Source organism: Roseovarius sp. MBR-6 (assembly GCF_040547525.1).
In the GTDB taxonomy this organism is placed as follows: Bacteria; Pseudomonadota; Alphaproteobacteria; order Rhodobacterales; family Rhodobacteraceae; genus Roseovarius.
Window position 1 is genome coordinate 1 of record NZ_JBEPPW010000018.1, and the last position, 54,491, is coordinate 54,491.

The 54,491-nt window shown below is 64.3% G+C and carries 56 protein-coding genes and 3 pseudogenes; 23 read left to right on the plus strand and 36 right to left on the minus strand.

Going from position 1 to position 54,491, the window contains the following annotated elements; translation table 11 throughout:
- Nucleotides 1-326: 326 nt before the first annotated feature.
- Nucleotides 327-524 (minus strand): hypothetical protein, encoded by a 198-nt coding sequence (locus ABIE57_RS16955; protein ID WP_354540214.1) that lies wholly within the window; start codon nucleotides 522-524, stop codon nucleotides 327-329.
- Nucleotides 525-667: 143 nt separating this feature from the next.
- On the opposite strand from ABIE57_RS16955, the gene ABIE57_RS16960 reads away from it, so the two are divergent.
- From ABIE57_RS16960 to ABIE57_RS16970, 3 genes are all read left to right on the plus strand, one after another.
- Nucleotides 668-1,042 carry an RNA-binding S4 domain-containing protein gene (locus ABIE57_RS16960; RefSeq protein ID WP_354540268.1) on the plus strand — a complete coding sequence of 125 codons (375 nt, stop codon included), beginning with the start codon at nucleotides 668-670 and terminating at the stop codon, nucleotides 1,040-1,042.
- 54 nt (nucleotides 1,043-1,096) lie between these two features.
- A complete protein-coding gene (gene fdxA / locus ABIE57_RS16965; protein ID WP_354540215.1) occupies nucleotides 1,097-1,435 on the plus strand; it encodes a ferredoxin FdxA in 339 nt (112 codons plus the stop codon).
- A 287-nt stretch (nucleotides 1,436-1,722) separates the two neighbouring features.
- The gene (locus ABIE57_RS16970) at nucleotides 1,723-2,232 is read left to right on the plus strand and encodes a CarD family transcriptional regulator (protein ID WP_354540216.1); all 510 of its coding nucleotides are present in this window, start codon (nucleotides 1,723-1,725) and stop codon (nucleotides 2,230-2,232) included.
- Nucleotides 2,233-2,375: 143 nt separating this feature from the next.
- Here ABIE57_RS16970 and ABIE57_RS16975 read toward each other — a convergent pair whose 3' ends face one another.
- The 12 genes from ABIE57_RS16975 to ABIE57_RS17030 all read right to left on the minus strand — a co-directional run bounded on the left by ABIE57_RS16975 (nucleotide 2,376) and on the right by ABIE57_RS17030 (nucleotide 12,801).
- Nucleotides 2,376-4,343: a methylmalonyl-CoA mutase family protein gene (locus ABIE57_RS16975; protein ID WP_354540217.1), complete on the minus strand. Its 1,968-nt coding sequence runs from the start codon at nucleotides 4,341-4,343 to the stop codon at nucleotides 2,376-2,378.
- A 358-nt stretch (nucleotides 4,344-4,701) separates the two neighbouring features.
- Nucleotides 4,702-4,851, minus strand: a complete 150-nt coding sequence (locus ABIE57_RS16980) for a hypothetical protein (RefSeq protein WP_354540218.1) — start codon at nucleotides 4,849-4,851, stop codon at nucleotides 4,702-4,704.
- 115 nt (nucleotides 4,852-4,966) lie between these two features.
- Nucleotides 4,967-5,554 (minus strand): RBBP9/YdeN family alpha/beta hydrolase, encoded by a 588-nt coding sequence (locus ABIE57_RS16985; RefSeq protein WP_354540219.1) that lies wholly within the window; start codon nucleotides 5,552-5,554, stop codon nucleotides 4,967-4,969.
- Nucleotides 5,555-5,653: 99 nt separating this feature from the next.
- Nucleotides 5,654-6,133, minus strand: coding sequence for an Lrp/AsnC family transcriptional regulator (locus ABIE57_RS16990; protein WP_354540220.1), 480 nt, complete (start codon nucleotides 6,131-6,133; stop codon nucleotides 5,654-5,656).
- A 2-nt stretch (nucleotides 6,134-6,135) separates the two neighbouring features.
- Nucleotides 6,136-6,855, minus strand: a complete 720-nt coding sequence (locus ABIE57_RS16995) for a sulfate/molybdate ABC transporter ATP-binding protein (protein WP_354540221.1) — start codon at nucleotides 6,853-6,855, stop codon at nucleotides 6,136-6,138.
- 13 nt (nucleotides 6,856-6,868) lie between these two features.
- Nucleotides 6,869-7,732 (minus strand): sulfate ABC transporter permease subunit CysW, encoded by an 864-nt coding sequence (gene cysW / locus ABIE57_RS17000; protein ID WP_354540222.1) that lies wholly within the window; start codon nucleotides 7,730-7,732, stop codon nucleotides 6,869-6,871.
- A complete protein-coding gene (locus ABIE57_RS17005; protein ID WP_354540223.1) occupies nucleotides 7,725-7,982 on the minus strand; it encodes a hypothetical protein in 258 nt (85 codons plus the stop codon). Before ABIE57_RS17005 ends, cysW begins: the two co-directional genes overlap by 8 nt.
- A 4-nt stretch (nucleotides 7,983-7,986) precedes the next feature.
- Entirely contained in the window at nucleotides 7,987-8,826 is an 840-nt protein-coding gene (gene cysT / locus ABIE57_RS17010) for a sulfate ABC transporter permease subunit CysT (RefSeq protein WP_354540224.1), read from the minus strand.
- A gap of 2 nt (nucleotides 8,827-8,828) precedes the next feature.
- Entirely contained in the window at nucleotides 8,829-10,007 is a 1,179-nt protein-coding gene (locus ABIE57_RS17015; RefSeq protein ID WP_454283773.1) for a sulfate ABC transporter substrate-binding protein, read from the minus strand.
- Between the two features lie 182 nt (nucleotides 10,008-10,189).
- The gene (locus tag ABIE57_RS17020) at nucleotides 10,190-10,657 is read right to left on the minus strand and encodes an RrF2 family transcriptional regulator (RefSeq protein ID WP_354540225.1); all 468 of its coding nucleotides are present in this window, start codon (nucleotides 10,655-10,657) and stop codon (nucleotides 10,190-10,192) included.
- 105 nt (nucleotides 10,658-10,762) lie between these two features.
- Nucleotides 10,763-12,145, minus strand: a complete 1,383-nt coding sequence (locus ABIE57_RS17025; RefSeq protein WP_354540226.1) for a sensor histidine kinase — start codon at nucleotides 12,143-12,145, stop codon at nucleotides 10,763-10,765.
- A complete protein-coding gene (locus ABIE57_RS17030) occupies nucleotides 12,142-12,801 on the minus strand; it encodes a response regulator transcription factor (RefSeq protein ID WP_354540227.1) in 660 nt (219 codons plus the stop codon). The genes ABIE57_RS17025 and ABIE57_RS17030 overlap by 4 nt, the downstream gene beginning before the upstream one ends.
- A gap of 148 nt (nucleotides 12,802-12,949) precedes the next feature.
- Between ABIE57_RS17030 and ABIE57_RS17035 the strand changes: the two genes are divergently transcribed.
- The 7 genes from ABIE57_RS17035 (at nucleotide 12,950) to ABIE57_RS17065 (ending at nucleotide 20,116) form a co-directional block, all read left to right on the plus strand.
- Nucleotides 12,950-13,282, plus strand: coding sequence for a PepSY domain-containing protein (locus tag ABIE57_RS17035; RefSeq protein ID WP_354540228.1), 333 nt, complete (start codon nucleotides 12,950-12,952; stop codon nucleotides 13,280-13,282).
- Nucleotides 13,275-13,937: a cytochrome b/b6 domain-containing protein gene (locus ABIE57_RS17040; RefSeq protein WP_354540229.1), complete on the plus strand. Its 663-nt coding sequence runs from the start codon at nucleotides 13,275-13,277 to the stop codon at nucleotides 13,935-13,937. Before ABIE57_RS17035 ends, ABIE57_RS17040 begins: the two co-directional genes overlap by 8 nt.
- A 151-nt stretch (nucleotides 13,938-14,088) precedes the next feature.
- On the plus strand, nucleotides 14,089-14,475 hold the full coding sequence (locus ABIE57_RS17045) for a PepSY domain-containing protein (protein ID WP_354540230.1): 387 nt from the start codon (nucleotides 14,089-14,091) through the stop codon (nucleotides 14,473-14,475).
- A 74-nt stretch (nucleotides 14,476-14,549) separates the two neighbouring features.
- Nucleotides 14,550-15,020 carry a DUF2271 domain-containing protein gene (locus ABIE57_RS17050; protein WP_354540231.1) on the plus strand — a complete coding sequence of 157 codons (471 nt, stop codon included), beginning with the start codon at nucleotides 14,550-14,552 and terminating at the stop codon, nucleotides 15,018-15,020.
- Nucleotides 15,021-15,031: 11 nt separating this feature from the next.
- Nucleotides 15,032-17,239, plus strand: coding sequence for a PepSY domain-containing protein (locus ABIE57_RS17055; protein WP_354540232.1), 2,208 nt, complete (start codon nucleotides 15,032-15,034; stop codon nucleotides 17,237-17,239).
- The gene (locus ABIE57_RS17060) at nucleotides 17,220-18,200 is read left to right on the plus strand and encodes an FAD:protein FMN transferase (RefSeq protein WP_354540233.1); all 981 of its coding nucleotides are present in this window, start codon (nucleotides 17,220-17,222) and stop codon (nucleotides 18,198-18,200) included. Before ABIE57_RS17055 ends, ABIE57_RS17060 begins: the two co-directional genes overlap by 20 nt.
- A 5-nt stretch (nucleotides 18,201-18,205) precedes the next feature.
- On the plus strand, nucleotides 18,206-20,116 hold the full coding sequence (locus ABIE57_RS17065; protein ID WP_354540234.1) for a heavy metal translocating P-type ATPase: 1,911 nt from the start codon (nucleotides 18,206-18,208) through the stop codon (nucleotides 20,114-20,116).
- A gap of 46 nt (nucleotides 20,117-20,162) precedes the next feature.
- On the opposite strand, the gene ABIE57_RS17070 is transcribed toward ABIE57_RS17065, so the two are convergent.
- Nucleotides 20,163-21,041, minus strand: a complete 879-nt coding sequence (locus tag ABIE57_RS17070) for a LysR family transcriptional regulator (RefSeq protein WP_354540235.1) — start codon at nucleotides 21,039-21,041, stop codon at nucleotides 20,163-20,165.
- 104 nt (nucleotides 21,042-21,145) lie between these two features.
- Here ABIE57_RS17070 and ABIE57_RS17075 point away from each other — a divergent pair, with 104 nt between their 5' ends.
- Nucleotides 21,146-22,696, plus strand: coding sequence for a proton-conducting transporter transmembrane domain-containing protein (locus ABIE57_RS17075; RefSeq protein ID WP_354540236.1), 1,551 nt, complete (start codon nucleotides 21,146-21,148; stop codon nucleotides 22,694-22,696).
- A gap of 23 nt (nucleotides 22,697-22,719) precedes the next feature.
- Nucleotides 22,720-25,092: a YbcC family protein gene (locus ABIE57_RS17080; RefSeq protein WP_354540237.1), complete on the plus strand. Its 2,373-nt coding sequence runs from the start codon at nucleotides 22,720-22,722 to the stop codon at nucleotides 25,090-25,092.
- A gap of 265 nt (nucleotides 25,093-25,357) precedes the next feature.
- Here ABIE57_RS17080 and ABIE57_RS17085 read toward each other — a convergent pair whose 3' ends face one another.
- The 4 genes from ABIE57_RS17085 to ABIE57_RS17100 all read right to left on the minus strand — a co-directional run bounded on the left by ABIE57_RS17085 (nucleotide 25,358) and on the right by ABIE57_RS17100 (nucleotide 29,031).
- The gene (locus tag ABIE57_RS17085) at nucleotides 25,358-25,876 is read right to left on the minus strand and encodes a hypothetical protein (protein ID WP_354540238.1); all 519 of its coding nucleotides are present in this window, start codon (nucleotides 25,874-25,876) and stop codon (nucleotides 25,358-25,360) included.
- Between the two features lie 87 nt (nucleotides 25,877-25,963).
- A complete protein-coding gene (locus tag ABIE57_RS17090) occupies nucleotides 25,964-26,659 on the minus strand; it encodes a sugar transferase (protein WP_354540239.1) in 696 nt (231 codons plus the stop codon).
- Nucleotides 26,660-26,662: 3 nt separating this feature from the next.
- Nucleotides 26,663-27,850, minus strand: coding sequence for a UDP-N-acetylglucosamine 4,6-dehydratase (locus tag ABIE57_RS17095; RefSeq protein ID WP_354540240.1), 1,188 nt, complete (start codon nucleotides 27,848-27,850; stop codon nucleotides 26,663-26,665).
- The gene (locus ABIE57_RS17100; RefSeq protein WP_354540241.1) at nucleotides 27,847-29,031 is read right to left on the minus strand and encodes a LegC family aminotransferase; all 1,185 of its coding nucleotides are present in this window, start codon (nucleotides 29,029-29,031) and stop codon (nucleotides 27,847-27,849) included. Before ABIE57_RS17100 ends, ABIE57_RS17095 begins: the two co-directional genes overlap by 4 nt.
- A gap of 230 nt (nucleotides 29,032-29,261) precedes the next feature.
- On the opposite strand from ABIE57_RS17100, the gene ABIE57_RS17105 reads away from it, so the two are divergent.
- From ABIE57_RS17105 to ABIE57_RS17115, 3 genes are read left to right on the plus strand one after another with little or no spacing between them, the layout of a single operon-like run.
- On the plus strand, nucleotides 29,262-29,525 hold the full coding sequence (locus ABIE57_RS17105; RefSeq protein WP_354540242.1) for a spike base protein, RCAP_Rcc01079 family: 264 nt from the start codon (nucleotides 29,262-29,264) through the stop codon (nucleotides 29,523-29,525).
- The gene (locus ABIE57_RS17110) at nucleotides 29,522-30,775 is read left to right on the plus strand and encodes a phage head spike fiber domain-containing protein (protein WP_354540243.1); all 1,254 of its coding nucleotides are present in this window, start codon (nucleotides 29,522-29,524) and stop codon (nucleotides 30,773-30,775) included. The genes ABIE57_RS17105 and ABIE57_RS17110 overlap by 4 nt, the downstream gene beginning before the upstream one ends.
- On the plus strand, nucleotides 30,772-31,224 hold the full coding sequence (locus tag ABIE57_RS17115) for a hypothetical protein (RefSeq protein WP_354540244.1): 453 nt from the start codon (nucleotides 30,772-30,774) through the stop codon (nucleotides 31,222-31,224). Before ABIE57_RS17110 ends, ABIE57_RS17115 begins: the two co-directional genes overlap by 4 nt.
- A 20-nt stretch (nucleotides 31,225-31,244) precedes the next feature.
- Here ABIE57_RS17115 and ABIE57_RS17120 read toward each other — a convergent pair whose 3' ends face one another.
- The 17 genes from ABIE57_RS17120 to ABIE57_RS17200 all read right to left on the minus strand — a co-directional run bounded on the left by ABIE57_RS17120 (nucleotide 31,245) and on the right by ABIE57_RS17200 (nucleotide 48,415).
- Nucleotides 31,245-32,444: a glycosyltransferase family 4 protein gene (locus tag ABIE57_RS17120; protein WP_354540245.1), complete on the minus strand. Its 1,200-nt coding sequence runs from the start codon at nucleotides 32,442-32,444 to the stop codon at nucleotides 31,245-31,247.
- Nucleotides 32,445-32,528: 84 nt separating this feature from the next.
- Nucleotides 32,529-33,413: a sulfotransferase family protein gene (locus ABIE57_RS17125; protein ID WP_354540246.1), complete on the minus strand. Its 885-nt coding sequence runs from the start codon at nucleotides 33,411-33,413 to the stop codon at nucleotides 32,529-32,531.
- Nucleotides 33,403-34,551, minus strand: a complete 1,149-nt coding sequence (wecB, locus tag ABIE57_RS17130) for a non-hydrolyzing UDP-N-acetylglucosamine 2-epimerase (protein ID WP_354540247.1) — start codon at nucleotides 34,549-34,551, stop codon at nucleotides 33,403-33,405. The genes ABIE57_RS17125 and wecB overlap by 11 nt, the downstream gene beginning before the upstream one ends.
- Nucleotides 34,548-35,672 (minus strand): polysaccharide biosynthesis C-terminal domain-containing protein, encoded by a 1,125-nt coding sequence (locus ABIE57_RS17135; protein WP_354540248.1) that lies wholly within the window; start codon nucleotides 35,670-35,672, stop codon nucleotides 34,548-34,550. The genes wecB and ABIE57_RS17135 overlap by 4 nt, the downstream gene beginning before the upstream one ends.
- Nucleotides 35,669-36,700, minus strand: coding sequence for an SDR family NAD(P)-dependent oxidoreductase (locus ABIE57_RS17140; RefSeq protein WP_354540249.1), 1,032 nt, complete (start codon nucleotides 36,698-36,700; stop codon nucleotides 35,669-35,671). The genes ABIE57_RS17135 and ABIE57_RS17140 overlap by 4 nt, the downstream gene beginning before the upstream one ends.
- A gap of 58 nt (nucleotides 36,701-36,758) precedes the next feature.
- On the minus strand, nucleotides 36,759-38,003 hold the full coding sequence (locus ABIE57_RS17145; protein ID WP_354540250.1) for a hypothetical protein: 1,245 nt from the start codon (nucleotides 38,001-38,003) through the stop codon (nucleotides 36,759-36,761).
- Between the two features lie 12 nt (nucleotides 38,004-38,015).
- Nucleotides 38,016-38,942 carry a glycosyltransferase family 2 protein gene (locus tag ABIE57_RS17150; protein WP_354540251.1) on the minus strand — a complete coding sequence of 309 codons (927 nt, stop codon included), beginning with the start codon at nucleotides 38,940-38,942 and terminating at the stop codon, nucleotides 38,016-38,018.
- Nucleotides 38,943-38,965: 23 nt separating this feature from the next.
- The gene (locus ABIE57_RS17155) at nucleotides 38,966-40,288 is read right to left on the minus strand and encodes a lipopolysaccharide biosynthesis protein (RefSeq protein WP_354540252.1); all 1,323 of its coding nucleotides are present in this window, start codon (nucleotides 40,286-40,288) and stop codon (nucleotides 38,966-38,968) included.
- Entirely contained in the window at nucleotides 40,288-41,388 is a 1,101-nt protein-coding gene (locus ABIE57_RS17160; protein WP_354540253.1) for a DegT/DnrJ/EryC1/StrS family aminotransferase, read from the minus strand. The genes ABIE57_RS17155 and ABIE57_RS17160 overlap by 1 nt, the downstream gene beginning before the upstream one ends.
- The gene (locus tag ABIE57_RS17165) at nucleotides 41,381-42,304 is read right to left on the minus strand and encodes an LbetaH domain-containing protein (RefSeq protein ID WP_354540254.1); all 924 of its coding nucleotides are present in this window, start codon (nucleotides 42,302-42,304) and stop codon (nucleotides 41,381-41,383) included. Before ABIE57_RS17165 ends, ABIE57_RS17160 begins: the two co-directional genes overlap by 8 nt.
- Nucleotides 42,291-43,244 (minus strand): Gfo/Idh/MocA family protein, encoded by a 954-nt coding sequence (locus tag ABIE57_RS17170; RefSeq protein WP_354540255.1) that lies wholly within the window; start codon nucleotides 43,242-43,244, stop codon nucleotides 42,291-42,293. The genes ABIE57_RS17165 and ABIE57_RS17170 overlap by 14 nt, the downstream gene beginning before the upstream one ends.
- Before the next feature lie 4 nt (nucleotides 43,245-43,248).
- Nucleotides 43,249-44,550, minus strand: coding sequence for a nucleotide sugar dehydrogenase (locus ABIE57_RS17175; protein WP_354540270.1), 1,302 nt, complete (start codon nucleotides 44,548-44,550; stop codon nucleotides 43,249-43,251).
- A gap of 34 nt (nucleotides 44,551-44,584) precedes the next feature.
- Complete coding sequence (locus tag ABIE57_RS17180; RefSeq protein ID WP_354540271.1) at nucleotides 44,585-45,595, minus strand: NAD-dependent epimerase/dehydratase family protein; 1,011 nt, start codon at nucleotides 45,593-45,595, stop codon at nucleotides 44,585-44,587.
- Complete coding sequence (locus ABIE57_RS17185) at nucleotides 45,592-46,896, minus strand: UDP-glucose dehydrogenase family protein (protein ID WP_354540256.1); 1,305 nt, start codon at nucleotides 46,894-46,896, stop codon at nucleotides 45,592-45,594. The genes ABIE57_RS17180 and ABIE57_RS17185 overlap by 4 nt, the downstream gene beginning before the upstream one ends.
- Entirely contained in the window at nucleotides 46,893-47,255 is a 363-nt protein-coding gene (locus ABIE57_RS17190) for a MarR family EPS-associated transcriptional regulator (RefSeq protein WP_354540257.1), read from the minus strand. The genes ABIE57_RS17185 and ABIE57_RS17190 overlap by 4 nt, the downstream gene beginning before the upstream one ends.
- Before the next feature lie 378 nt (nucleotides 47,256-47,633).
- Complete coding sequence (locus ABIE57_RS17195; RefSeq protein ID WP_354540272.1) at nucleotides 47,634-48,038, minus strand: plasmid partitioning protein RepB C-terminal domain-containing protein; 405 nt, start codon at nucleotides 48,036-48,038, stop codon at nucleotides 47,634-47,636.
- Nucleotides 48,035-48,415 carry a hypothetical protein gene (locus ABIE57_RS17200; protein WP_354540258.1) on the minus strand — a complete coding sequence of 127 codons (381 nt, stop codon included), beginning with the start codon at nucleotides 48,413-48,415 and terminating at the stop codon, nucleotides 48,035-48,037. The genes ABIE57_RS17195 and ABIE57_RS17200 overlap by 4 nt, the downstream gene beginning before the upstream one ends.
- 104 nt (nucleotides 48,416-48,519) lie before the next feature.
- Here ABIE57_RS17200 and ABIE57_RS17205 point away from each other — a divergent pair.
- The 8 genes and pseudogenes from ABIE57_RS17205 to ABIE57_RS17240 all read left to right on the plus strand — a co-directional run.
- Nucleotides 48,520-48,704, plus strand: a pseudogene (locus tag ABIE57_RS17205) (transposase domain-containing protein); the annotation flags it as partial.
- Between the two features lie 407 nt (nucleotides 48,705-49,111).
- The gene (locus ABIE57_RS17210) at nucleotides 49,112-49,315 is read left to right on the plus strand and encodes a hypothetical protein (RefSeq protein ID WP_354540273.1); all 204 of its coding nucleotides are present in this window, start codon (nucleotides 49,112-49,114) and stop codon (nucleotides 49,313-49,315) included.
- A pseudogene (locus ABIE57_RS17215) lies at nucleotides 49,266-49,508 on the plus strand (acyl-CoA transferase); the annotation flags it as partial. The gene ABIE57_RS17210 and the pseudogene ABIE57_RS17215, both read left to right, overlap by 50 nt.
- Nucleotides 49,509-49,541: 33 nt before the next feature.
- On the plus strand, nucleotides 49,542-50,483 hold the full coding sequence (locus tag ABIE57_RS17220; protein ID WP_354540259.1) for a phage tail tube protein: 942 nt from the start codon (nucleotides 49,542-49,544) through the stop codon (nucleotides 50,481-50,483).
- Nucleotides 50,483-50,920: a phage-derived protein YdaY family protein gene (locus ABIE57_RS17225; protein WP_354540260.1), complete on the plus strand. Its 438-nt coding sequence runs from the start codon at nucleotides 50,483-50,485 to the stop codon at nucleotides 50,918-50,920. The genes ABIE57_RS17220 and ABIE57_RS17225 overlap by 1 nt, the downstream gene beginning before the upstream one ends.
- A gap of 62 nt (nucleotides 50,921-50,982) precedes the next feature.
- Complete coding sequence (locus tag ABIE57_RS17230) at nucleotides 50,983-51,150, plus strand: DUF7697 family protein (protein WP_502950140.1); 168 nt, start codon at nucleotides 50,983-50,985, stop codon at nucleotides 51,148-51,150.
- Nucleotides 51,143-53,599, plus strand: coding sequence for a phage tail tape measure C-terminal domain-containing protein (locus ABIE57_RS17235; RefSeq protein ID WP_354540262.1), 2,457 nt, complete (start codon nucleotides 51,143-51,145; stop codon nucleotides 53,597-53,599). The genes ABIE57_RS17230 and ABIE57_RS17235 overlap by 8 nt, the downstream gene beginning before the upstream one ends.
- Nucleotides 53,599-54,004: pseudogene (locus tag ABIE57_RS17240) on the plus strand (DUF2460 domain-containing protein). The gene ABIE57_RS17235 and the pseudogene ABIE57_RS17240 overlap by 1 nt, the downstream one beginning before the upstream one ends.
- 3 nt (nucleotides 54,005-54,007) lie before the next feature.
- On the opposite strand, the gene ABIE57_RS17245 reads toward ABIE57_RS17240, so the two are convergent.
- Nucleotides 54,008-54,484: a GNAT family N-acetyltransferase gene (locus ABIE57_RS17245; protein WP_354540263.1), complete on the minus strand. Its 477-nt coding sequence runs from the start codon at nucleotides 54,482-54,484 to the stop codon at nucleotides 54,008-54,010.
- Between the last annotated feature and the right edge of the window lie 7 nt (nucleotides 54,485-54,491).

Below are 54,491 nucleotides of genomic sequence, written 5' to 3' on the forward strand. Positions count from 1 at the left end.
TGTCACCAGAAAGGGTAAAGGTGGCCGACTTTTACGCCGCCCGCAGCAGGCTCATCCCGCCGCTACCGTGGCCGACTTTCGCACCGCCGTTCTCATCCTTGGTTTTTCGACCCGATTAAGCTCCAAGTGCCGAAGAAGTGGGAGCTTTTTCTGGGCGGCGGAAATCGCGTCTCCGCCGCCTATAATTCTCTCCTGGGCACCATGTTTTTCCCACAACATAATGATTTGTATAGAAAAATCGTTCGGCATGGTTTCACGCCCCGCCTTGATCCAACACCCTTTGAGCGCCGCTTGATGCTTCGAACGCGTCAGTCGGGGGCGCGGGCTCATGGGTCAAAGTCAACCAGACTGTCGGCAAGGCCGCGCCGCGCCGTCGCTTCGGCTTCACCACCGGAAGTGATCGCAGCCGCCCACCGGTCGAGCGCGTCACGCTGCACGGGCGTTATCCTTTCCACCTTGCCGCAGCCCGTGCCATCCAGGCGGTCAATTCGTTTGAACAAGCGCGTTATGCGTTGGCTCAACATCCGTTTCCCGATAAGACAGGGACAGGGGGGCAACCGAGTAAAGTGGCGGACCGCCTCAGGCGATCCCGATGCAGGAATAAGGGTGCGAGAGCGAGACGGATGAGCACGGATTTCAGGCCGGGCGGGGGTCTTTCTTGACCGACATTGCCCCGGCAAAGCTGCGTCTTGACAAATGGCTTTGGCAGGCGCGGTTTTTCAAGACCCGCACGCTTGCGGCAGGGCAGGTGTCGGCGGGTCATGTCCGGGTCAATGGCGCGCGGGTGAGCAAGCCCGCGCAGGGTGTCGGCCCAGGCGATGTGCTGACATTCGCGCAAGGCACGCGGGTGCGGGTGGTGCGCATCGCCGCACTTGGGGCGCGACGCGGGCCTTCCGTCGAGGCGCAGGCCCTCTATGATGACCTGAGCCCGCCCGAGACGCAGGACACCGTTCCGCCGGCACCGCGCTTCGAGGGAAAGGGGCGGCCCACCAAGCGCGACCGGCGCAAACTCCTCCCGCGTGATCCCGGCACGCTTGAATGATCCGGCACACTGGATTAGGTGATGCGCAGCGCTGAGGAAACCTGAGAGATCGCCATGACCTATGTCGTCACCGACAATTGCATCGCCTGCAAATACACCGATTGCGTCGAGGTATGCCCGGTGGACTGTTTCTACGAGGGCGAGAACATGCTGGTGATCCATCCCGACGAATGCATTGACTGCGGCGTGTGCGAACCGGAATGCCCCGCCGACGCGATCCGCCCCGATACCGAACCGGACATGGAGCCGTGGGTCACCTTCAACCGAAAGTATTCCGAGGCTTGGCCGGTCATCGTGACCAAGAAGGACCCGCTGCCCGAAGCCGAAGAGCGCGACGGCGAGACGGGCAAGATGGACAAGTATTTCTCCGAGGCCCCCGGCGAAGGAGGCTGAGCCCGACGCGCATCCCGATTCGGCGCGCAGCCGGACCGGATGAAGGTTTTGAATTCGTTTAACGCATTGAAATCCTGACTTGAAAAGAGGTGTTTGAGAGCATCCCCTTTCGCAAGGGTCTTTTTTGTGTTACACTAACTTAGGTGACACAAGAAACACGCCTCACAGGCCCCCTTACGCTGCCGTTGGGGGCAAATCATGTAACATGACCCATATACCCTGATCTTGAGAGATCGAGGCATGTGGCGTTTGCTGTGCCTTAGGGCGTGATGCAAGGAAAGAACCGAATGTCGAAAACCAGAAAGACCGAGTTTCGCCCCGACGATTACGTTGTCTATCCGGCGCATGGCGTGGGCCAGATCATCTCGATCGAGGAACAGGAGATTGCGGGCCTCAGCCTCGAGATGTTCGTCATCTCCTTTGAAAAGGACAAGATGACCTTGCGCGTGCCAACCAACAAGGCGGTGGAAATCGGGATGCGCGGCCTGTCGAGCCCGGACGTGATCTCCAAGGCGATGACCACGCTCAAGGGCAAGGCGCGCGTCAAGCGGGCGATGTGGTCGCGCCGCGCGCAGGAGTATGAGCAGAAAATCAATTCGGGCGACCTTATCGCCATCGCAGAGGTCGTGCGCGACCTGCACCGCAGCGACGATCAGCGCGAACAGAGCTATTCGGAGCGTCAGCTTTACGAGGCCGCGCTTGAGCGCCTGACGCGCGAAGTGGCGGCCGCCTCCGGTGCGGATGAGGTTCAGGCCGCCAAGCAGGTTGGCGAGGTTCTGGTGTCCCGCGCGGCCTGATCCGTTCATTATCTGAAAAAGGCCGTGCCTCGAAAGGGCGCGGCCTTTGTCGTCTCACGGGCGGCCACCGCCCTGCCGCACGCATGTCACGCGGGTTGAGGGTTGCCAGCCCGGTCAAGGCTGCCGCAAGGACCGTTGAACGCTCATTCAGCCGCCACGGCCTGCGGATCGGCGAGTGCCACGATGTCCATCATGATTGTGTTCAACTCGAAATCCTTGGGCGTATAGACGCGTGCCACGCCCATTTCGCGCATCCGTTTCGCGTCCTCCTCGGGGATGATGCCGCCGACGATCACCGGCACATGCCCCAACTCGGCCGCGCGCATCCGGTCCATCAACTCCTCGACCAGCGGCATGTGGCTGCCCGAGAGGATCGAGAGGCCGACGACATGCGCCTCATCCTCAAGGGCTGCGGCGACGATCTGTTCAGGCGTCAGGCGGATGCCCTCGTAGCGGATATCCATGCCGCAATCGCGGGCACGGCAGGCGATCTGCTCGGCCCCGTTGGAATGCCCGTCAAGCCCCGGCTTGCCGACAAGGAACTTCAGTCGCCGGCCAAGCCGCCCCGAGACGGTATCAACGGCGGCGCGCAGATCGTCGAGCCCCTCGGTGCGGTTCGATGGGCTGGCCGAGACGCCGGTGGGGCCGCGATATTCGCCATGCACGGCGCGCATCTCGGCGGCCCATTCGCCCGTGGTCACGCCTGCGCGGGCGCAGGCGATGGAGGAAGGCATGATGTTGCGCCCCTCGTTTGCCGCGGCGCGCAGATCGGCGAGCGCGGCCGTGACGGCGGCGGCGTCGCGGGTGCTGCGCCAAGCGTCCAGCCGCGCGATCTGCTCGGCCTCGACCGCCGGATCGACGACCATGATCCCGCCATCCTCGGTCTGGAGCGGCGAGGGTTCACCCTCCTGCCATTTGTTGACGCCGACAACGACGGTTTCGCCCGCCTCGATCCGGCCCAGCCGGTCGGCATTGCTTTCCACCAGCCGCGATTTCATATACTCGATCGCCGCCACCGCGCCGCCCATGCTCTCGATATTGGCCAGTTCGTGCCGCGCGCCGTCCTTGAGCACCGCGACCTTGGCATCGACCGCCGGGTTGCCGTCAAAAAGGTCGTCGAATTCCAGCAAATCCGTCTCATAGGCCAGAATTTGCTGCATCCGCATCGACCATTGCTGATCCCAGGGGCGCGGCAGGCCAAGCGCCTCGTTCCACGCCGGAAGCTGAACCGCGCGGGCACGCGCGCGTTTCGAGAGCGTCACGGCCAGCATCTCGATCAGGATGCGGTAAACGTTGTTTTCGGGTTGCTGCTCGGTCAGGCCCAGCGAATTGACCTGCACGCCGTAGCGGAAGCGGCGGTGTTTGGGGTCGCTGACGCCGTAGCGCTCCTGCAATATCTCGTCCCACAGATCGACAAAGGCGCGCATCTTGCACATCTCGGTCACGAACCGGATACCTGCGTTGACAAAGAACGAAATCCGCGACGCGAGGGCCGGGAAATCGGCGGCGGGGACACGAGGGCGCAGCTCATCCAGCACCGCGACGGCGGTGGCCAGCGCAAAGGCCAGCTCTTGCTCGGGCGTGGCGCCCGCCTCTTGCAGGTGATAGGAACAGACATTCATCGGGTTCCATTTCGGCACATGCTTGTAGCAATATTCGGCCACGTCGCCGATCATTTTCAGGCTCGGCGCGGGCGGGCAGATATAGGTCCCGCGCGACAGATATTCCTTGATGAGGTCGTTCTGCACCGTGCCTTGCAACGCGGCCACATCCGCCCCCTGCTCTTCGGCCACGGCGATATAGAGCGCCAGAAGCCAGGGCGCGGTGGCGTTGATCGTCATCGAGGTGTTCATCTGATCGAGCGGGATCGCGTCAAACAGCGTGCGCATGTCGCCCAGATGGCAGATGGGCACGCCGACCTTGCCGACCTCGCCGCGGGCCAGGACATGATCGCTGTCATAGCCGGTCTGTGTGGGCAGATCGAAAGCGACCGAAAGGCCGGTCTGTCCCTTGCCGAGATTCGCGCGATAGAGCGCGTTGGATTTCGCCGCTGTCGAATGGCCCGCATAGGTGCGGATAAGCCAGGGGCGGTCTTTCTGCGTCTGCGACATCAGGCGGCCTCGTGAATCGGTTGCGTAATTTTCTTACGTTCACGACAAACTACAGGCAACAAACCTGCACTGTCAATTCGCTGCGTTGCGGCGAAGCCGGGATTTCGCGCTTGCAGCCGGGGCGGGCCGAAAGCGTGAGCGGCTGGGGCCCTTGTGCACGGCGTTTGGCCTATTGCCCATAGAAGTTCTTGACCCGCAGGACGTCAAAAATGACAATATACCCGCTCAATCAACTTTATCTTCAGCTCTTTCATCAGCCAGAGGTCGCCAAGCAGTCCCCCGGAAATCTCTGGGCGAACATCCGGAGGTGTGCCGAGATGTTCCGCCACTCGCTCGCTCAGCGGAAACGAGCCATCCATCACGACGACCCGAGGATCACGCAAGTGAGCGCGAGGCAGGCAAGCCCCAGAACCGCCTCGCCGAGCGAGGGCAAGGGACCTTCCTCGGGCACGCCGTATTCAGGGGCGAACATGCCGGCGAGACAGGGGTCGGGGGCGTAGCAGATCATGGGCGCGGCTCCTTGTCTCGGGGTCAGGTCAGGATCAGTATGGCCAGCATCGAGACATAGGCGACGGCAAAGACGGTCATGGGAACGGCCTTGCGGATGCGGTTGAATACGGGTGTCATGCGATGGCCTCCTGTCGGCTGAGATGGGTCTGGAAACTTGTCGTGGCGCGGCCCGGCAGGGCGGGTAGCGTCCAGATCAGATCGCGCAGGGCGCGCCCCTCGGGCCAGGGGCCAAAGCCCGAGGCCACGTTGATATGCCCCGCCTCGCCCATATCGACAAACTCCGCGCCCCAGCGTTTGGCAAGCCAGCGCGCGCGCGGCTGTGCCATCCACGGATCGTTGCGGCTCGCGGCGACGATGGTCGGCACGTGCAGGGCCACCTCGGGGATCTTGCCGAAAGGGGCTGTGCGCGCGTCATGGCTGGGCTCTGCCGGCGCCACCAGAAGCGCGCCGCCGACCTTGAGCTGCGGCCAGCGCGCCAGAAGCTGCACCGCCGCCACCGCCCCCAGCGAATGCGCCACCAGAACCGCGCCGGGATGCAGCAAAAGCGCGCCCGCGATCTCGGTCAGCCATTGATCCGAGCGCGGGCGGGTCCAGCATTTCTGCTCGACGATGCGCGCGGTCGGGTCGATGCGTTCCCACCAGTGTTGCCAATGGGGGGCGGGCGAGCCGTCAAGGCCGGGAAGAAGCAGGGTTCTGATCATGGTGATCTCCTTTCCCAAATACACTATCATGTTTATCGTGTTTTAGGGTTCCAAATTTGTCGCAGGTTTTGGAATGTGAGTCTCCTTTTCGGGGGTGGGTCAGACCGTCTCGGTATCGACTGGCAACACGGTGCTGTCGCGGATCACCTCCATCGAGAATTTCGAGGTGACATTGCGACAGGGCAAACGGCGGGTCAGCAGCAGGTAGAATTCGTCAAAGCTGGCCATGTCGGCCACGGCGACTTTCAGCAGGTAATCGACATCGCCCGCCATGCGATGCACTTCGATGATCTGCGCAAATTCCGCGATGGCGGCGCGAAACTCGGCGCGCCACTCGCGGGAATGATCGGGGGCCTCGATCTCGACAAAGACGGTCAGGCCAAGGCCGATCCGGGCGGGGTCAACGATGGCCACCCGCCCGGTGATGATGCCAGTGGCCTCAAGCTTTTGCACCCGTTTCCAGCAGGGGGTTTGCGACAGCCCGACGCGCTCGGCCAGTTGCGCCACGGGAATGGTCGCGTCGCGCATCAACTCGTGCAGGATCTTGCGGTCGATACGGTCCAGATCGGTCTTGGTCATGATCAGGACGCCGTGAATTCACGCACGAAATCATTGACCGGTTTGGCGCGGATCTCCGAGGGTTTGCCGACCTGCTCGATGCGGCCCATCGACATGACCACCACCAGATCGGCCAGTTCCATCGCCTCTTCCTGATCGTGGGTCACGAAAATCGTGGTCAGGCCGGTGGTGTCGTGGATATCGCGCAGGCCCTGGCGCAATTCCTTGCGCACCTTGGCATCCAGCGCGCCGAAGGGTTCATCCAGCAGCAGCATCCGCGGCTCGATCGCCAACGCGCGCGCCAGCGCCACGCGCTGCCGCTGCCCGCCCGAGAGTTGGCTGGGATAGCGCGCGCCGATATCGGGTAGCTGGATCAGGTCCAGCAAGCGGTTCACCCGGCGGCCGATCTCGGCCTCGGTCGGGCGGGTCTTGCGGGGGCGCGCGCGCAGGCCATAGGCGATGTTTTCAAACACGGTCATGTGTTTGAAGAGTGCGTAATGCTGAAACACGAAGCCCGCGCGGCGTTCCTGCACGCTCAGCCCGGTGGCGTCGGAGCCATCAAACAGCACCCGCCCCGAGGTGGGAAATTCCAGCCCGCCAAGGATGCGCAAGAGCGTGGTCTTGCCCGACCCCGACGGCCCCAGAAGGGCGATGAGCGCCCCCGAGGGGATGGCGAGCGAGACCGGATGCAGCGCCCGCTCGGTGCCGAATTCCTTGGCCAGTTCCTCGATCTCGATATGCATGTGTTTTGCCCTTTCAGTGGCGGCGCGTTGCGGCCAGAACATCCGCGTGACGCCATTCCAGAAGCGATTTGAGGGTGAGCGTGACCAGCGCCAGAAGCGCCAGAACAGCGGCCAGTGAAAACGCCGCGACCGAGAGATATTCGTTGTAGAACATCTCGATCATGATCGGCATGGTGGTTGTCTCGCCCCGGATCTTGCCCGAGATGACGGCGACCGCGCCAAACTCGCCCATGGCGCGCGCGTTGCACAAGAGCACGCCATAAAGCAGCGCCCAACGGATATTGGGCAGGGTGACAGTGAAAAAGGCGCGCCAGCCTGAGGCCCCCAATGTGAGCGCCGCCTCTTCCTCGGCCTGGCCCTGTTCGATCATCACCGGAATGAGCTCGCGCGCGACAAAGGGGAAGGTCACGAACATCGTGGCCAGCACGATGCCGGGAAAGGCGAACACGATCTGCATGTCATTGGCCACCAACCAGCCCCCGAGCGACGAGTTGACGCCGAACAAAAGCACCAACGCCAGCCCCGCCACCACCGGCGAGACGGAAAACGGCAGGTCAATCAGCGTGATCAGGAACGCCTTGCCGCGAAAGTCGAACTTCGTGATCGCCCAGGCGGCGGCGATACCGAACACCGCGTTCAGCGGCACGGCGATGGCCGCGACGATCAGCGTGAGGCGGATCGCCGACCACGCATCGGGCGACGACAGCGCCGTGAGCGAGGCCGCCCAGCCATCGCGCAGCGCCTCGGCAAAGACGGCGATGAGCGGCGCGAAGAGCAGCACGCCGATCAGCACCAGAACCGTGCCGATCAGAAGATGTCGCGCCAGCCGTGGCTCCGTGGTGACGGGGGTGTGGTGAGTGAGCGCGATATCAGACATGCTTGCCCCCTGCGTCGCAGCTAAGGTCGTCAAGCGATCCGGTGCCATGCGCGTTGGCCAAAACCTCGCCGAGCGCGAGGGCAAGCATCAACGCGATCAAGATCAGGGGGCCACCGACGACCCACACCGCGAGGATGACCCAAAGCGATTTGCCGGCGGCCATCGCCGCCAGGATCAGGATAAGCGTTGCCAGCCCGGCGAGAAGAAACGTCGCGCCAGCAGCAAGTTCGGGTTCGTTGTGTGTGTTCACGATATCAGACAAGACCGATCCTCCGTCTGCTCCAGATTTGAATGATGTTGATGGCCAGCAGCATCGCAAAGGAAATCAGCAACATGGCGATGCCGATCGCGGCAGCGGCGTCGTAATTGTATTCCTCCAGCCGGATCACGATCAGCAGCGGTGCGATCTCGGTGAGGTTCGGGATATTGCCCGCGATGAAGATGACCGATCCGTATTCGCCGACCGACCGCGCCAAGGCGAGTGCGAAGCCGGTCAGAAGTGCCGGCGTCAGCGTGGGCAGAACCACCCGGCGCAGCGTGTAGGCGCGGCGCGCGCCCAGCGTGGCGCTGACCTCTTCCACCTCGCGGTCCAACTCTTCGATCACCGGCTGCACGGTGCGCACAACGAAGGGCAGCCCGATGAAGATCAGCGCCATCCAGATGCCCAACTCGGTATAGGCCACCTTGATGCCCAAGGGGGCCAGCGCCTGCCCGAACACACCATTGGGCGCGTAAAGCGCGGTGAGCGCGATGCCCGCCACCGCCGTCGGCAGGGCAAAGGGCAGGTCAACGGCGGCGTCGATCAGCTTGCGCCCCCAGAACCGATAGCGCACCAGCACCCAGGCCAGTGCCAGCCCGAACACGAGGTTGAACAGCGACGCGATCAAAGCGGCGCGAAACGACAATTCCAGCGCCGCCCAGATGCGGCGCGAATTGACCATGCCCCACACATCGGCCGGGCCAATCATCAGGCCACGCCCCAGCAACGCGCCGATAGGAAGAAGCACCACGATGGACAGGATCGCCATCATGATGCCAAAGCTCAGCCCAAACCCCGGCAGGGGTGAGGGCGAGCGCAAAAGGCTCGCCCGCATGGTCATTCCTCATAAATCTGATCAAACACGCCGCCCTCGCCGAAATACTCGGGCTGCACCTTGGGCCAGCCGCCGAACTCGGCAATCGACAGGCGCGTGACATCGGGGAAGCGCGCGACATCCTCGGGGTTGGCCTTGGACGTGTCCCAGGCGCGGTAGAAGTGTTTCAGCGCCAGTGCCTGTGCCTCGGGGCTGTAGAGATGCTCCAGATAGGCCTCGGCGGCCTTGCGCTGCGCCTCGCTCTTGATGTTGCCATCGACCAGCGTCACCGGCGGCTCCGCCAGAACCGAGACCGACGGCACCACGATGTCGAACGCATCCTCGCCGCGCTCCTTCAGCGCCAGAAACGCTTCGTTCTCCCACGCGAGCAACACATCGCCGATGCCGCGCTGCGTAAAGGTCGTGGTCGAGCCGCGCGCGCCGGTATCGAGCACCGGCACGTTTTTATAAAGCTTGCCCACAAAGTCCTTGGGATCGAGCCCGTTCTTGTCGGCATAGGCCCAGGCGGCAAGGAAGTTCCAGCGCGCGCCGCCCGATGTCTTGGGGTTGGGGGTGACGACCTGAACGCCGTCCTTCACCAGATCATCCCAATCCTTGATGCCCTTGGGGTTGCCGTCGCGCACCAGAAACACAATGGTCGAGGTATAGGGCGAGGAATTATGCGCCAGCCGCGATTGCCAGTCGGCGGGGAATTTGCCGGTGCTGGCGGAAATCTTGTCGATATCGGCCGACAGCGCCAGCGTGACCACCGTCGCCTCCAGCCCGTCGATCACGGCCCGCGCCTGTGCGCCCGCGCCGCCATGCGATTGCTGAACGGTCACCGGTGCATTGCCCTGCGCGGTCCACCAGTCGTTGAAGAGCTCGTTATACTCGCGGTAAAACTCGCGGGTCGGGTCGTAGGACACGTTGAGGATCTCCACGCTCTCCTGCGCCTGTGCCGCGCCGTTGCCGACCGGGCTCAGCATCAGGCCAAGGGCGGCAACAGTCGCCACGAGGCCGCCACGCAGGCCGCGCTTGCCGAGCAACCGGCTGCCAAGATCCACCACCGCGCGGCTTTTTTCGACCGCGCGTCCGATCAGGCGCGTCTTGCCGGCCTCGATCTCGATGCGGCCATCGCTCAGAGTGCGAATGAATTTGCCCTGTGCCTGCGCATAGGCGCCAAGCTGGATGGTGCGATACATGGGTGTCTCCTTTGTTCAACCCCGTGTCCAAATCTCGTGTCAGGCGGCGGGGCCGATGGGACGCAACACCCTTTCCAAGGGCGCTGTCCCGGCGCACCGCCATCTGACACCTAAATAACGACAGAGATGGTCGAGTATTGCAAAGGAAAAATCACGGCGATCTTGGTCGTGATTATAGAATATTATTCTCCGGCCTGCGACGCCGCCACATCGAAGCGCTCCAGCGGGGCCGAATCCCGCTGCAAATCGGCCAAAGTCAGCGATTCGATCATCAGGATATAGGTGGCATAAAACCCGCCAAACACCGCCCGCACGCGGCAGGTTTGTTCATCCTTGCAATCCTCGCAACGCCGGTAAGCCTTGCGCGAGAGGCACGGCAGCGGTGCCATCGGCCCGTCAATCAGGCGCAAAACCTCGGCAATCGAAATGCGGCGCGGCTCCTTGATCAGCTCATAGCCGCCATTGCGCCCCCGCTTGCTGCCGATCAAGCCAGCGCGCTTGAGGTCCAGCAGGATATGCTCCAGAAACCGCTTCGGCGCGCCGGAACGCTCTGCGATTTCCTCGATCCGCAACGCCTCGCCTGTGTCCGCCTTTTCATCGGCCAGAACCATCAGGGATTTGAGAGCATATTTTGTCTTGTGGGTGATCATGTCGGATATCTGGCCTTGGAAAGTGCGACTAACAAGGTCAACTTTATCAGGATGTCTGCAAAACGCGAGACCCGAGCGCTGTTTGCTATGAAAAACCACGGGTCATCAGAGCAAATATATCACGTGCCTATTACCTGGTCCGCTCCGCTCGGCCGTGGACGTCGCCGCCGGCAGTCGGAACCGTGCCTGGAAGCCGTCCGCTGCGTCGGGCCTTGGGGATGCGAGGGTCAGCGTGCCGCCGGTGCGGTTTGCGATGGCGGCGACGATCGCAAGTCCGAGCCCGCTGCCATCCGAGGTCTGCGTGTCGCGCTGGAAGCGGTCGGTCAGGTGGGCGAGGCGATCAGGGCCGACCACCGGTCCGGCGTTCGAGACGATCAGTGCGCCATCAGGCGTGAGAGTTACCCCAACATCGCCATATGCGGCACCATGCCGAAGCGCATTCTCCACCAGGTTTCGGCAAACGATACCCAGGGCGTCGGGGTCGATGGTCGACAGGACCGGCGTCCCGGGAAGGTCAAGCGCAATCGCGGGTGCCTCGAGGCCGCGCGCCATGTCCTCCACGACAAGGCGCAGCGCCATTCGCGCATCACATGGCATTTCCGACAACAGGCGTCCGCCTTCGGCGCGCGCCAGTTGCATCAGGCGCTCGGTGCGGCGGGTCAGCCGTTTCAGCGTCTCCTCGATATCGGTTGCGCGCTGTGCTGCCGCGCGGTCGCCGGTTTCCGACCGAAGGCGTTGCGCCTGCGCGATGGCCCCCGCAAGTGGCGTCCGCAACTCATGAGCCGCGTTCGCCGCAAAGCTGCGCTCGGCCTCGAACGCCGCGCGGAGCCGGGTCAGAAGGGCGTTCAACGTGTCGGCCAGCGGGGCGATTTCCCTCGGCAGGTCCTGGTCCGGCACTTCCGAGAGGTCGCGGGCGTCGCGCGCGTCAAGCCGGGTGCGGAACCGGTGCAGGGGCCCAAGGCTGAAGCGGACAAACAAGATGATCGCCGCAAGCGCCAGGGGCAGCACGACCAGCACCGGCAGGCCGAGGCCCATCTGGACTTCCCGAGCGACCGAGGCGCGATGCGCCAGCGGTTCGGCCACGGTGATCCGGATCGTGCCCTGCAAGGCGGCGTCGCTGTAGAGGCGATGCGTGGCGGTCTGGCCAAATCCCGGACCGTCGTAGGGAGGAAAAACGGCAGGGTCCGCCGCATGGGATTGCAGCAGGATGCGCCCTTGGGCATCGCGGACGACGTAAGTGAAAAACTCGTCATGCGCGCGGATCGGTGCAAGGCGCTGCGTCACGCCCTGATCTTCCCGCCCGACGATGTCGGTCACGGCCAGCGGCAGGATACGCTCGGCGGTCTCGCGCAAGGCACTGTCGAACACCTCGTCCATTTCGCCCCGGACGATCACCGCCGTGATCGCGGCGGCGGCGAGCCACAGGACCGTCAGCACGAGACCGAGCGTGAGGCCGAGCCGCGCCTGAAGGCTGGCGGGCCAGCTCATGCGCGCCCCAGACGGTAGCCCATGCCGCGCTCGGTCTCGATGATGGCACTCCCCAGCTTCTTGCGCAGGCGGCTCACGTGGACCTCGATGGTGTTGCTCTCGATCTCGGAACCGAAGCTGTAGAGCTTGTCTTCCAGTTGCGCCTTGGACAGCAATTGCCCGGGGCGCGACAGGAATGCCTCGAAGAGTGCCCATTCGCGCGCCGTCAGGGCGACCGGCTTGCCGTCCTTGTGGATGCTGCGGGCGGCGAGGTCGATATCCAGAGGCCCGTGGCTGACGATGGGGTTGGGGTTGCCGCTGTAGCGTCGCGCGACCGAACCGATGCGCGCCGACAGCTCCGACAGGTCGAAGGGTTTGACGAGGTAATCGTCGGCGCCCGCGTTCAAGCCCTCGATCCGGTCCGAGACCTGATCGAGGGCGGTCAGGATGATGACCGGCGTCACATCGCCCCGCGCGCGCAAGGATTTCAGAAATCCGATGCCGCGCCCGTCCGGCAGCATGAGGTCCAGGAGGATCAGGTCATAGGCGGTTCCAGTCACCGCGTCGCCCGCCGCATCGAGCCGCGTGACCCAATCCACCGACTGACCGTCGGCAGTGATCTGGTCGCGCACGGCGGCACCGAGTGTCGTGTCGTCCTCGATCAGCAGGATGCGCATGGGGTTTGATCTTTCCTTGTGTATTTGATCCGCTTCTGACGGTTTGTGCTGACGCAAAGCTGACGCGCGCGGGCCAATGTCTTCAGCCTGCCGTCAGCTTCGCCGCGCATAAGCTGCCTCAACAGGCGTTCCACAAGGAGATTGGCCCATGAAGCGGACATTGACAATTCTTGGCTTTCTCGCGGTCTTTCCGGCCGGTGCCGCGCTGGCGGATGATGATTGTTTCGTGCCGATGGCCGATTGGCAACCGCGCGATGCCGTGGCGCGGCTGGCCGAGACGAATGGCTGGACCGTGCGCCGCATCAAGATCGACGATGGCTGCTACGAGATCGACGGTCGGGATGCCAGCGGACGGCGAATCGAGGTGACTGTCCACCCGGCCACGCTGCAAGTGATCGAGTTCGAATACGAGGATGATGACGACGACGATCGACACGATCGGGATCGGGATCGGGATCGCAAAGGAGAGAAGGATGACTGACACCAACGCCATGCACACATCACGACCGGATGCCCGGACGGATCGCAAGGTCCGGGTCTGGGACCCTCTCGTCCGGGTGTTCCACTGGAGCCTTGTCGCCGCCTTCGCGGTGGCCTGGCTGAGTGCCGAGGAGCTTGACACCCTGCACGAGGTCGCGGGCTATGTCGTCGCCGGTCTGGTGGGTTTCCGGCTGATATGGGGCCTTGTCGGCAGCCGCTATGCGCGCTTTTCGCAATTCCTCAAGGGGCCCCGCGAGACGCTGGCCTATATCGGCGACCTGACGCGGGGCAGAGAGCGGCGCTATCTTGGTCACAATCCGGCCGGGGCGGCGATGATCGTGGCGTTGCTGATCGCGCTCTCGGGCACAGCCTTCACCGGTTGGCTTCTGGACGAGCCGGGCCGCGTGGCGATGCTGCCCGATATGCCGCAGATCGTGGCCCCTGCCCTTGCGGATGGCGACGACGATGGCGACGACGGCGAAGGCGGCGGCGGGTTTGTCGAAGAGGCGCACGAGGTTCTGGCCAACCTGCTGCTGCTGCTCGTGGCGCTGCACGTCGCGGGCGTCGTGCTGGCCTCGTTCCGCCACGATGAGAACCTCGCGCGCGCCATGGTCACCGGTGACAAGCGCGCACCGGAACCGGGCGACATCGCCTGAGCGTGCGAAATCCCCGCTTGATCCGGCCCCGCCTTCACCGGCGGGGCTTTTTTCTTGCTGACGGCAAGCTGAAGCGCGACTCACCGCTTTGTCAGGATGCGCTCAGGTCGGCACGCCAGATTGGTCTCAGCAGAGAAAAGGAGACCCTGCCATGAAACAGACCCTGATTGCCCTTTCCCTTGTCGCCCTCCTGCCCGCAGGTGCGGCGCTGGCCGATGACGATGATTGCAATGTGCCCCGCGACCAGTGGCAACCGCGCGAGGCCGCGATGCAGGCGGCCGAACAGAACGGCTGGACCGTGCGCAAGTTCAAGATCGACGATGGCTGTTACGAGATCGAGGGCCGCGATGCCAATGGCCGCGAGATCGAGGCCAAACTTGATCCCGCAACGCTGAAGGTCGTCGAGATGGAATATGAGGAGGATGACGACGACGATGATCGCGGCGGTGCCCGCAATCCCGCGCCGGCAGGCACCGTGGCCCCGCCGCAGAACGGCCTTTTCGGCACCGGCACCGTGCCGACGGTCAAAGTCAACTGATCCATGCCGCGGCGCGGCGGACTCCGCTGCGCCGTGCGTTGGATCCTGCATCACACCGCCATAAGGACATTGTCATGAAACCACTCCTCGCAACGCTCGCACTCACCACCGCGCTGACGCTTCCCGGCCTCGCCATGGCGAGGCCCGTCACATTGACCACCACCTTGAACACTTACGGCGGCGACGGCGCTTACCTTGCGCTCTATGTCACGGACGCCTCGGGCGCCTATGTCGGCAGCCTGTGGATGGCGGGCGGCAAGTCGAAATATTACACGCATCTGACCGACTGGCACCGCGCCACAGGGGGCGACACGGGCCAGGTCAACGGCATCACCGGGGCCAGTGTCGGCGCGGGGCGGACGCTCGAGATCACGCTCGATCTGGCCGATGCGCTCTTTGATGCGGGCTATACGCTGCACATCGACGCAGCGGTCGAGGACATGCGCGACAGCCCCAACGAGGTGGCGGTGCCGCTGACGACCGCAGGCGCGGGCACGCCCGTGCAGGGCCGCCGCTATATCGCCAGCTTCAAATACGACATGTAAGGGAGGGGGCCATGATCCGCGCACTCCACCGCTGGCCGGGTCTTTTGGCCCTCGTGCTTGTCACCATCCTCAGCCTGAGCGGCGCGACGCTGTCGGTCTTTCCGGCGGCCGAGCGCATCACCGAGCCGCAGGCCGAGGCCGGGCTGAGCGTCGCCACCCTCGCGGACCGGATCCAGGGCGCCTATCCGGGGGTTGAGCAGATCCGCCGCGCGCCCTCGGGCCGGATCACCGCCTATTGGTTCGATCAGGGCGCGCCGGGGGCCGCCGTGATCGACCCGGCCACCGGGCAGGGCGTGGCCTCTGCCGACCCCAACCAGACTCAACGCTGGCTGACCAACCTGCACCGCTCGCTCTTCCTCGGCGACGGGGGGCGCATCGCAATGGCGGCAGGGGCGGCTGCAATACTGGTGCTCTCGTTGTCGGGGGCCTTGCTGGTGGCACGGCGGACGGGCGGTTGGCGGCACTGGTTCGCGCGCTTGCGCGGACCGCTGGCTGGTCGGCTGCATGTCGGGATCGCCCGCATCGCGGTGGCGGGCCTTGTGCTGTCCTCTGCCACCGCCCTTTGGATGACGGCCTCTACCTTCGATCTTCTGCCCGATGCCGAGGTCATGGCCGATTTCCCCGCAGAGGTGAGCGGCGAGGCGGGCTTTGCGCTGCGCCAGATGCCCGCCCTCCGGGATACCCCGGTCAGCGCGCTGCGCGACCTCGGCTTTCCCTATGCCGGTGATGCGACGGATGTCTTTACGCTGACCACCGACAGCGGCACCGGCCATATCGACCAGGGCACCGGCGCGCTGCTGTCCTGGGCCCGGCCGGGCAACTGGCAACGCGTGTCGGAAACCATATACATGCTGCACACCGGACAGGGGGCTGCGCTGCTTGGGCTGATCCTTGGGGTGATGGCGCTTGGCGTGCCCGCGATGGGGGCGACGGGTGGGCTGATCTGGCTGGCCGGGCGGCGCGGGCGGCCCCGCATCCGGGGCAATCAGCCTGCCGCGCGCGCCGAAACGGTCGTGCTGGTTGGCAGCGAGGGCGGCAGCACCTGGGGCTTTGCCGCAACATTGCACGCGGCGCTGAGCCGCGTCGGGCAGAGCGTGCATGTCGGCCCGATGTCGGGATTTGCGCCGCAGCGCTACACAGCCGCCCGCCGGATCATTCTGCTTGCAGCGACCTATGGCGATGGCGCGGCGCCGTCCTCGGCCAAGGGGTTTCTTGACCAGTTGATCAACGCGGACTGCGCGCCGGATGTGCCGCTCGCCGTGCTTGGCTTTGGCGACCGCAGCTTTCCCGCCTATTGCGCTTTTGCCAAGGCGGTCTCAGCAGCGGCAGAGGCCAAGGGCTGGGCCGAACTGATACCACTGGACACCATCGACCGCCAGTCGCCGCAGGATTTTGCCCGCTGGGGCCGCGCGCTGGGCGAGGCTCTGGGGGTCGATCTCGACTTGTCGCACCAGCCGGTCCTGCCGAAGTCCGAGACGCTGACCATTGTCTCGCGCCGTGATTACGGGGCCGAAGTGCAGGCCCCCACGGCGATCCTGCGCTTTGCCCTGCCGCGGGCCACGCTCTGGCAGCGGCTGAGCGGCGCGGGGTTTGCCCGGTTCAGCGCGGGCGATCTCATCGGCATCGTGCCACGGGGCAGCGCCGTGCCGCGCCTCTATTCGCTCGCCTCTGCCCGCCGCGACGGCTTTGTCGAGATCGTCGTCAAGAAGCACGCGGGCGGCCTTTGCTCGGGACAGCTCACGGCGTTGGAGCCGGGCGACACGGTGACCGCCTTCCTGCGCCGCAATCCCGGCTTCCGGCCCGCACGGGGCCGCACCCCGCTGATCCTGATCGGGGCGGGCACCGGCATCGGGCCGCTGGCGGGGGTCATCCGTGGCAATAGGCGACACCGGCCCGTGCATCTCTTCTTCGGGATGCGCCATCCCGCCAGCGATTTCCTCTATGACGCGGAGATGCCCGGTTGGCAGGCTGACGGCCGACTGACCAAGCTGATAACGGCCGTCTCGCGCGGGGCGCAACGCCATTACGTCCAGGACGCGTTGCGCGGCGACGCGGCGCTGGTGGCGCAGCTTGTCCGCGACGGCGCACGCATCATGGTCTGCGGCGGGCGCGACATGGCGGCGGGCGTCACGGACGCGCTGGCCGAGATCCTCGCGCCCTCGGGGCTGACGCCTGCAACACTGAAGGCGGAGGGGCGGTATGTCGAAGATGTCTACTGAGCGCGCGCGCATCGTCCTGAACGGCCCGACCATGGGCACGCGTTGGTCGGCGCGGTTCCTTGCAGAGCCGGGGTTTGACACCGGCCCTCTCGAGGCCGCGCTGCAAGCGGCCGTCGACGACGTGGACGGGCAGATGTCGACATGGAACGCGGGCAGCGACCTGATGCGCCTCAACGCCGCCCCCGTCGGTGCCTGGGTGGCGATCCCCGATCACCTGCATAGGGTGCTGCAACTTGGTCTGGAGATCGGGCGCGCCTCGGGTGGGGCCTTTGATATCGGCATGGGCGATGCCGTGACGGCCTGGGGTTTCGGGCCCGAAGCCGCCGCGCCCGATGGCATCCGCGCCGCGATGGCGGCAAAACGGAACCACGCCCATGAGAGCCTCGAGGTCGGCGCGGCCCGGGCGCGCAAGTCCGCGCCGATTGCGATTGATCTCAACGGTATCGCCAAGGGCTATGGCGTGGACCGGCTGGCAGAAACCCTTTGCGACCACGGAATTGGCAATGCCCTTGTCGGCATCGACGGTGAGATGCGCGCCATGGGCCTCCGGCAGGATGGCGAGGCATGGATCATCGCGGTGGAAGCGCCGGATCCGGATCGCCGGACGCCGCAGTCCATCCTGGCACTTGAGGACGCCGCTGTGGCGACCTCGGGCGATTACCGCCACTGGGTCGAGGTGCAGGGAAGACGCCTGTCGCACACGATGGACCCTGCCCGCGGCGCGCCGCTGATCGCGTCGCCTGCCTCCGTCACGGTCGTTGCGCGGACATGTGCCGAGGCCGACGCCTGGGCGACGGCGCTGATGGTGCTGGGCGCGGAGAGGGGTGCGGCACTGGCGCGGCAACGCGCGCTCGACGCCCTGTTCCTTGTGCGCGATGATGACGGGACCACAAGGGGCATTGGAGTCGGACGGCTTTTTTCCGGCGACCCCGCCGCAATTGTCCCCACCGGGGAAGGATGAGCCGTATGGAACAGACCCGCACCGACCGTTTCAAGACCGCGCTCCTGCTGATGGCCGCAACCGGGCTGATCGCGGGACTTGCAGTCTACCTTGCGGGTCAAACCGATATCGCGAACCTTGTCTGGATCGCAGGAGTCGTTCCCGCGCTCACAGCGCTCGTGGTCGAAATCGTCCGGAGCATCGGGCGCGGCGAGGTGGGCCTCGATATCGTTGCCGCGCTCTCGATGTCGGCGGCGCTCATCTTCGGCGAGACGCTGGCGGCGGCGGTCGTCGCGGTGATGTATTCGGGCGGCACCTTTCTGGAATCCTTCGCCGAAGGCCGCGCCCGCCGCTCGATGCGGGACCTTCTGTCGCGTGTGCCCCGGACGGCAACCCGGCACCGCAACGGCGGGCTGGAGGATGTGCCGCTTGATGACCTCGTCCCCGGTGATCTCCTGCTGATCCGTCAGGGCGATGTCGTTCCGGTGGACGGCAGGGTGGCCTCCGACACGGCCTTCCTCGACACGTCGGCGTTGACCGGCGAATCGCTGCCGGTGCGGCTGGCGCGCGGGGCGGACGCCATGAGCGGTGCGACCAACGCGGGCGAGGCCTTTGATCTGACGGCTGTGCGCGAGGCGAAGGACAGCACCTATGCCGGGATCGTCCGCCTGGTGGAGGAGGCGCAGGCATCGAAGGCGCCGATGTCGCGGCTGGCGGACCGCTGGTCGCTGGGCTTTCTGGCCGTCACCGTCAGCATCGCCTTCGCGGCCTGGTGGGTCTCCGGCGATCCGATCCGCGCGGTCGCCGTGCTGGTGGTGGCCACGCCCTGCCCGCTCATCCTCGCCGTGCCGGTCGCGCTGGTGGCGGGCCTCTCGCGCGCGGCGCATTTCGGCGTGCTGATCAAGGGCGCGGGGCCGCTGGAAACCATGGCGCGCATCCGCACGCTCATCCTCGACAAGACCGGCACCCTGACGGATGGCCGCCCGCAGATCGTATCAATCGACAGCGCGGACAGCATGGGCGCGGACGATATCCTGCGCCTTGCCGCAGCACTCGACCAGGCATCCAAGCACCCTGTCGCGCAGGCCATCGTCGCCGCCGCAAAGGCGCGCGGCCTCTCGCTGCCCGTTCCGACAGAGGTGGCCGAGATCCCGGGCGAAGGGGTCTTGGGCCGTGTCGAGGGCCGCGAGGTGATCGTCGGCGGCGACGGGTTCGTGGCGTCCCGGGTCGGGCGGATGGTGGGCGATCACCCCGCCAAGGGTGCCGGCTCGGTCCTTGTCGCCGTGGCGGTTGACGGTCACATGGCCGGGCATCTGGTGATGTCCGACCCGCTGCGCGAGGGGGCGGGCACCATGCTGGAAGGTCTGCGCCGCCAAGGGATTGCGCGCATCCTTCTGGCCACCGGCGACCGCGCGGACGTGGCCGAGCGCGTGACCGAGGGGCTGGGCCTTGACGGGCTACGGGCTGGCCTCACGCCGGACCAGAAGGTGTTGCTGGTGCTCTCCGAGCGCAAACACGGGCCGGTGATGATGGTGGGTGACGGCGTCAACGACGCGCCCGCCCTGGCCGCGGCCGATGTGGGCGTGGCGATGGGGGCACGGGGTGCTGCGGCCTCGGCCGAGGCTGCCGACGTGGTGCTGCTCGTCGACCGGATCGACCGGCTGGGCCCGGGGATCGAGATCGCGCGGGCCTCGCGCCGGATCGCCGTGGAAAGCGTGGTGGCGGGGATCGGTCTGTCGATCCTGGGCATGATCGCGGCCGCGTTCGGCTACCTCACCCCGGTTCAGGGTGCGCTTTTGCAGGAGGTGATCGACGTCGCCGTGATCCTGAACGCCCTGCGCGCGCTGCGCATCGCCCCGCAGGAGCCGGCCACGGGCAAACCACGGGCCACCCCCATGTCAGAGAAAGCTGACATTGTTCAAGGGGCCACGCCATGAGCCGTCTATCACATTCCGAAATCCACATGGCGACCGGGGATACACGTCAACCACCCGCACCAAGCAGAGTGGCCACAAGCGGATTCGGAAAGCGCCGGTCGCGGGTCACCGCAAGAAAGGATTCCGCAAGGCCATCAAGCTTGACGGCCTCGACAAGACGCCCGGAGGCCAGTTCGTCCTGAACAACAATGGGCGGAATGACGGCCAGCCCGGCATCTTCGCGCGCCAGAAGCCGCAGCATGGCCATGTCGTCCACTTCGGCCGCGATGACGGGCGTCACGCCAAGGCGGCTGATCAGCGCGTCAAAGGCCTCGCGTAGCGCGGTCTCGCGCGTGGGCAGCACGACCGGGGCGCGCGCCAGCAGGTCGGCCAGACGCCAGGGGCCGGGTCCGATCCGGGCTGGCGTGCCGATCAGGCTGACCGGCTGTTCGGACAGCCGATGCACCAGCCATGGGCTGGCGGCATCGCGGGGCGGGGCGAGGTTCGTCAGCATGACGTCAAGCGCAGTCGCCCCGAGACCTCGCAAAAGCTCGGCCTGACTGCCCGAGCGCAGCACCACCTCGACGTCGGATCGGCCGATCAGGGGGCGCAGGAATTGCAGCTGGAAGTTGCGCGACAGCGTCGCCAGCGCGCCAACCCGCAGCACCTGCTTGCTGCGACCGGTCTCGCGCAGCGTCGCGGTCAGATCCTCGGCGGTGCGGAAAATCGCCTCGGCATGATCCAGCGCAATCCGGCCCGCTTCGGTCAGCACCATGGCCCGGCCGCGGCGTTCAAACAGATCGTGGCCAAGTGTTTGTTCCAGCGTGCGTATCTGGGTCGACAGCGCGGATTGCGACAGGTTCAGCCGCCGCGCCGCCGCCGTCAGCGATTCATTGGTCGCCACGGCGCGGAACAGTCGCAGGTGATGCAGGTTGATCTGGGGCATCGTTCTGTTTCATGGAATGATAATCACCATAATATGTATTTTTATAGAGGATATCCAGCCGCTATCCATTCCTTCGCTTCTCACAACATTGCGGAGACCTCAGAATGGACCCCTTGTCGCTCGCACCGCTGCCGCTTCTGGCGGCCTCTGTCCTTGCTGCCCTGCGGCCCGGTCGCCGCCCCGGTGCTATCCCGGCCATCGCCGAGGGATCCGCACTTGCCGCGCTGGCCCTCGCGACAGCGGGGGTGGTGTGGGTGTTCCTCGCCGGGTCGAGCGTTCTTGATCTCGGGTCGGGGCCGGGGCTTCTGGCGCTGCGGCTTGATGCTGTCAGTGCGACAATGGGCCTGCTGGTCGCCTTCGTCGGCTGGATTGTGGTGCGCTATGCGCGCCGTTACCTGGACGGCGAGGCGCGCGAGGGGCGATTTCATGCGCTGATGCTGGCCACGCTGGCGGCGGTCCTTGTGCTGATCCAATCCGGCAGTCTTGCGGTGCTGGCGGCGGCCTTCGTGGCGACCGGCCTCGGCCTGCGGCAACTGCTGCTCTTCTACCCCGCGCGGGCCGAGGCGCGCCGGGCGGCAACGAAATTCACCCTTGTCTGGGGCACGGGCGACGCGGCGGTGATCATGGCGGCGCTGCTGCTCTGGTCCGCCTACGGGACGGCCGACCTTTCCGCCATCGCCGCGGCAGCGGGTCCGGACCTGCCACTTGCCGCGCAAGGTGCGGTGGCGCTTCTGGTATTGGCGGCGGCGTTCAAGACCGCCTCCTTTCCGCTGCACGGCTGGCTGACCGAGGTGATGGAGGCACCGACCCCGGTGTCTGCCCTGCTGCATGCCGGGATCGTCAACGCCGGGGGGGTCCTTCTGATCCGCATGGCGGAGGTGGTGCAGGCAAGCCCCGGTGCCATGGCGGCGCTGGTGATGATCGGGGGGCTGACCGCTCTCTTCGGTGCGGTGGTCATGCTGACCCAGTCGGCGGTCAAGACAGCGCTTGCCTGGTCCACGGTGGCACAGATGGGCTTTATGCTGCTGCAATGCGGCCTGGGGCTCTGGGCGCTGGCGCTGCTGCATATCGTGGCGCATTCGCTTTACAAGGCGCATGCCTTCCTGTCCTCCGGTGGCGCGGTGCAGGCGGTGGCGGCGGTGCGGCGGCCGGGCGTGGTGGCCGTGCCGAGCCTGGGTGCCGTCGCCCGCGCCTTCCTGATCGCGGTCCTGCTTTATGCCGCCGTTGCGGCGGGCTTTGCGACCATCGCGGGCGAGAAGTCGGCACAGGCGCTGGCGCTTGGCATGATCCTGGTCTTCGGCGTCGCCTATCTGGTTGCGCAGGGTCTGGCCGATGCGGCCCCCGCCGCGCTGACGCAGCGGACGGCGGCGGCTTCGGCCGCGGCGGCGGTCGCCTATTTCACCTTCCATCAGGTTGCCTTCGCGCTTTGGGGCCGTGTGTTGCCGCCGATCCCGGCCGCTGGGGCGCTGGAATGGGCGTTGATCGTGCTGGCGCTTCTGTCCTTCGGGCTGGTGGCGGTGGCGCAGGCGTTGTTCCCGCTTTGGGCGCATCACCCGGCGGCAGCGGGCCTGCGCGTGCATCTGGCCAACGGCCTTTATCTCAATGCCTTGTTCGACCGCCTGATCGGCGGCCTGAAAAGCCCCAAGGCGACCTGACCCCTGATCCTGTGGAGAACCCCATGTTCCTCAAGTCCATTGACATCGCCCCCGCCCGGATTGCCGGCCTTCTCACGGCCGCCGAGGCCGCCGCCCGTGCGATCCCCCCCGCCTTTCCGCTGTCGGCCACGGTCGCGGTGAACCCATTCCTTGGCCAGACGGGCGAGGATCTGGCGACCGCTGCCGCCCGCCTTGCCCGGGTCGCCGGCGTGGCGATCACCCGGCCCCGGTCCGAACTTGCGGCCGAGGTCGCGGCGGGCCGGATCACCGACGAGGATCTGGCGGCGGCTCTGATTGCCTCCTCCTCGCCGCTGAAGCCTGCTGACCTCGCCCTGCTCAAGGCCAAGCTGGCGGCGACCGTCCCGCCGCCCGCCATCCTGCCGACGGTGGCCGACCTCGCCGCGACGTTTACGGGCACTGACTGGCCTGCGGTGATCGCGCGGACCGTCGGCCTCTGGGCAGCGGGGCGCTTTGACCGGGGTCAGGCGCTGTGGACGCCCGCGCCGGGACAGGGCGCCTTTGCCGCCTGGCGGGAATGGGCATTGCATGACCTGACGCCCGAGATTGCGGGCTTGTCGGGCTTCTGCGCCCATGTCGCCGCCGCGCCTGACACGGCCGAACGCGCCATTCTGCGCGCATCGGAACGGCTGGGCATCACCGAGACCGCAGCGCCCACGGCGTTCCACCGGCTGCTGATGGACCTTGGCGGCTGGGCGATGCATGCGCGCTGGCTATTGTGGGAGGCGGAGTTGAAAGGCGGCACTGATGCCACGATCACCGACCTTCTGGCGATCCGGCTGATCTGGGAAGAGGCGCTGCTGGCCCATGCCCCGCAGGTTGCGGACGGTTGGGCGCAAACCGTTGCCGGTCATGCCGTCCCGGTCGCGCCGAGCCCCGATCAGGTCATCGACGCGATTTTGCAAGACGCGGCAGAGCGGGCGCATCAGCGGCGTCTGTCCGCCGTCCTGACCGGGCCAAAGGCACCAGTCGGCCGCCCGGACCTTCAGGCCGCGTTCTGCATCGATGTGCGGTCAGAAGTGTTCCGCCGCGCGCTGGAGGCACAGAGCCCCGGCATTGCAACCATCGGTTTTGCCGGTTTCTTCGGCCTGCCGCTGGCGCATCGCGCCCATGGCACCGACGAGGTTGCATCGCATCTGCCGGTGCTGCTGAAACCCGGCCTCACGTCCACCGGTCACGCCGCCCCTGCCGTGGAAGAAGCCACACGGATTGCCGCGCGCACCGCGCGCGCCTGGGGCCGGTTCCGGCAGGCGGCGGTGTCATCCTTTGCCTTTGTCGAGGCGGCGGGTCCGGTCTATGGGATAAAACTTGTGAAAGACGCGCTGGGGGTGTCGAGCAGGGCCGAAACCGCCGCCCCCGCGCCCCGGATCGAGGGCGGGCTGTCGCCCGAGGCCAAGGCGGCAACCGGCGCTGCGGTCCTCAGGGCGATGAGCATGACAAACGGTCATGCGCGGCTGGTCCTGTTGCTGGGCCACGGCGGGCAAGTGACCAATAACCCGCATGAAAGCGCCTATCACTGCGGTGCCTGCGGCGGTCAGACGGGCGAGGTTTCGGCACGGCTCCTGGCCACGCTTCTGAACGACCCGGAAACACGCGCGGGCCTGCCCGCGCAGGGCATCGACCTGCCTGCGGATACGGTCTTTGTGGCGGGTCTGCACGACACCACGACCGAGACGGTCACGCTTTATGAAGACGACACGCCCGCACCCGACCACCGTGCCGACCTGACGGCCGCGAAGGGCTGGCTGGTGCGGGCCGCGAAGGGCGCGCGGGCCGAACGGGCGCTGCGCCTGCCCGGTGCGACGGCGACCACGATCGCGGCGCGCGCACGGGACTGGGCCGAGGTGCGGCCGGAATGGGGTCTGGCAGGCTGTGCCGCCTTCATCGCCGCCCCCCGCGCAGTCACTGCGGCGGCCGACCTTGAGGGGCGCGCCTTTCTGCACAGCTACGACTGGACGGCTGACGCCGACTTTGCCACGCTGGAACTGATCCTGACCGCGCCGGTCGTGGTCGCCAGCTGGATCAGCCTGCAATATTATGGATCAACCGTCGCGCCAGCAGCCTTTGGCGGAGGCAACAAACTGATCCACAACGTCGTTGGCGGCATCGGCGTGGTCGAGGGCAACGGCGGGGCCTTGCGCCCCGGCTTGCCTTGGCAGACGGTCCATGACGGCGAAAGGGCGGCGCATGAACCTCTGCGTCTGTCGGTCATGATCGAGGCGCCTCAGGCCGCGATGTCCGGGATCCTTGCCCGCCACGCAGGGGTGCGGGACTTGTTCGACAACGGCTGGCTGCACCTCCTTGCGCTTGAAAACGGGCGGATCACAGCACGCTATCACCCCGGTCTCGTCTGGGCCCCTGATCACCTCGTCACCTGAACCTGACGTTCCTGCCAGTGATGTCCAGGTTCCGCCTCGCGGTATCGGCCGACGGCAGCAGCTTCCTCGACGGGCTGATCGTCGACAACGCCAGCGCCATCGTGGACCAGCCCCGGCTGTCGCGCTTCAAGGCCTGGACCAACTTCGACAACTATGTCGGCGTCGATACCTGGACGAAGATCGCCGAGGGGAAATGTGATCATCCGGGATCAAACACTATAACGATCAGGGCGCCTTCGACGCCACCAACACCCGGTTCGTGGTGTCAGCGGATGGCACCTACATCTTCGGCGCGACGCTGCTCTACAAGGTCAATGACAGCACCACGGCCGGCATGCGCGGGCGGCTCGTCCTGAACGGTACGACCGAAATCCGCGGTTCCTTTGGCGAAATTTCCGCCACCCACGTCTCCCTCGCCACCGCGCTCTGGTTCCAGACCATGGTGCCGCTCAGCGCCGACGATATCGTCGAGTTGCAGGGATATTTCCGGGTCGCGGATGGCTACTTCGCGGCGGAGCACACGTCCTTCTGGGGCTGCAAGGTCGGGTGAGCAGCGTGAATTGAAACTTTTGGTGTCGAGATCAAGCGGCGATATCCCCAGAACCTTGCGCGGCTGAAACACGATCGGCCGCAGGGCTGGAATCAGGTTGGGCCAATCCCGGATCATCTGGCGATAGATCGGTCCCATAACACTGCCGCCGGTGACAAAGCCGGTCACGCCGTTGCCGTCGGTCTCGACGATCAGAACCGCGTCATCGCTGCGGTCGATCGCACGGTAAAGCACGGTCAGAAAGCGGGGGCCAAGGCTGGAAAGGAAGCCCCGGCAATCCAACTGGCATGCAGTGCCCCCACCTGCCGAAGCGTGTTCTCATCATGCGGCATGGCGCGCGGTGGTCCAGTTCACATCGCCCGCGATCTCTTCGGGCGGGGCGGGCAGGTCGGGGAATACGCGCCAGACGATGCCCGAGCGTGGGTTGAGCACAACCCAGACGGTGAGCGCGATCAGTGCGAGATAGGTGGTGATGGATTGGTGGCGGACATACCATTCCTCAAGCTGGCCCTTGTAGGGCATGATCACCTGATCATAGAACCGGTCCGGGTCATTGGCGGCGTGCATCATGTCCTCTTCGCCGCGAAACACGATCGAGCCGATCCCCGACAGCCCCGGCCGCACCGTCACGATGGCCTGTTGCGAGCCGTCGGGGAAGGCGTCGAAACAGCGCCTCGTCTGCGGGCGCGGGCCGATGATGCTCATGTCGCCCTTCAGGATATTGAGCAGTTGCGGCAACTCGTTGATCTTGGTCTTGCGCAGGAATTTTCCCACCGGCAGCACGCGCGGATCATCCTTGAGCGTGACCGTCCCGGTGCCCATGTTCGGGCTGTTCTTGAGCATGGTGGCGAATTTCAGCAGCTTGAAATAGCCGCCGCCCAGCCCGACGCGGTTCTGGCCGAAAAACACCTCGCCCTCTCCGGTAAAGCGCAGGATCAGCGCGACCGGCACAAGGATGGGTGCCAGCACGATCAGCGCAATGCCGGAAAAGACGATATCGAGCAGACGTTGCAACATGGCCTACATCCTTGCGTCAAGGTATTTGCCGGTTTCCTTGTGATCGAAATCCGGGATCATGGCGTTGAACAGCGCGACAATCTCGGGTTTGTCCCATGTCGCCGCGTTGCGGATGCGGTCGATCTCGGACAGGAAATGATCGAGGCTGGCGGGATCAAACTCCGGCGCGTTCAGGATCACGCCGATACTGTCGAAACGGTCCATGTGGAGGGTTTCGGCCTCGGTAAAGAACTCCTCGAAATCCTTTTCACCGGTGGTGTCGGAGGCGAAGAAATAGACCGGCCATTTGCCCGTGGGGATCAGCTCGGCGGCGCGGTCGCGGGCCTCGTCCTCGGTCGCGCATTCATGCGGCTCGAACCCGCGCGCATGCAGGTAGCGCACGGCGATATCGGAAAACCGGGTGAGGTTCAGCGCCTCGCTCAGCTTGGGGAAAAAGATGTCGCGATTGCCGCCGGTCATGCAGGACATGAGGCACAGCTCGCCCGATTCTTGCGGCGTCACAAAATAGCGGCGCACGTCATTGGGTGCCGAAATCGGCTGGTTCTTGGCAAAGCGCTGGTTGAAGCCGTGCAAAAGCGAGCCGTCGGAAAAGGCGACATTGGCAAAGCGCGCGGTGGAAATCGGCATGGTCAGGCTTTCGCGCATCAGGAACATTTCCATGATCCGCTTGCTGGCACCCATCATGTTGACGGGGTTGGCCGCCTTGTCGGTCGAGACGCAGAAATACTTGGCCGCGCCCTTGTCGCGGGCGGCGTGCAGGGTGGCGATGGTGTTGAGGATGTTGACCTCTATGAGCCGCATCAGCGTGAACGGGTCCTTCTCGGAACGCACATGTTTGAGCGCCGAGAGGTTCAGCACGTAATCATAGCCGCTCGTTGCCGCCATCAGCGCCGCGAATTCGCGACTGCCGCAATCAATCGCGAAGGTGCGGAAATCGGCATCGTTATAGCCCAGCGTGCTGCGAATGTCGCGCACCAGCTCGACCATGTTGTTTTCGCTGATGTCCACAACATGCAGCGCGCGCGGATTGCGCTTGAAGATTTCGCGGGTGACCGCCTGCCCGATGGAGCCCGCACCGCCGATCACCAGAAACCGCGACGCGCCCACCAGATCGCGCAATTGCGCATCATGACGGGCGATATCGGTGTCAAACAGCGCGCGGTCGCGACCGATAAGATCAAGAATATTCATGTCGCAAGCCTGTGGAATTCATTTTCGGGAACGCTGGAGGGCAGGTTGACGATCCGGTCCGCCAGCCAGCGAGAGGTTTCCAGCCCATCCGTCTGGCAATCGGCGAACGCGTTAAGTTCGCTCATCAACTGCCAGATCGGGCGGGTCATCACGCCCCGCGCATTGGTGTAGTCAAGGAATGTGTCACGCGCATTGCGATCCGTAAGCCGCACGGCATTCAGCCAGAAATTCGCCGTGGTGCCGTTGATGGGATCAACAAAGTGCAGATCGTGTTCGGCGCAAAAGGCGCGGTAACGCGCGGCGATATCGGCCTTGATCCGCAGCATGGCGGGCAGTTTTTCCATCTGCGCACAACCAAGGGCGGCGTTGAGATTGGGCAGGCGGTAATTATAGCCCACCTCGTCATGCACGAATTCCCACTTGTGCGGCACCTTGGCGGTGGTCGTCAGGTGCTTGGCGCGGTCGGCAAGGGCGTGATCGTCGGTCACGATCATGCCGCCGCCGCCGGTGGTGATGATCTTGTTGCCATTGAAGCTGAGCGTGGCCAGCTTGCCGAACTTGCCGGTGTGGCGGGGGCCGACATAGCTGCCCAGAGATTCGGCGGCGTCCTCGACAAGGTTGATCCCGAATTCGTCGCAAATGTCGGCAATCTCGGCGATGCGCCCCGGTAGCCCGAACGTGTGCATCGGCACGCAGGCGGCAATGCGCGCGCCGGTCCGGCGGTTCACGGTATCGGCCCCGTCGCGCCTTGTGTTGGCCTCAAGCCAGCGGCGCAGGGCGCTGGGGCCCATGCTCATCGTGTCGCGGTCGACATCGACAAAGACCGGGCGCGCGCCGATATAGCTGATCGCGTTGCAGGTGGCGACAAAAGTCAGCGCCTGCGAGATCACCTCGTCCCCCGGACGCACCCCGGCCACGAGCAGCGCCATATGCAGCGCCGCCGTGCCGTTCATGGTGGCAACCGCGCGCGCGCATCCGGTGAATTCCGCGATCCGGTCCTCGAATTCAGTGACCCGCGCCCCGACCGAGGACACGAAATTGGAATCGATCGTATCGACCAGATAGGCGCGCTCGTTACCCTCGAACACAGGGCGGTGCAGCGGCGTGGGGGCCGGGCCGAACATATCCCCGACAAGGTCGATCAGGGCGTCGGTCGTGGTCAGCGTGATATCTTCTGTCATGGCATCGCTTTATGAAAAACGGGTGTGCGGACTGGCGGGAAATGGCTTGGCTTACGATCCGCAGGGGCGTGTTTTGACCGCACGCATACCTGCCGAACCGCCCGAAGACAAGTCGGCTGAGGGCAGGCACAGGCCGTTCGGTGGATTCATCCGTTGGCAACCCGCCCCGCCCGATCTTCTGCTCCTGCGCCCGCCCGATTTCTGCGGGACATTCAGACTCAGGAGCCATCATGAACCCCTTCAAGAATCGCACGAACGCCTTGTCCGGCCCGGCAACCGATGCCCTGCCCGTCACCCCCGATGACGCCGTGGACCTGCCCCATGTGGCAATCGGGCTCTATGTCGAGACCGGCGGCACGGTGAGCGTGGTCAGCGCAGCAGGCGAGACGCGCCAGATGGTCGTCGCCGATTTCTCGATCCTGCCGATCGGTATTCGTCGCGTGCGCGCGTCGAACACCACGGCAACGGGGATTCACGCCCTGGTGCTCGCATGAAGATCGTTCGGGATCTCTCGCTCGCCGCTTGGCGTCGGCCACCGCTGGCCGATTATCTGCCGCCGGGCGGAACGCCGACACCCAGCCTTGTCATGGATTTCATCCGGGGCACCTTTGCCGCAGGTGGGCATCACCTGCCCCTTTCTCAAATCATGACCTTCACCCGCACCGGCGCGGCCACCTTTCGGGACGCGTCCGGCACCCTCAGGCTTGGTGCCGCCGACGCGCCGCGTCTGGATCACGACCCGGTCACGGGAGCGGCGCGGGGGCTGCTGATCGAAGGGGCGAGCACGAACGAGCTTGCCCGAAGCGCGGATTTTGCGGATCCCGTGTGGTCGAAAACCGGGAATGGAACCGGCCTGATGCCGGTGGTGACCGCGGATCAGGGCATCGCGCCGGATGGGACGATGACGGCAGACCGGGTGCAACTTGCCCTCGCGGGTGGTGTCAGCACGGCTGACAGATCGCAACTGTCACAAACCGCAAGTCCGGCGACGGGGAACACCACGTATACCGCGTCGGTATGGGTCAAAAGTTTCGATGGCGGAACATATGCCGTCGCCCTGACCATAAATGGCGGCGGGGTCATTGTCACCGATATCGGCCCGGACTGGGCGCGTGTCCGGACCTCGCTTCTTGTTCCGGGCGGCACCGCGCCTCAGATGCGACTTACCCTGCGCGGCAATCTGGCCGTCAGCGACAGCGCGGACCTCCTTGTGTGGGGCGCGCAGTTGGAGAAGGGCGCGTTTGCCACCAGTTACATCCCGACCGGGGCCTCCCCGGTCACGCGCGCGGCGGATATTGCGCGGGCGAACAACACCTCATGGCTCAACCCGGCGGGCGGCACGATCCTGATCGAGGCGGAAACGCCCGTCATCTCTGGCCTCACCGCCTTTTTCGAACTTCATGATGGGGGCATCGCAAACCGTGTGCTGATGCGGAGCGGCGGCGGCATGACTGCGCAAGTGAGCGCGGGCGGCACCACTTCGGCAAACCTCGCTGTGCCAAGCGCCACGCCCAATGTGGTCACGAGGCGCGCGATTGCATGGGCAGAGAATGACTTTGCCGCAGCCGCCGATGGCGGGACCGCTTTGACCGACAACGCCGGGGCCTTGCCGACCGGCCTGAGCGAGATGTGGATCGGTATGCGCAGCGGTGTCGGTCAGTATCCGCTTGGCGGCCACATCCGGCGGCTGATCCATTACCCCGCCCGCCTCACCAACGCCCAGCTACAGGAGATCACGGCATGAGACAGATGATCGACGGCATCATCCATATCGCGGACGTGCCCGCGCTGGTAGCCTTCTTCGCGCAGCACGCGCCCGAGAAGCTCGACGAGGATGGGCAAAGCATCACCGGCTTCACGCGCACGCCCACGGTCGTCAATGGCACGGCGGCGCTCACCTATGTGCGGGTCACGCCCGAGGAGGCAGCCGCATTCAGGGTCGCGCCGGGTGTCACCGTGCTGGCGCAGGCTCCTTATGAAGGCACGCGGCGGGGCAATGACCTCTATGCCGCCATTCATGGCCATGACCCGGAGACAGGTGCCGTCTCCGCCGTGACCGCCGATGTGACCTCAGCGGAGAACGCGGCGGCGCTCTATGACGCGGTCTGGCCACGCGGCGCGGTCGAGATTTCCGATGGCGACGGCGGCACCGTCAGCTATGCGCCGCCGCAGCTCTTCGGTGAGCTTGGCTGATCAGGGGGTATTGGCCATGCTTATCGACGCGCGCGTGCATCGCCAAGCTTGCCGAAAAGCGCCGTCCACTGCGCGATGACGGCATCGGAATCCGCATGGGCGGCGTACCAATGCGCGATATGCGCCGGTGCGATCGGGTTTGCGAGCAGCCTGTCCAGTGCCTCACCGATCTCCTCGGGCGTTCGGGCCGCGGGAACATTGCCAAGCCCCGCTTCGTGCAAAAGCCGGGCAAGCTCGCTTTCCGGTTCGATCAGCGCCAGCACCGGCAATCCAAGCGAAAGATACGTCAGAAGCTTGGACGGATAGGCCACGCGATAGATGTCCTTGCGCAATGACAAGAGCCCGATATCGGCCTCGCGGATCAGCTCGCGCGCCTGTGGGTAGGGCAGAAACGGGCCGAAGGTAACCTGTGGATGCTCTGCCCAGCGGCGTTTCAGATCGGCGGTGGCCACACCTTCGCCGAGCAACATCAGCTCAAGGTCAGGATGCCGCGAAAGGGCAAGGGCAACCCCCTCGATCAACAGCGGCAGGTCCTGGAAATGCCCGAGATTGCCGGCAAAGATCACCCGCCGCCGGCCGGGAGCCTTGCGCAGGTCCGGCGGCGGCATGTCCGCGTCGGCACCGAAATCGTCGAGCGCGAAATTGTTGACGACATGGATCGGCAGAGGCCCCAGCCCACGTGCCTGCAACGTCTGCACCATGTCTTCGGACAGCGTCACGATCATCGCGGCGCGCCGCAGCGTCTGATTGTCCAGCCAGCGCAGGATGCGCGCGGGCAGACCACGGCCAAGCGCGCCACCAGAGATCCCCGACACCTCGGGGTGAATATCCTGCAAGTGATAGACAAAGGTAGCCCCCGTCATCCGGGCCGCAAGGCTGGCGGTCCACGCCGCGATCACCGGGGGAAAGGTCGACGCGGTGACGACATCGGGCCGCAGCCGCAGGATCCGTACAAACAGCCCGGCGCAATAGAGAGCCACATTCGCGAGCCGCTTGGGCGGGCTGGCCTTTTCGTTGCGGAACACGCGCAGCCGCCGCACCGTGAGCCGCCCCAGACGCTCGCGGCGCGGTGCCTCGGGGCCGTCGCGATAGGAGGGAAGGGAACTGCACACATGCACGTCGTGACCGCTCTCGGTCAGCGCCTCTCCGATCGAACGCAGCATGATTGCGTAGGGTGCGGTATCGGGAAAGAAGAACCGATGGGTCAGCAGGATCTTCATCGTGACAGCCCCCGGCTTGTTGCATCGCGCGCGTCAAGCCGAAGCGTTGCCCCAAGCGACGCCGTGAGCAGGGCGACACCCATCTCAGATATACCCGTGGCGGCGCATCGGCGCGTCCAGAATTTCCATGACCCGGTCCATATCGGGCAGGTCCGAAGGCCGCTTTCCCGCACCGCCGCGTCGGATTTTTCCTGCCGCCGCAGAGCGGGCTTCGGCGGATGCCTCCATGCCGAGGAAACCCGTCAACCGGTCGAGCATTGCCAGCGGATCGGCGGTAAGGGCCTCATAGCTGAGGGTAAACAGCCTGTCCTCGGCCATCGTGGCAAATGCCGCGTCCGAGCTGTCGATGCAGGCCTGCCATTGCCGGGCGCACAGGGCCTCGACCGGTTCGTGGGCAAACCGTCCCATATCGGCGAAACGTGGCCCCCAGACCCCCATATGTTCCTTGAGGCCAAGCCGGATCGAAATGCGCCGCGCGAGCACCGAGCCCGCGTAGAACGGAAGATCGGATAGCGGCGCATAACGCGCCTTGGCCAGGAAATACGGCAGGCCGCGCACTTCCAGTTCCCCGCGCCACCGCTTGCGCGCCGAGGCGACGACAGCGACCCCGTCCCGCACGATGTAGATGAATTTCGCCTCTGGCAGAACCGCCGCGACAAAGGGCACGCGGAGGCTGTTGGCGCAGGTCTTCTCGATCACGATATCCGGGCGGCCCTGGGCCTTCCAGATGTTGCGAAAGGCCCCCCGGACAAAGCGCCGCACATCGTCTCGTGCCGCCGTGTCGGGCAGTTCATCGTCGGGATGGCGGATGTTTCCATGTCGCCAGATCGGATTGATCTCGTCACAGGGCCATGTGGCCACGCCCGGCAACTGCACAAGCATATCGCGCAGGGCGTTGGTGCCGGACCTCGCGGCGCCGATGATGACCACGGGCTGAAACGGCAGGCTTTCGTTCAGGTTATCGGCCATCGCGGATTCCGTCCCAAGCATTCGACAATCGCGCTGTGCCAAGGATCAGGTTGACCACCCGCTCCGACGTGTTGGTGATGCAGTAGTCGGCGGGCACGGGTTGCGGCAGGCCCGCCGCCGCACGCTCGGCATGGGCCTGGGTGATCGCGTCGACCCCGCCGATGATCGCGGCAAGATCAAGCCCGGTCATGATCACGCACCCCACGTCAAGCGCCTCGGGCCGCTCGATCGCGTCGCGCGGGGTGATCGCCGGAAATCCCAGTATCGAGGCTTCCTCGGCGATGGTGCCGCTGTCGGAGATCGCACAGAAGGCGTGCATCTGGAGATGGTTGTAGTCGTGGAACCCGAAGGGCTTCATCCACTGGATGCGCGCGTCCGGACGCGCCCCGTCCAGCACTTCGAGCCGCTTGCGGGTGCGCGGATGGGTGGACACGATGACCGGCATGTCGTGCCGCTCGGCCAGCGCGTTGAGCGCCACCAGAAGCGCCGAGAGCCGGTCCGCACTGTCGACATTCTCCTCGCGATGCAGCGAAACGATGAAATATCCCCGCGCCGTCAACCCGAGCCGCGCCAGAATGTCCGACGCGTCGATCCGATCACGGTAATGCTCCAGCACCTCGCGCATGGGCGATCCGGTCAGATGGATGCGGCGGTGCGATACCCCCTCCGACAGCAGATGACGCCGCGCATGTTCGGTATAAACGAGGTTGAAATCGGCGATGTGATCGACAAGTTTGCGGTTCGTCTCTTCCGGCACGTTGCGATCGAAAGAGCGGTTGCCCGCCTCCATGTGATAGACCGGGATCTTCATTCGCCGGGCCATGATCGCCGAAATCGCGGAGTTGGTGTCGCCAAGGATCAGCACCGCATCGGGCCGCTCGGCCACCAGCGCCTTTTCGGTCTCGGTCAGGATGCCGCCCAGCGTCTCGCCCAGAGTGCCGCCGCCGACACCAAGGAAATGGTCGGGCTTGCGCACGCCGAGATCAGCGAAAAACACCTCGTTGAGTTCGTAATCGTAATTCTGCCCGGTATGGACGATCACGTGATCGGTATAGCGGTCAAGCCGGGCCATCACGCGCGACAGCCGGATGATCTCGGGCCGCGTGCCGAGGATGGTCATGATCTTGAGGCGGGTCATCGGATTACCTTGTCAGCATAGGTGTCGGGGGCGGTCGGATCGAACAGATCATGCGTCCAGAACAGGGTGAGCAGGTCGCCCGTGCCAACGTTCTCGATGGAATGGGTGTGCAGGGTGGGCATGTCCACCGGGGCCGGGGCATCACCCGACACGCGGTATTCCCACACATCCCCGGTCAGCACCTTGCGAATGCGGATCACCGCCTCGCCCTGCACCACGAGGAACCGCTCGACCTTGCCGATATGGAAATGATCGCCGCGCGTCACGCCCGGTCTGGTGGTCGACAGGAATGTCTGCCCGCCACCGCCGCCCTTGACCGCCTCGAACAACGTGCCGCGCGGATCGGTGTTGAGCCGGAGCGGTCGCGGCCAGCCATCGGGATAGGTGGCCGCACGGTAGGTGTTGAAAAGCGCGCGCTCGAACGGATCCGAAAGATCGGGAAAGATATTGGCGCTATAAAGGTCGTGAAACGCTTGCAGCCGGTCCAGCAACGCGGGCACCCGCATCGGGCGCGGCTCGGGGGCGATCTCTCCGGTGGTGCCGGTCTCGACCGCGTCGATGGCCGCCTGCGCCGCCGCCCCGGCATGCAACAGCCGCACCTGTCCGTCCGGGTTCACGCTCGGCGTGTCACCGGCGAGTATCTGGTGGATGAGGGTGGCGGTCACGTTGTTGTAGAAGGGCCGCGCCCCCTCGCCAAAGATATGGGGCAGAACCATGTCGGTAAATTCCGGCACCGCCGCCGAGAGGATCTCGGCCGCGCGCCGCTTGCCGCGCCCATAGGGCGTGTCGGTCGTGGCATGGGTGGAATTGGCATAGACGATATGCGGCGAGACCCCCGCCGCCCGGCAGCCATCCGCCAGTTGCGTGGCGATGCGCGGATTGCCGGTCTCGACCTCGTCATCGGGGGCCCGGTTCACCCCGGCAAAGTGCAGCACGGCTACCGCACCCGACAGCGCCGCGCGCAGCCTCTCCGCATCGTTGAACGCGGCGCGGTCGAGCGCGACAATGTCGTAGGGGGCCTCGTCACCGCGAAACCGGGCTGCGCAGTTGACGGCATGAAGCCGCGCATGCGCATGCCAGCCCAGAAGACCCGCCGCGCCGGTGATGGCGATGCGCTTCATGACTGAACTCCCGCCGCCTCAAGCTCGGCCCGGATTTCCGGCAAGGACAGCAACAGCGCCTTCACACCGGCCACGTCAAGCCGCTCGGTATTGTGCGAATGATAATCCTCGTGCTGCACGATATCCTGCTGCCCTTCGGTGAAATACGCCTTGTAGTTCAGGTTCCGCTGGTCGAGCACGATCCGGTAATAATCCCCCATATCCTCGGACTGGCTCAGCTCCTCGGCGCTGGCCAGCGTCTCGAACAGCTTTTCGGAGTGACGCCAGCCGATGATCTCGGTGGGGTGATCGGGCTTGCCGAACAGCTCCTTGAGCGCGGTCACCAGGTCCTCGATGGTGCTGGCCGGGGCCTTGCGGATGAACAGGTCACCCTGATGCGCCTCGGTCAGCGCGTGATTGACCAGGGCCACGCTGTCGCGCAGCGGCATCAGGAACCGCGTCATCGTCGGCTCGGTGATGGTGATCGGCTTGTCCTGCCGGATCTGGCGCACGAAAAGCGGGATCGCAGAGCCGCGCGAATACATCACGTTGCCATAGCGCACGCGGGCAATGGTGGTGCGCGCATCGGGGCCAAGCTCGCGCGCGGCGGCCTGCGCGGTCTTTTCCATCAGCGCCTTCGACATGCCCATGGCGTTGATCGGGAACACCGCCTTGTCGGTGGACAGGCACACAAGGCCGCGCACGCCCGCCGCGATGCAGGCGCGGATCACGTTTTCCGAGCCGAGGATGTTGGTGCGCACCGCCTCGTGCGGGAAGAACTCGCAGGACGGCACCTGCTTGAGGGCGGCGGCGTGGAACACGCATTCGACGCCCTGCACGGCCCGCTCGACGGCATCGCGGTCGCGCACATCGCCGATATAGAACCGCACCCGCTCGTCGCGCAGATCGGTGCGCAGGGCGTCCTGCTTTTCCTCGTCACGGCTGAGCACCCGCACCTCCGGACAGCCGCGCGCCAGAAGATCACGCAGCATGGTCTTGCCGAAGGAGCCGGTGCCCCCGGTGATGAGAACGCTTTGGGGAAGGGTCATGTTCATCCTTTCTCTAAGAGCCTATAATTGTTTCGCAGTCGCAGGGAATCGTTCAGCACTAACCAAAAGCTCGGTTATGGCGACGAAGAACGAAACGGACGTTAATCATGAAAATTATCATCGTGATAAGGCCGGTGTTTAGCGGCGACAAAATTCCTCCCGAGACCCACCCGCCCATTGTCATCCCCATGAAAACTAGTGCTAAAAACTTGCTGGGCATGGCGCATTTACCCTCGATTTTCTTGGCTATGAAAACCAAGGAATAGGCCATCGCTGCCGGAACAACAATAAGGCCTGGAATATAGAAGTTATAGTAAACAGAGGTTGCAAGAGATGGGGCCGAATTACCACGAAGAGAACCCCAAAGCACCGAGAAAAGCTCGTTTCCAATTGAGCTAGGCTTGGCAAAAGGACTAATTCCAATAATATCCTGAATCCAGTCACTTCCCCAGACAAAGCCGCGCGTATCAAGGTAATTAAACGTGAGAAGATTTCCAGTTTGATTGAGAAGGAGCACACGCTCCAAGATATGGGAAAACGCCTTGGTATAGCCGGCATCAGACCTACCTTGCAAATCTGACAAAAAGCCAAATATAGCAATGAAGATGAACAGCGCTAATGCTAGACGCACAATTACTCGCGAACTCACTGAAACGCCTTTGAGTATTGTGTAGGCAAACGCAAAAAAAAGAAAAGCAAACGCAAGAGGGAATCTTTGACCCGTTCCAGTCATTAACAAGACCAAAACAGGAAACGTAGTTACTGCGAAAATAATTCTGAAACGCTTGTCGAGATTAAGAAAAATTACTGCCGCAGTCACAGGCATTAGAATATTCTTGAACTGATTAACGTAACCAGCCCCACCGTCAAGGGTGGCGTAATAAGAAAGTCGCGCGCCGGCAATGTCATCCGTGAAGGCAATTTTCGAGTAAATTAACCCACCCTGAGCCACATAATAAAGTATTGTTATTATGATCGAAGCAAAAAATATAAACACACTCCACGACATACGATGGCGTGGTTCGGGTATCATGATAGGGGCGCTAAAAGGCTTACAATGATATAAAACCTTAAATAGAAGGCAGAATGAAAGAAAGGTCAAAAAGAACGCCTGATGGATAACGAGAAACTTGAGCTCTAGATCGTTTGACAGATTAACAAGAAATAGGATTGGCATGTAAAACATGGCCTGCAAAAGTGCTGATAAAAATATAATGGATCTCCCTCCAGCAACCTTAAATACCGCTGCAAGAAAAACAAGATCAACTAGCGTGAATAATATTGTCAGCATATCAATATCCACAAACCCTATTTATCACCGCCAGCCGACAATATAACGCCAGAGCTTGTTTCTCGCTTTGTAAGCCAACTGGTATCGAAAGACAAGCGCGCGGAGTTTCTCGGTCATTGAGACGCCCGTGACGGTAAGAACATCGAGAAGGGTTCCATTGGCGCGCGCCTCCTCAAGGTCTAGTTTTGATTTTATGCGGCTTTTGGAGTCATCGGAAATGGCCGTTTCGTATTTCTCGAGAAACACCTCCGCAACCCGTTCGCGTTTCGAATATCCGGAAACGGCAGTCTTGAAATCACCGCGACTAGCCGATGTGTTTTCAGAATGAATTCGATACAGCAAGGACACGCCGGGACTGTCCATCAGCGTTGCGCCAAGATGCTCTGCACAAAGCCGAATCCACGTGTCCTCATTCGGAAGGGAATCCGGAACGTCGAACGCTTTATCCGCGAAGGCTCGGGACATGATGATGACACCGCCCGAAAAATAACCGCGTTTGTGTTTCGGAATCGTCAGCCCGTCAAAATGCGGATCTTGAGAAAAGCTCTTGAGATGACCGCGGGCCACGGCAAGGTCGTGAAGGGCATCAACCCCCTCCATGCACCCAAAGCGCTTTTCAAGAGAGTCGGGCGGCAAGAGATCGTCACCGGCGAGCAATACGATAAAGCGGCCGCTTGAGTTATTATATGCATGCTTGAGGGCTGCAAGCTTGCCCTTGGTCGGGTTCTCCAAAACCATCGTTCTGGAATCGGCATGCCGTTTTGCAATCGCATAGGTGTCGTCGGAAGATTGGTCGTCAACAATGATATGCTCGAAATCCGCCATGGATTGCGACTGCACGGACGCCATGCAATCGAGGATATGACTTTCCTCGTTATAGGCGGGCGTCAATACACTGATTGCGGGTCTTTTTTCGTCCCGTTCGGGCGTGTCCCGCTCTTGTTCGGTCATGATCTTGGCTCCTGCCGTCACGGTCATTTTTTGCCAGTTACGTTGGTGCTATGAATTTTGTCCTGCCCGCGACCATCCATCGTTGATCGCACGGCGATAACGTAAACCACACCAATATAGATACCATAAAACACCGCTCCCGACAGGGCATAGACCTCGCTGATCCATCCCGCCGCCAGCGCCCCCGCGAGCGCGACGGCCCCGATCCGAAGCGCCGCGCCGATGAATTGCAGCGCCATCGCCACGCGCAGATGGCCGGTGACATGCAGCACGGTCGAGACCGGCGAGGCGGTGAACTGAAGGATATGCCACGGTGTCATCCACAGCACGATCTCCCCCGCCCGCGCCCATTCGGCACCGAAGATCGGACCGAACACATAAGGTGCCAGCAGCCCGAGCGGGACAAGCACCGCCGCCCCCAACGCGAAGAGCGTCAGCGCCGTGCGCCGTGTGAAGGCCGTCAGCGTGCCGTCGCGCAGCCGTGCCGGCGCCTCGGCGATGAAGACCTGCGCGACCGACTGCCCCACCAGGGCCATGGGCATCGCCATCACCTGCATCGCCAACGCCAGATAGCCCGCCTCGGGCCCAAGGGCGATTGCGGCGATCACGATCACCGGCACCTGCATCCCGGCGGAATTGGCCAGCGCCTCGGGCACGGACCAGATGGGAAAGCGCCGATACGCGACCAGCGCCCGCCACATCGCCCCCGGCGACACCGCCGCCAGCGCGCCGCGATCGTTGCGCAGCAGGTCGCGCACCAGCCCGACGATCCCCAGCCCGCTATAGATCATGTGCCCCAGCAGCAATCCGAAGGGCGCGATCCCGGCAAAGCCAAGCCCCAGTTGCGTTCCCGCCCCACCGACCGCGCGGGCCACCCGCGTGCGCGCCACCAGCCCGAAGCGGCGCTTGCGCGACGCCCAGTATTGCAAGGCCTGATAAGCGGCCGCCAGCAGGATCCCGAGCGGGATCATCCACAAAAGCGGCAGCATCCCCGGTTGCCCGATCACCCCCGCCACAAGGTCCGGCACGAAGATCACCGGCACGCTCAGCACGATCCCGAATACAGCAGCGGCAAGCAGCGACAGGGCGAGCAGGTTCGCGGCCTCGCCATCCTCGGCCGGCAATGTGATGGCCATGTTCAGCCGCAGGCTGGCGATCACTGTCACAAGCGACAGAACGGCCATGTAAATCGCAAGCAGCTCGAAATCCGTCGGCGAGTACAGCCGCGTCACCAAAGGCAGCGACAGTGCCAGAATGGCCCGCGCGCCGATGGTGCCACCAGTCAGCACACCGACGCTCCGCGCGAACGATCCGACAGGCAAAAGACGAGAGACGGTCTGTCGCATCAGCCGCTCACCGCCCGCGCGACCGCCTCTGCCACATGTTGCATGGTCGCCGTCTCCATGTACGGATGCATCGGCAGGCTCATCACGTCTTGCGCCGCACGGTCGCCCTTGGGCAAATGAACCGTTGCATCGGCCACCGCCGGTTGCCGATTGAGCGGCAAGGGATAGTGAACCGCCGTCGGGATGCCCGCCTCTTTCAGTGCCGCCTGCACCGTGTCGCGGTGCTCCACCCGGACGGTGTATTGCGCCCAGGCGCTCTGGCAGTCGTCGGCGATCTGCGGGGTGGGCAGGCCCAGCGGGGCTAGGGCCGCATCATAGGCCTCGGCCAGGCGCTGGCGCGCGGCGATCTCGTCGTCGAGGATGGCAAGCTTGGGCAGCAGGATCGCGGCCTGCACCGTATCGAGCCGCGAGTTCACGCCGATGCGGATATGGTGATAGCGGCGGTCCTGCCCGTGCCGGGCGATCTGGCGGATGATCCTGGCCAGATCAGCATCCGAGGTGAACACCGCGCCGCCATCGCCGTAACAGCCCAAGGGCTTGGACGGAAAGAAGCTGGTGCAGCCGATGGTCGACAGGTTGCAGGATTTGCGGCCCCGGTAGCTCGCCCCGAAGCTTTGCGCGCCATCCTCGATGACCGGGATGCCATGGCGGTCGGCGATGGCGTTGATGGCGTCGAAATCGGCGGGTTGACCATAGAGGGACACCGGGATGATCGCCCTGGTGCGCGGGGTGATCGCGGCCTCGAGCAGGGCTGGGTCCATGTTGTAGCTGACCGGGTCGATATCGACATAGACCACCTTGGCCCCCAGCAGAACTGCGGCCTCGGCGGTGGCGATATAGCTGAAGCCCGGCGTGATCACCTCATCCCCCGGCCCCACGCCAAGCGCCATGAGCGCGATCTGCAACGCATCGGTGCCATTGGCAACGCTGATGCAATGGGCCGTGCCGGTATAGGCGGCCAGCCGCTCTTCAAGCTCTGCCACCTCGGGGCCGAGGATATATTGCCCATGCGCCAGAACGCGGGCAAGACCCGCCTCGATCCCGGCGCGAAGCCGGTCCTGTTGGGCGGCGAGGTCGATAAAGGGGATCATATCATTCATCGATTTCATCCGCTGCAAGAGACTTTATAAAATGAAGCCATTTACGATGAGGGACCGCAAAATTTCCAGTTACGACTGTATCATCCGCAACGTCTCTGGTTACAACTGACCCCAACGAAACCTTGGAATTTTTTCCTATCTTAATTCCATTTGTCAAACAAGCGTTGGGTCCGATATAGGAACCCTCGCCCAACTCGCACCGACCTGAAATTTCAGCACAAGCAACAACTGTGGAATTTTTTCCTAAAATCACATCGTGAGCGATATGAATCAAAACGTCCACCATTGCGTTTTCCTGTAAAAGCGTAAAGCCGCCAAAAGTGGCTCGAACCAGTGTGCATTTAGCAAGAACAGTTGCGCCACGCTCCAGCCAAACGCCTCCGGCCTGCTTTAGTATTCGCCGCGGATTGGCCCCTTCAAAAATCTCAAAGGCGTCTAATCCCACAACGACGCCAACTCCAACATGCGCGCCTTCTTCCAAAATCGAACGCTCAAGAATTAAACTAAACGGACCAACAACTGCACCTGGGCCGATCCTGACATCGGACTCGGCAATAACTGCGCTTGGGTGAATTTGAGCGGTTGGGTGAATCTCTGTATCAAAACTCTTCCATAGAAATCCGTCAATGTCGCAAAGTCGTTCATGAATATGAAGAGAAGTGGTCACCGGGTCTTCAGCCACTAACAATCCCATATTTTTCGGAACTAGAGAAGCATTTTCAGGCCGCGTTATTATTCCAGCAATATCACTATACGCTAGAGCGCTCTTCACATGCTCCGGCTTCAGTGCAGGAACCACCCTACGATTTAGATTTGAAGGAATCTTGCCGATGTAAGAAAAATCCACATCACGTATCAATTGTGAATTTAATTCGTCAATAACTGAGCCTAGATTAATAGTGTTACCGGTGAACATTTATTCCTCCCACAAACGGATGCGCCAGATCGCCCGCAGGGGCCAGCGGCGCGTTGCGGATCGTTGCGACGGTTTCGATCGCAACCCGGTTTTCCTCGACGCCAAAGCCGCGCCCGGCCAGAACCTCTTCGTAGATGCGGGTATGCAACTCGGTGAAGCCGTCGGAAAATTCGATTGCCTCGCCATCGGCAAGCACGGCGCGGAAGGTGCGTTTGCCCTTGGCGCGCTCTGCCTCCGGCACATCGTTCACATCAAGCGACAGGAACCAGCGCACGCGCGCGTGCTCGTATTCCAGATATCCGGCCGCCTTGGTGGGGGTGTTGAGGTGAACGATATTTTCCTGCACGGCCCCGTAGACGAAATGCAGCATGTCATAGAAATGCACGCCGATATTCGTGGCGATCCCGCCGGATTTCTCGGTGAGCCCCTTCCAGCTTTTCAGATACCAGTTCCCGCGCGAGGTGATGTAGGTCAGATCGACATCGACCTTGTGACCCGCGGGCATGGCCGCGACCCGGTCGCGCAAGGCGATGATCGCCGGGTGCAGGCGCAGTTGCAGGATGGTGTTGATCTTGCGCCCCGTGTCGGCCTCAAGCGCCTTGAGCCCGTCGATATCGCCGGGGTTGAGGACAAGGGGTTTTTCGCAGATCGCATCGGCACCTGCGCGCAGCGCATAGCGCATATGGGCATCGTGCAGATAGTTGGGCGAGGCAATCGCCACATAGTCAAGCCCGCGACCGGCGCGCCGCTCGGCATCGACATGGGCGTCGAATTGCTCGAACTCGGTGAAGAACTGCGCGTCGGGGAAATGGCTGTCCAGAATGCCGACGGAATCGTTGATATCCATCGCCGCAACCAGATCGTTCCCGGTATCCTTGATGGCCTTCATGTGGCGCGGTGCGATGTAGCCGGCGGCACCGATAAGGGCGAATCTTTTCATCGGTTCAGGCCTTCACGATGTTGTCTGCCGCGTCGCGATAAACGCCCCGGCTGTCGATGACAAGGTTGGCATGGGTGCGGATCAGGTCGTAGTCGAACCTGGCATGATCGGTCGCCAGAACGACGGCATCGAAACCCGCCAGCGTGTCTGCGGTCAGCGGCACGCTCGAGAGGTCAAAGTGATGTTCGCGCATCTTCGGGAATACCGGCACATGCGGGTCGCAATACGCAACCTCGGCCCCCGCCGCGCGGACAAGCTCCATGATCTCGACCGACGGGCTTTCGCGCATGTCATCGACGTTCTTCTTGTAGGCAATGCCAAGCACAAGAATGCGGCTGCCGTTCAGGGCCTTGCGGCGGTCGTTCAGACCCTTGGTCAGCTTGCCCAGCACATATTCGGGCATCGACTTGTTGATCTCGCCCGCCAGTTCGATGAACCGGGTGTGCAGCCCGAATTCGCGCGCCTTCCATGTCAGGTAGAACGGGTCGATGGGGATGCAGTGCCCCCCCAGACCAGGACCGGGATAATAGGCCGTGAACCCGAAGGGTTTTGTCGCCGCGGCGTCGATCACCTCGAAAATGTCGATCCCCATGCGGTCGGCCACCACCTTCATCTCGTTCACCAGGCCGATGTTGACCGAGCGATGGATGTTTTCCAGCAGCTTGGTCATTTCCGCAGCGCGGGTCGAGCTGACCGGCACCACATGGTCGATCACGCCCGTGTAGAGTGCCTGACCCACGGCGAGGCAGCCCGGCGTATGTCCGCCGACGACCTTGGGAATGGTCTGGGTGTTGAAATGCGCATTGCCGGGGTCTTCGCGTTCCGGCGAATAGACGACGAACACGTCCTTGCCGACGGTGAACCCCCTGGCCTCGACGCGGGTCACGATCTCTTCCTCGGTGGTGCCCGGATAGGTGGTGCTTTCCAGCGAAATCACCTGACCATCGCGCAGATAGGGTAGCAGGCTCTCGAGCGTATCAATGACAAAGCTCAGGTCAGGCTCGCGATATTTGTTGAGCGGGGTGGGCACGCAGATGATCAGCGCATCCGCCTCGGACGCCCGCGTCATGTCGGACGTGGCCTCCATGCCGCCCGCCACGGCGCGCGCGATGGCCGCATCGTCAATATGCTCGATCGTGGAATGTCCGGCGTTCAGCCCGGCAACCTTTTCGGGATCAATGTCAAAGCCAAGAACGCGAAACCCGGACTCTGAATAGCGCAGCGCAAGCGGCTGCCCGACATAGCCCATGCCGACGATACCGATGGTCGCCTCGCGCGCCTCAAGCCGGGCGACCAGGGTCTGAATGGAAGCTTGTTTCAATTCAATTGTATCAGTCACGTCACTCTCCAACTGCATGATAAGTTCTATACCACTCCACAAACTGCGCCACGCCATCGGCCATGGGCGTTTCGGGGCGGTAGCCCGTCAATCGCTTGAGCAGCGTGCAATCGGCCCATGTCGCGGGCACGTCGCCGGTTTGCATCGGCATCATGTTGCACACCGCCTTGCGCCCGCAGGCGGCTTCAATCGCGGCGATGAAATCCATCAGGCGGACCTTTTCGGAATTGCCGATATTGACGGTGCGGAACGGCGCGGCAACCGATAGGCTGTCGTCCTCAACGGCCGTCTCCGGCCCACCCGGCACCGCGTCGATCAGCCCCCGGATGCCGCGCACAAGATCGTCGACATAGGTGAAATCGCGCCACATCTCGCCGTGGTTATAGACGTCGATGGGCCGCCCTTCGAGAATGGCGCGCGTGAAGGAGTAATAGGCCATATCGGGCCGCCCCCAGGGGCCATAAACCGTGAAGAAACGGAACATCGTCACCGGCAGCCCGTGGATATGCGCCCAGGCGTGGCCCATCGCCTCATTCGCCTTCTTGGTGGCGGCATAGATGGTCAGCGGCGTGTCGGCCTTTTGCCGTTCATCAAACGGCATGTCCATGTTGGCGCCGTAAACCGACGAGGTCGAGGCCATCAGCAGGTGGCGCACGCGCGCCACGCGCGCCGCCTCCATCACGTTGAACGTGCCAACGACATTCGCGTCGATATAGGCGCGCGGATTTTCCAGGCTGTAGCGCACCCCCGCCTGCGCGGCGAGATGGACGATGACATCGGGCGCAAACCCCGCCACCGCCGCCGAGACCGCGGCGTCATCCTCCAGCATCGCCTCGGTGGCGGAAAAAGCGGGGCTTTCGCGCAGCATGGCATGGCGGCGCTCTTTCAGGCGGACATCGTAGTAATCCGTCATGCCGTCGAAACCGGCCACCGCGTGCCCCTCGGCCAGCAACAGCCGGGCAAGGTGAAAGCCGATGAAGCCAGCGGTTCCGGTGACAAAGATCCGCATCAGCGCCCGACCCCCACATAGGCCTCGAACCCCGCGCGTTTCGCGTCCCTGGCGGAATAGATGTTGCGCAGGTCGGCCATGCGCGGGTGGGCCATCTTCTTTGCCAGCCGCTTGAGATCGAGCGCGCGAAACTCGTTCCACTCGGTCAGGATCACCACCAGATCGGCATTCTGCGCCGCCTTGTAGGGGTCCTCGCTCCAGTGCACGCCGGGCAAGAGCGCCTCGCCCTCGCGCCGCCCTTGCGGGTCGACCACGCGCACCTTGGCCCCGCCGCCCACCAGCGCGGGCACGATGGTCAGGCTGGGCGCGTCGCGCATGTCGTCGGTATTGGGCTTGAAGGTCACGCCCAGAATCGCCACCACCTTGCCGTTGAAACTGCCCTCGCAGAGATCGCGCAGCTTTTCGATCATGCGCAGCTTGACGCCGTCGTTGACGCGCATCACCGTCTCGACAATGGTTTGCGGTACGGCATGTTCCTGCCCGATCCGCGCCAGCGCCGTTGTGTCCTTGGGAAAGCACGAGCCGCCATAGCCGGGACCCGCATGCAGGAACTTGCTGCCGATCCGCCCGTCAAGACCGATGCCGCGCGCCACTTCCTTCACATCCGCGCCGACCCGCTCACAGAGCGCCGCCACCTCGTTGATGAAGCTGATCTTGGTGGCGAGAAACGCGTTGGCGGCGTATTTGATCATCTCTGCCGATTCAAGATCGGTGGTCAGGATCGGGAAATCACGCAGGTAGAGCGGGCGGTAGATATCGGCCATCACCTCCGCCGCGCGTTCGGTCTGGATGCCGACAACCACGCGGTCGGGTTTCATGAAATCCTCGATCGCCGCACCTTCGCGCAGGAATTCGGGGTTCGAGGCCACGTCGAATTCAGCCGTCGGGTTGGCCTTGGCCACCGCCTGCTTGACGCGCCGGTTGGTGCCCACGGGAACGGTCGATTTCGTCACGATCACCGCGTAACCGGTCAGCGCCTGCGCCACCTCCTCGGCGGCGGCCATGACATAGGTGAGGTCCGCGTGCCCGTCACCGCGCCGCGTGGGCGTGCCCACGGCGATGAACACCGCCTCGGCCCCGTCCACCGCGCGCGCCAGATCGGTGGTGAAGGAAAGCCGCCCGGCCTCGACGTTCTTCGCCATCAGCGCATCAAGCCCCGGCTCGTAGATCGGCACCTCGCCGCGCTCCAGACGGGCGATCTTGTCCGGCATCTTGTCGACGCAGATCACGTCATGCCCGAAATCGGAAAAACACACCCCCGAGACAAGCCCCACATAGCCCGTGCCGATCATCGCGATCTTCATGAGCGGCTCTCCTGCGCGTCATCTGCGTCGATTTCGCGCTGAACCGCCTCGATCTCCGCCTTCAGCGCCTCGTATTCGGCCATCTTTCGCGCAAGAAACGCCCGGGTCAGCCGCGCCTTTTCGGCGATGCCCTTGGCTGTCAACACATAGGCGTAGCGCCGCTTGTCCTCGGCGGCCCTGAAATTTCCAAGTTTGATCAGCCCCTTGTCCAGCAGGCCGTTCAGCACATAATGCATGCCGCCCGTGCTCACCCCCACGGCCTTCGCCAGCTCGCGCTGCGACATTTCCGGGTTGTCCTGGAGAAGGCGCAGGATCCGCACCTGGGCATCCTCACGCATCTTGTCGCGCTGGGTGGTCATTGCCTTTGGTCTTTCTCGCAGGTTACCGCTCAAGGATTGCCTTCAGGGTACCTCGGGACAGGTCGGCTCGACGTTTGAAACAGAATCAACATAATCGCTCAAGAATGAGCGATACACGCTATTCACTGCCCGTGCAACCGACGTTTTGATATTTCAGGGATTGCGGCGCATTCGGTCTTCAATTCCAACCGAAACGGGCGCTACCGCGGCAATGCGAAACGATACCGTGTTGCACATTGTCGTGCGTAACGCACCGAACGCGCCGATGCAATCCGCATTTTCTGCAGATGCGAAGCTGCGATTTTCGGAGCAGCGCGGCATGCCAACACCGAGGCAGCGCACGCCGCTCCGTGACACCACGCCCAGAGCGTCTCTGCCCTACTCTGCCGCGGGGACGTCGGTGACTTCAGTTGCATCCTCAGCTTTCGCATCCGCACGTCCCTGGCTGGCCGCGTTGCTGGCTCCTTCCCGGGCCTCCCGGCTCATGGCCTCTTCCATGCTGGTGGTGTTGATCACCAGTTCGAACTGCTCGAGGATCTCGGACGCGTGGCGGTCGAGCCAGGAGCGCACTGCGGCGTTGGCCACAAGCTTCGTCAGGTAGCCCTTGGCGACGACAAGATTCAGCAGCTCCGAGCCATAGCTTTTTTCGGCATCCTTGTACTTTTCCTGCACGTTGTTCATTTCGCGCTCGAGCTTGACAATCTGTTCCAGCGGATCGCCCTTGGGCTCCTCGGGCTTTGGCGGGGTGTAATCGGTGCGCTGTTCCGGCGGCGTCGCTCTCAGGAGCGCATCGGCATGCTGGCCTCCTCCCGCTCGAGCCGCGCCCGCGCCTCAACCAGCACCGCGGTCCAGGCGGCGCTGTCATGGCGTTCGCGCAGGACGGCGATGATCGTGTCCTTCAGGCGCTCGCGCCGGCGGCGGCCGCCCTGACGGGCGATGATCTCGGCGCGCTCGCGATTGAGGTGACGCAGCGCCGTGCGCGCACGGTGAAACCAGTCGGGATCGATCGGCTTGACCGTCCGCTGCCGCGCCAGATCGGCGGTCGCGATCTGCGTGCGGATCTTCGCGATGGCGTCCCCGGTCTCGATCAGGCGCCGGGTGTCGTCGGGCAAGCCGGGGGCGTTCGCGGCCACGCAGGCCGCGTCGGTGGTGTTGGTCATGGTCTGTCTCTCGGGTCTGGCGATGTCCGGGCCGCCGCGCGCTATCCGCCCGCGGCGGCCGAGGGCGTCAGCTCTTGCGGTTCCAAGGCGCGGTGGCCGGCCACTTCGCCGGTCACGACGAAGGCGGCATCGCCTGGGGTCGCATCGCCTCGCTGATCGAAACCTGCAAGGTCAATGGCGTCGAACCCCCTTCGCCTATCTCAAGACCACCCTGACAGCCATCGCCAACGGCCACCCCCAAAGCCGCCTCGACGACCTGCTGCCGTGGAACTTCACGCCGTCAAGCTGACCCGACCGTGGTCCCCAGCGACCGCTTACTGGAAGTTGATCATGGCGTGATGCTGCCACAATGCTTTGAGCGAGGCCAGAACGCAAAAATCCCCCTGGGTTTTCAGGGGGACTTGCGAAACGTTGACTTGGCGTTGACTCGTTTTTGCGCGGGCCGTACACAAGTTTTTTTGTCGTGTTTTAACTGTTTGGAAAGGTTAAGGAATTTGGTTGCGGGAGGGCGATCCAAACTTAACATGCGAGGGTCGCAGGATAAGTTGGTTGCGGGGCCTCGCAACGAACTTAACTTTCTGATCTTCGCGCCAGACTTCTCGGCATGGCGTTACGCCTCTTAAGCGGTTGATACTATGATGCAATCGCTCAGGAAAGTTGTTTTCGCCGTCATGCCGGGTCCGAAAGGAACCCGACATGAAAACCGAGTTCAATACACGTGGAAGCCAGCGAAAGCGTGAAGCGCCCTTCTCGCTCAGACTGACATTCGAGGAACGTGCCAAGCTGGAGGACGCCGCAAACGGCGTGCCGCTTGGCACCTATATCAAGGCGGTGCTCTTCGGCAGCGGCTTACCAGCACCGCGCCGAGATCGAGGCGGTCGTGCAGAGCGCCGACCGTGACGCTGCCTTCGACACCCTGATCAGCGCCATCGGCGCGGCGCTCACCGCTGATCGCACCCTCGGCGGTCTCTGCGACTGGGTCGAACCTGAGGCCCCGGCCTCGGTCGATCTGCCCGTCGAGGGCGCAGCAGCCCTGAAGGCTGCGGTGATCACGCTCAACCTGCGCTACACCACCGCCAGCCCGTTGGGCTGATCCCAGCAACACCCCCACAAAAAGGAGACCCCCATGGCACGTGCGCAAGGCGCGCGGGCGCAGATGGCGCTCGGCTTTGAGACAATCTACGGCACTCCGCCGGTTGGCGGCTACACCAGGATGCCCTTTGCCAGCACCTCGCTGGGATCGGAACAGCCGCTCCTGAACTCCGAACTTCTGGGCTATGGCCGCGATCCGCTGGCCCCGATCAAGGATGCGGTCACGGCCGATGGCGATGTCGTTGTGCCGATTGACGCCGAAGCGTTCGGGGTCTGGCTGAAGGCGGCATTTGGCGATCCCACGATCACCGGCGCGGCGGCACCCTACACCCATGAGTTCCGTTCGGGCAGCTGGACTCTGCCCTCGATGTCCATCGAGACCGCCATGCCCGAGGTGCCGCGCTATGCGATGTATTCCGGCTGCGTGCTGGATCAGCTCAGCTGGCAAGTGCAGCGCTCCGGGCTGCTGACGGGAACCGCGCGGCTGGTGGCGCAGGGCGAGGCAGTGGGCACGCTCAGCAATGCAGGCACGCCCGCCGATCTGGCGCTGAAACGGTTTGGCCATTTCAACGGCGCGATCAGCCGCAACGGCACGGCTCTCGGCAACGTGGTCTCGGCCGAGATCACCTATGCCAACAATCTCGACCGGATCGAGACCATCCGTGCGGACGGCAGGATCGACGGCGCCGACCCAAGCATCGCCGCTCTCACCGGCCGGATCGAGGTGCGCTTTGCCGACAGCACACTGGTGACACAAGCGATCAATGGCGAGCCTTCCGAGATCAGCTTCGCCTATCTCCTGCCCTCGGGCGAGAGTTTCAGCTTCACGATCCACGCCGTCTATCTGCCGCGCCCCCGGATCGAGATTTCCGGGCAGCAGGGCGTGCAGGCCACCTTCGACTGGCAGGCAGCGCGCGACAGCACCGTGGGCCGGATGTGCACCGCAACCCTGATCAATGATATCGAGGCTTACTGATGATCCGCCTGAACCTCACCACCACGCCACAATGGCTGGAGCTGGCCCCCGGCCTGCGCCTGCGGGTCGCACCGCTCACCACCGCGCTGATGGTCGCGGCCCGGGCCGATGCCACCATCGAGGCTTTGTCCGAAGATGCCAGTCAGGAAGAGCTGGCGCTCGCCATGGCCAAAGCCGTCGCCCGCCGCGCGGTGCTGGACTGGGAGGGCGTCGGCGACGACGCGGGCAATGTCGTGCCGGTCACGCCCGAGGGCATTGATGCGCTGCTGGAGATCTGGCCGGTCTTCGAGGCGTTCCAGACCTCCTATGTCGCGCGCGGTCTCATTCTGGACGAAGAAAAAAACGCCTGCGCGCCCTTGCCGAGTGGTCCTACGGCGGGGGCGACCGCTATTGCACCGCCTGCACCAGATCCTGCCCGGACTGCCCCGCAAGACTGAACCGGCCGCACAGCTTCGACGGCTGGCAGGTCTGGGACCTGGTCGGCCGTCTTGGCGGGCAGCTGCGTGTCACGCCCGGTGCGGTGCTGGGCTGGGATATGGGCGCGGCTCTGGCGCTGGCAGAGGCGCTGGGCGTGGACCCCCTGATCGCCGCCGAACTGCTGCCCGGGATCGAGGCGGTGATGGTGCGCAAACTGAACGAAGAGATGGAAGGACGCCGCGATGGCTGAAAAACGCGTTTCCGTGCGCCTTGTGGCGGAAGGCGGCCGCCAGGTGCGTGCCGAGCTTGAGGGCGTGGGCGAGGCCGGGGCGCGCGGGTTCGGGCGGCTGTCGCGCGAGATGGATCTCGCCAATGCCCGCATGGCAGGTTTTGCGCGGCGCGCGCGGGTGGCGGCCGCCGCCGCCACGGTGGCACTGGCGGCTGCCGGGGCCGCGATGATCCGCTCGGGGCTGCGAACGGTGGATGCGCAGGCCAAGCTCGCGGCCTCACTGGATACCACTGTCGCCAGCATCCAGGTGCTGGAGCGTGCAGGCGATCTGGCGGGCGTGTCGATGGGTCAGGTCGAGCAGGCCACGGCGCAGCTTACACGGCGGCTGAGCCAGGCGGCGGCCGGGACTGGCCCAGCCGTGGACGCCCTGCGCCGCCTGCAACTTTCGGCCGAAGACCTGCAGCGCCTGCCATTGGATCAGCGCATCGCCAACATTCAGGAGGCGCTGGGCCAGTTCGTGCCCGAGGCCGAGCGCGCGGCCGTGGCCTCCCAGCTCTTCGGCGATCGGGCGGCGCTGGTCTTCACCCGGATCGACACGGCCACGCTGCGCCAGGCGACCGAGGATGTGCTCGCCTTCGGGGTGGTGGTCTCGGACGCGGACGCGGGCCAGATCGAGCGCACCAATGATGCGATCTCGCGGCTGGGGCTGATCTGGCGCGGGGTCTCGAACCAGCTCGCCGTCGCGGCCGCCCCGGCGCTGGAGGCGGTGGCCAATGCGCTGGCAGCGGTCGCCAGCCGCAGCGGACCGCTCGGCATCGCCATCAGGGCGCTCTTCGACAATATCGGCCGTCTGACCTCCATCGCCGCCACTTTTGCGGCCCTGATGGCAGGACGCCGGGTGGCCGGTCTGGCGGCTGCGGCGCTCTCGGTGCGCGGGCTGGCCACGGCGCTTGTCGTCCTGCGCGGCGCGCTGATCCGCACCGGCATCGGTGCGCTGATTGTCGGCGCGGGCGAGCTGGTGTTCCAGTTCACCCGGCTGGTTTCCGGCGCGGGCGGGTTCGGTGCCGCCATGGGGCTGCTGAAGGATCTGGCGGTCGAGGTCTGGGAGCGGCTCGGGATGGGGGCTGCCGCGGCAGGGGCCAGCGCCACGGCCATGTTTCTTGATCTCAAATCGGATGCCGCCTCGGCCATGCAGAGCGCCATTGCAAGCGTGGTGGGCTTTGGCAATACCGCCGCCAACACCTTTGAGGGCGCCTTTGAAGCCATCAAGTCGATCTGGGGCCTTCTGCCCGCCGCCATCGGCGATCTGGCGTTTCAGGCGGCGAACAGCCTGATCGACGGGGTCGAGGCGATGCTCAATGGCGTGGTGGCCCGGATCAACGGCTTCATCGCCAGCGTCAACACCGGGCTTGAGGCGCTGGGCTCCGCGCGCCGCATCACCCTTCTGGGCGATCTTGATCTGGGCGGCATCGAGAACCGCTTTGCCGGGGCGGCCACGAGGGCCGCAACCGCCGCCAAAGACGCCTTCGCGCGGGCCTTCGAAGACAACCCCCTGACACTGCCCGACGTGGGGCTGAGCGAGATCGCCCGCGAGGCGCAGGCTGCGGCGGAGGTCCACCGCGCGGCGGCAACCGAACTGGCAGCGGGTGCGCTGGCCCCTCTGGCCAGCTGGCAGGCGCTGAAGGATGCCGTGGCGGGGACTGGCGCAGATGGCGCGGCGGCCCTTGCTGGCGCGACGAATGCCGCCGAGCAGTTCGACAACGCGATCACCGAAGCCGGGCGTAGCTCGGGTGGCGCGGGCGCGGCGGCCGCAAAAGGGGCAGAAGTGGCCAAGGTTGGCTGGGAGGCGGTCGTTGCCACCCTGTCCGAGTTTGCCAACAAGGCCCGCGACATCGGCGGCGATATCGGGAGCACATTGGTCGGAGCCTTCCAGAGCGCCGAGACTGCGGTGGGCGACTTCGTCAAGACCGGCAAGCTCGATTTCGGCGATCTGGTCAGCTCGATGATTGCCGATCTGGCGAAGCTCGCGGCACGGCGTTTCATCCTCGGGCCAATCGCCAATGCGCTGTCGGGCGCGCTGGGCACACTGGGTGGCGCAGGCGGGATCTTCGCAAGCGTCCTGCACGCGGGCGGCACGGTCGGATCCCCCGGGCCGGGCCGCCTGGTGCCCGCCCTGGCCTTTGCCGGGGCGCCGCGTCTGCATGACGGGGGTCTGGCCGGGTTGAACCGGGGGTCTGGATTTGCAGGCCTGCGGCCCGACGAGGTGCCTGCGATCCTGCAACGCGGCGAGCGGGTTCTGTCGCGCCGCGAGGTGGCAGGCTCCGGTCCGAGGTCGGGCCAGCGCGAGGTCAGCGCGCCAAGCATCTCGGTCACGATCAACGCCCGCGATGCCGACAGTTTCCGGCAGTCGCGCACGCAGGTAGCAAGTGACATCGCCCGCGCGGTGTCGCTGGGCCAGAGGGGTCTCTGATGGCCTTCCATGAGCTGCGCTTCCCCGACACCATCAGCCGTGGCGCGCGCGGCGGACCCGAGCGGCGCACGCAGGTGGTGGAACCGGCGAGTGGCGACGACGGCCTTCCAGCTGGTCAAGCATTACAGTTCCGGCGCACAGAGCTGGCCCCGCGCCATCGCCAAACCTGTGGCAGGCAGCGTGCGGATCGCGCTGGACGGGGTCGAGCAGTTCAGCGGCTGGTCTGTCGATACCACCAGCGGCGTGGTCTCCTTCGACACCGCCCCCAACGCGGGCGTGGCCATCACCGCCGGTTTTACCTTCGATGTGCCGGTGCGGTTTGACACGGACGTGCTCGACGTCACCCCCAATGTAGAACGGCTCGGGTCGATCACGTCCATTCCGCTGGTGGAGATCCGGCGGTGACTATCAATCCTTGCCCATCATCGCCTTGATGTCCTTGATTTGCACAAAGAGCGTCATCGGCTCCGAGGTGGTCTCGACAAATCCGGCACCCTGATAGAACGCCTTGGCGCGATCATACAGCGCATGGACAAGAATTGCGGCAATGCCGACCTCCTCTGCCGCCGCCGTGATCCGCAGCACCGCATCACGCAGCAGGGCGCGCCCGAGGCCATTGCCTTGCTCGGAGGCGTCTATCGCCAATCTGCCCGGCACGATGACAGGAACCGGATCCGGCAGGTTCTGCCTGAGCTTGCGCGGCGCAAGATCGTGACTGACCGACCCGGCGGCAAGCGCGTAGAAGCCGACCACCCGCTGGCCCCGGCAGAGCACATATGTGCGCGATGCGCCCGACGCCTGATTGGCCCGGGCCTTGCGTTTCAGCCAGGCATCCAGCGTTGGGGCCCCGGACGCAAAGCCGTCGGTCAGGTGGTCATCCCTCAAGGGTTCC

What these genes read in the sequence shown, in the direction of transcription:
- ABIE57_RS17060 (WP_354540233.1), top strand. Translation starts at nt 17,220, where the DNA reads ATGTCGAAGATGTCTACTGAGCGCGCGCGCATCGTCCTGAACGGCCCG.
- ABIE57_RS17075 (WP_354540236.1), top strand. Translation starts at nt 21,146, where the DNA reads ATGGACCCCTTGTCGCTCGCACCGCTGCCGCTTCTGGCGGCCTCTGTC.
- ABIE57_RS17150 (WP_354540251.1), bottom strand. Translation starts at nt 38,942, where the DNA reads ATGACCGAACAAGAGCGGGACACGCCCGAACGGGACGAAAAAAGACCC.
- ABIE57_RS17080 (WP_354540237.1), top strand. Translation starts at nt 22,720, where the DNA reads ATGTTCCTCAAGTCCATTGACATCGCCCCCGCCCGGATTGCCGGCCTT.
- ABIE57_RS17070 (WP_354540235.1), bottom strand. Translation starts at nt 21,041, where the DNA reads ATGCCCCAGATCAACCTGCATCACCTGCGACTGTTCCGCGCCGTGGCG.
- ABIE57_RS16955 (WP_354540214.1), bottom strand. Translation starts at nt 524, where the DNA reads ATGTTGAGCCAACGCATAACGCGCTTGTTCAAACGAATTGACCGCCTG.
- ABIE57_RS17200 (WP_354540258.1), bottom strand. Translation starts at nt 48,415, where the DNA reads ATGACCAACACCACCGACGCGGCCTGCGTGGCCGCGAACGCCCCCGGC.
- ABIE57_RS17065 (WP_354540234.1), top strand. Translation starts at nt 18,206, where the DNA reads ATGGAACAGACCCGCACCGACCGTTTCAAGACCGCGCTCCTGCTGATG.
- cysT (WP_354540224.1), bottom strand. Translation starts at nt 8,826, where the DNA reads ATGCGGGCGAGCCTTTTGCGCTCGCCCTCACCCCTGCCGGGGTTTGGG.
- ABIE57_RS16995 (WP_354540221.1), bottom strand. Translation starts at nt 6,855, where the DNA reads ATGCATATCGAGATCGAGGAACTGGCCAAGGAATTCGGCACCGAGCGG.
- cysW (WP_354540222.1), bottom strand. Translation starts at nt 7,732, where the DNA reads ATGTCTGATATCGCGCTCACTCACCACACCCCCGTCACCACGGAGCCA.
- ABIE57_RS17160 (WP_354540253.1), bottom strand. Translation starts at nt 41,388, where the DNA reads ATGAATGATATGATCCCCTTTATCGACCTCGCCGCCCAACAGGACCGG.
- ABIE57_RS17040 (WP_354540229.1), top strand. Translation starts at nt 13,275, where the DNA reads ATGACTGACACCAACGCCATGCACACATCACGACCGGATGCCCGGACG.
- ABIE57_RS17030 (WP_354540227.1), bottom strand. Translation starts at nt 12,801, where the DNA reads ATGCGCATCCTGCTGATCGAGGACGACACGACACTCGGTGCCGCCGTG.
- ABIE57_RS17050 (WP_354540231.1), top strand. Translation starts at nt 14,550, where the DNA reads ATGAAACCACTCCTCGCAACGCTCGCACTCACCACCGCGCTGACGCTT.
- ABIE57_RS17235 (WP_354540262.1), top strand. Translation starts at nt 51,143, where the DNA reads ATGGCTGAAAAACGCGTTTCCGTGCGCCTTGTGGCGGAAGGCGGCCGC.
- ABIE57_RS17165 (WP_354540254.1), bottom strand. Translation starts at nt 42,304, where the DNA reads ATGTTCACCGGTAACACTATTAATCTAGGCTCAGTTATTGACGAATTA.
- ABIE57_RS17095 (WP_354540240.1), bottom strand. Translation starts at nt 27,850, where the DNA reads ATGAATATTCTTGATCTTATCGGTCGCGACCGCGCGCTGTTTGACACC.
- ABIE57_RS17100 (WP_354540241.1), bottom strand. Translation starts at nt 29,031, where the DNA reads ATGACAGAAGATATCACGCTGACCACGACCGACGCCCTGATCGACCTT.
- ABIE57_RS17115 (WP_354540244.1), top strand. Translation starts at nt 30,772, where the DNA reads ATGAGACAGATGATCGACGGCATCATCCATATCGCGGACGTGCCCGCG.
- ABIE57_RS17225 (WP_354540260.1), top strand. Translation starts at nt 50,483, where the DNA reads ATGATCCGCCTGAACCTCACCACCACGCCACAATGGCTGGAGCTGGCC.
- ABIE57_RS17210 (WP_354540273.1), top strand. Translation starts at nt 49,112, where the DNA reads ATGAAAACCGAGTTCAATACACGTGGAAGCCAGCGAAAGCGTGAAGCG.
- ABIE57_RS17190 (WP_354540257.1), bottom strand. Translation starts at nt 47,255, where the DNA reads ATGACCACCCAGCGCGACAAGATGCGTGAGGATGCCCAGGTGCGGATC.
- wecB (WP_354540247.1), bottom strand. Translation starts at nt 34,551, where the DNA reads ATGACCCGCCTCAAGATCATGACCATCCTCGGCACGCGGCCCGAGATC.
- ABIE57_RS17035 (WP_354540228.1), top strand. Translation starts at nt 12,950, where the DNA reads ATGAAGCGGACATTGACAATTCTTGGCTTTCTCGCGGTCTTTCCGGCC.
- ABIE57_RS17055 (WP_354540232.1), top strand. Translation starts at nt 15,032, where the DNA reads ATGATCCGCGCACTCCACCGCTGGCCGGGTCTTTTGGCCCTCGTGCTT.
- ABIE57_RS16990 (WP_354540220.1), bottom strand. Translation starts at nt 6,133, where the DNA reads ATGACCAAGACCGATCTGGACCGTATCGACCGCAAGATCCTGCACGAG.
- ABIE57_RS17025 (WP_354540226.1), bottom strand. Translation starts at nt 12,145, where the DNA reads ATGAGCTGGCCCGCCAGCCTTCAGGCGCGGCTCGGCCTCACGCTCGGT.
- ABIE57_RS17120 (WP_354540245.1), bottom strand. Translation starts at nt 32,444, where the DNA reads ATGAAGATCCTGCTGACCCATCGGTTCTTCTTTCCCGATACCGCACCC.
- ABIE57_RS17125 (WP_354540246.1), bottom strand. Translation starts at nt 33,413, where the DNA reads ATGGCCGATAACCTGAACGAAAGCCTGCCGTTTCAGCCCGTGGTCATC.
- ABIE57_RS17185 (WP_354540256.1), bottom strand. Translation starts at nt 46,896, where the DNA reads ATGAAGATCGCGATGATCGGCACGGGCTATGTGGGGCTTGTCTCGGGG.
- ABIE57_RS16975 (WP_354540217.1), bottom strand. Translation starts at nt 4,343, where the DNA reads ATGTCGCAGACGCAGAAAGACCGCCCCTGGCTTATCCGCACCTATGCG.
- ABIE57_RS17090 (WP_354540239.1), bottom strand. Translation starts at nt 26,659, where the DNA reads ATGTTGCAACGTCTGCTCGATATCGTCTTTTCCGGCATTGCGCTGATC.
- ABIE57_RS17170 (WP_354540255.1), bottom strand. Translation starts at nt 43,244, where the DNA reads ATGAAAAGATTCGCCCTTATCGGTGCCGCCGGCTACATCGCACCGCGC.
- ABIE57_RS16980 (WP_354540218.1), bottom strand. Translation starts at nt 4,851, where the DNA reads ATGATCTGCTACGCCCCCGACCCCTGTCTCGCCGGCATGTTCGCCCCT.
- ABIE57_RS17110 (WP_354540243.1), top strand. Translation starts at nt 29,522, where the DNA reads ATGAAGATCGTTCGGGATCTCTCGCTCGCCGCTTGGCGTCGGCCACCG.
- ABIE57_RS17140 (WP_354540249.1), bottom strand. Translation starts at nt 36,700, where the DNA reads ATGACCCTTCCCCAAAGCGTTCTCATCACCGGGGGCACCGGCTCCTTC.
- ABIE57_RS17135 (WP_354540248.1), bottom strand. Translation starts at nt 35,672, where the DNA reads ATGAAGCGCATCGCCATCACCGGCGCGGCGGGTCTTCTGGGCTGGCAT.
- ABIE57_RS16970 (WP_354540216.1), top strand. Translation starts at nt 1,723, where the DNA reads ATGTCGAAAACCAGAAAGACCGAGTTTCGCCCCGACGATTACGTTGTC.
- ABIE57_RS16985 (WP_354540219.1), bottom strand. Translation starts at nt 5,554, where the DNA reads ATGATCAGAACCCTGCTTCTTCCCGGCCTTGACGGCTCGCCCGCCCCC.
- ABIE57_RS17155 (WP_354540252.1), bottom strand. Translation starts at nt 40,288, where the DNA reads ATGCGACAGACCGTCTCTCGTCTTTTGCCTGTCGGATCGTTCGCGCGG.
- ABIE57_RS17015 (WP_454283773.1), bottom strand. Translation starts at nt 10,007, where the DNA reads ATGTATCGCACCATCCAGCTTGGCGCCTATGCGCAGGCACAGGGCAAA.
- ABIE57_RS17045 (WP_354540230.1), top strand. Translation starts at nt 14,089, where the DNA reads ATGAAACAGACCCTGATTGCCCTTTCCCTTGTCGCCCTCCTGCCCGCA.
- ABIE57_RS17020 (WP_354540225.1), bottom strand. Translation starts at nt 10,657, where the DNA reads ATGATCACCCACAAGACAAAATATGCTCTCAAATCCCTGATGGTTCTG.
- fdxA (WP_354540215.1), top strand. Translation starts at nt 1,097, where the DNA reads ATGACCTATGTCGTCACCGACAATTGCATCGCCTGCAAATACACCGAT.
- ABIE57_RS17105 (WP_354540242.1), top strand. Translation starts at nt 29,262, where the DNA reads ATGAACCCCTTCAAGAATCGCACGAACGCCTTGTCCGGCCCGGCAACC.
- ABIE57_RS17220 (WP_354540259.1), top strand. Translation starts at nt 49,542, where the DNA reads ATGGCACGTGCGCAAGGCGCGCGGGCGCAGATGGCGCTCGGCTTTGAG.